Origin of the sequence: Lentzea aerocolonigenes, from assembly GCF_000974445.1 — a bacterium.
GTDB lineage: Bacteria > Actinomycetota > Actinomycetes > Mycobacteriales > Pseudonocardiaceae > Lentzea > Lentzea aerocolonigenes.
On sequence record NZ_BBOJ01000012.1, the window covers coordinates 113438 to 169486 of the forward strand.

Here is a 56049-nt window from a genome sequence, read left to right on the forward strand (position 1 = left end):
GGTCAGCGGGTACGCGGTCGCGGGTGGGCTGGAGCTGGCGCTGCTCGCCGACCTGCGGGTCGTGGAGAGCGACGCGGTGTTCGGGGTGTTCTGCCGGCGGTGGGGTGTGCCGTTGATCGACGGCGGCACGGCCCGCCTGCCCCGGATCGTGGGGCTGGGGCGCGCGCTCGACCTGATCCTCACCGGACGGCCGGTGGACGCCGCGGAGGCGCTTGCGATGGGACTGGCCAACCGGGTCGTCGAGCCCGGCCGGGCGGTGGCCGTCGCGCTGGAGCTGGCGGAGCAGATCGCCGCGTTCCCGTTCGAGTGCGTGCTCACGGATCGGGCGTCGACCTACGCGGGGCTCGACCTGCCGCTGGCGGAGGCGCTGCGGGCCGAAGGGGTCGCGGGAGTGCCGATCGTGCAACGGGAAGGTGCCGCCGGCGCCGCCCGGTTCGCGGGTGGCGCCGGCAGGCACGGGACGTTCGACTAGGTCAGGACCCGGACGGTGAGGTGCGGGTCGCGGGCGATCTCCCGTTCGGTGAAGGCACCGGTGACCCACTGCTTGCGCTCGTAGAGCCGCGCCTGGTCGGTGTGGTGCGGTGACGCGGGATCCGCGGACTGGCCGTAGATCAGCAGCGAGTGCATGCGCGGTCCCGCCGCGGTGAGCTCCACGGCCATCACGAAGCTCGATCCGTGCGGGATCTTCGCGGGCCGCCGGGGCGGACTGGCCACCGAGATCACGTTGAAGCAGCCTTCCGGGCCGCGGCAGCCGTGGATCGGGATGCCCTCGTACTGCTGCACGGCGTCGAGCGGCACGTCCACCGCGACACCGGCGGCCGCGAAAGCCGTGACGGCGTCGGCGAAGGAGCGCTGGACTCCGGGATCGGCCGCGTTGATGCCGCGCGGGGTGTGCACGGGGTCGGCCGGGTCGTAGGGCACCAGCCACCTGGCGATGCCCGGCCTGTCCGACAGCATGATGAACGTGCGCCAGAAGAACGCACCTCGGCTGTTCGCGCCCGTGTCACCGGTTCCCGACCACCCGGCGAGTGCCGAACAGGCGGCGCGGACGTCGACCGGACGTCCGTCGCTGCCGGTCAGCGTGGGATTGGCCTGGCACATCGCGACGACGGCGGCGAGGCCCTGCTCGGCGGTGAGGTTGCGGTTGCCGAACGTCGCTTCCTCCACAGTGGACAGGGTGAACCGGTTGGTGCCGATCATGTCCAGGCCCAGGCGGGTGCGCGCGGACCGTTCGGTGCCGACGTCGCCGACGATCGACGGGTAGCCGGTGAGCGGGGCGGCCGGGTTCGCGAGCCACGGGCTGTCGTTCATGTTGCTCACGTGGTCCTGCCGCACCAGGCTCGGCAACCGGTTCGGGCCCAGCGTGCCAGGCACCACCGCGTCGGCGTCGCGGCCCCAGTCGCAGGACGAGCGGCTGCCGTCGAGGATCACCAGACCGACGTCCGGACCGGTGCCGCAGCGGGCCCGCAGGTCGTCGGTGACGTGCGGGACGACCTGAACGTCGCTGTAGTACGCGGTGCCGGTGGCGTCGGAGGCGAGCGTGTTCATCCACGGCAGGGCCTGGTGGCGGACGAGTGCCGCGTGCAGGTCCGCCACGCTGCGGGCGCGGGCCATTGCGAGCCACTGGTCGACCAGGCGCAGGTTGCCGTGGTTGGCGTCGCGCAGCACGTAAGCGGTCGTGTCGGTCCACTGCAGCAGTCCGTCGTCCTCGACCAGCGGACCGTCGGGAGTGCGGTACAGGGTTCGCGTCCCACCGGCCACCGCGACCTGCTCGGCGATCATGCGACGCACCTGGCCGTCGACGACGTAGCTGGTGGGATCGCCGGGAACGAGGGTCAGCTTCGACACGGTGAACGTCTTCGCCTCGGACGCGGTGTGGGTCCAGCCCAGCCTGTCGTTGTGCCCGATGCCGACGACCGGCACGCCGTACAGTCCGGCGCCGCTGACGTTCAGCTCGCCGGGGATCGTGAGGTGCTGCTGGTAGAAGCGCCAGTCGTCGTCCCAGTAGAAGTGCGGGTTGCCCAGCACCATCCCACTTCGAGTGGTTGTCGCCGACCTGCCGAGCGCGATTCCGTTGCTGCCAGGCCGTTCCCGGGGCTCACGCGCCGCCGCGGTGACGGCTGCGCCCGGCGGTTGTGCGGACGCGATCTGGTCCTGGAAGCCTTCACTGCCGGTGAGACCCGCGACCTGGTGGACGCGCCGCCACACGTCGAGCTCGGTGATCGGCCGCACCCACTTCGCGCCGCCGCAGGCATCCGGAGTCCGAGCGAGGTAGCGGTTGAACCCGGCCACGTAGCCGCGCACGAGATCACGTGCCTGCCTCGACTGGCGCATCAGCTGTCGATCGACCACTTCGGACTGGTTGAGCCGCTGGTAGTACAGGTCGCTCGGGAGGTTCTCCGCACCGAACCACCGCGTGCGTTCGGCCGACAGCGTCACGACCATGTCGGCCATGGTGCACGCGTTGTCCTCGGCGAACGCGTAACCGATCCCCAGCCCCAGGTTCCGGTAGTCCCCCGCCTTGACGTGCGGGATGCCGTACGACGTCCGCCGGATCACCGTGCCGCTGTCGGCGACGGCGGGCGGGCACGCGGCCAGCACCCCGGCGAACACGAGCGACAAAGCCACTATCCGCTGCATTCCTGATCCCCCTGGTTCATTCGTTGTGCAGGACGGTCGCGATCGAGAGACGCGCCGCTCCCCTGGCCGGCAGAAGCGCGCCGAGCACCGCGATCACGACTCCGGTGAGAGCCAGCAGAGCGAGCGCTGGAGCGCGGTAGACGTCCATGAGGATGTCGACGGCGTCGGCCTGACCCGCGTGCGCCATGGCCGGCACGACGAGCTGATGCACCGCGATGCCCAGAGGCACACCGATCAGCCCGCCGACCACGCCGAGTGCGCCCATGGACGTCACCAGCAGCACGGTGACCTGGCGCGGAGTCATGCCGATCGACTTGAGCATGCCGAGGTCGCGGCGCCGTTCGCGGGCGTTCAGCACCACGGTGTTGAACACGCCGAGCGCCGCCACCGCACCGAGCACCAGTGTCAGCACCACCGCCGCGCTGATGATGATCACGGCCGTCGACGACGTGCCGTCACGCGGCGGCAGGACGCGCAGTCCCGGATCGCCAGAACGTACTGCGGCCGTGTAGGTGTCGCGGGCCGTGCCGGGTGCCATCCGCACCTGGTACGAGCTGGCGCGCGCACCGGGTGCCAGCACGTTCAGCGTCGCCCAGTCGGCGAAGATCTGGTCGGCGTTGTTGGTCAGCACGACCCCGACGATCTTCACCTGCGTCCGGTTTCCCCGCGCCTGCACGGTGATCGTGTCGCCGACGGAAAGCCCGCGCTGGTTCAGGAACCTCGACGGCACCACGACCTGACCGGGCCCGTCCGGCCAGTGCCCGGTCAGCACGCGCGGCCCGAGCGCGGCGGTGTCCCCGCGGTAGAAGAGGATCGTGGCCTCCTGGGTGCCGCCCGCGACCTCGGTGTCGAGCTGCGACATCGCCAGCACGGCCGAGGTTCCCGGCAACGACCGCAACATCGACTCGTCCTCGGTGTCGCTCAGCTTCGCCGCCGGCCGCTCGGCGCCCGGTTCCGCGAAGACGGGCGCGCCCGGCGGCGGTCCGGCCAACAGCTCGACGCGGTCGGTGTGGTTGGGCCTGACCGCGTTGTTGTAGGCGGTCATCGACATGGTCACGCCGGCCGCGAGGGTCACGGTCATGACGCCGAGCACGACCGAGGCCAGCGTCAGCGCGCTGCGGCCGGGACGGGCGAAGGGCAGGCCGAGGCCGAGGCTCACCGAGCGCGGCAACCTCGTGCCGCTGAGCCGGCGCTGGATCCGCAGCGCCCGCCCGGTGTGCGGGGTGGCGCCGGCGCTGATCGCCCGCGCCGCCGGCAACCGGCGCGCCCGCAGCGCCGGGACGAGCGCTGCCGACGCCACCAGGACGGGCATGCCCACCGCCGCGGCGACGTTCACCCACGGCGCGAAGCTCAGCTGGTCCACGCCGAAGCCCTCGACCGCGTCCTGCACGACCGGTTTCGCGAAGATGTTGCCCACGACCGTGCCGACCGCACAGCCCGCGACCGCCGGGATCGAGACCATCACCAGGTAGACGGCCATGACCTGGTTCGGCGTGAAGCCGATCGCCTTGAGCATCCCGATGTGCCGCAGGCCCGCGACGACCGCGCCGCTCACCACGTTGGCGACGATCAGGATCGCCACGGCCAGGCCGAGCACGCCGAAGATCATCAGGAACGGGATGAAGACGCCGAGCTCGGACGTCGCCTTGTCCTTGACGGTGAGGTGCGAGAGCGTGCCGAGCAACGCGTCCGCCGCAAGCCCCGCCGTGACGGCGGCCCGGCCCGCGTCCACTTCGACCGCCGTGTCCGCCTTCCCGAAGCGGTAGAGCATCTGCAACGCCGTCGGTCGCAACGCCGTCACCTGGTCGGGAGTGACCCACGCGTCGGCGGATCCGGTGACGGAGCGGGCGAACCCCACGACGGTCAGCACGGGACGTCCCGGCAACGAGAGCCGGAAGCCCAGCTCCATCCGGCCGTCGGAGCCGGGTGCGCGGTTCAGGACGATCTCACCGGGACCGGTCGCCCACCGTCCCTCCCAGACCGACACCCGGTCGACCGGGCCGCCGGGATCCGCGCGCCCCACGACGGTGAGCGTGCCGAGGAACACCTCGCCCTCCGAAGTGTCCACAGTGGCCTGACGGAACGGTCCTGCTGTCGCCTCGGCCTTCCCGGCGGCGCGGGTGAGATCGGCTTCGGACACCTTCGCCGGGTCGAACGCGGCGGACAGGTGCGCGCCCTGCTGCGTGGCGAACGCCCGGTCGAACGGCGCGGACGCCGCCTCCAGCAGCCCGAGGGCCATCACCAGCGTCGCACTCGCGGCGCACACCACGACACCGATCACGATCGTCTGCAGCTTCCGCCGCCGCACCGCGGCCCACGCCGCGTGCCACACCGCGTTCACGCGCGCTCCAGACTGTGCTCGCGCGCGATCCGGCCGTCCGCGACCTCGATCAACCGCGTCGCACACCGGGTGGCGAGCCGTCCGTCGTGCGTGACCAGCAGCAACGTCTGGCCGATCTGGTTGAGGTCGAGCAGCAGGTCCATCACCTGCTCACCGGACCTGCTGTCCAGCGCGCCGGTCGGTTCGTCGGCGAGCAGCAGCGCGGGGCGGTTCATCAACGCCCTGGCCACCGCGACGCGCTGCCGTTCGCCGCCGCTGAGCTGGGCGGGGTAGACGTTCTTGCGATTGGAGATGCCGAGCTCTCCGAACAACTCCAGCGCGCGGGCACGGGCCTGGCCGGCGGACGTTCCGGTCAGCTGCGCGGCGAGGGCGACGTTGTCCAGCGCAGACAGGTCGTCGAGCAGGTTGAAGAACTGAAAGATCATCCCGATGCCCCGCCGGCGGAACAACGCCAGGCCGGTCTCGTCGAGCGCCCCCAGGTCGCTGCCGTGCACCACGACCGAGCCGGACGTCGGCCGGTCCAGGCCCGCGATCATGTTGAGCAGGGTCGACTTCCCGCTGCCCGACGGCCCCATCACCGCGACCGCCTCCCCCGCGCGGATCGTCAGCGACAACCCGTCGAGTGCGATCGAGTCGCTGTACTCCTTGCGCACGTTCGTCATCTCGACGACGGCGTCTGCGTTCTGCATGGCCGCAATCCTGCTCAACGAACGCGGCAGGGGGCGTCAGTCCGGGGAGGTAACCTGCCGGAGGGGGTCATCCCGGGGATGTACGGGCTGCATCCGGGGTGTGATGCGCGCGCGGTCGCGGCTCTGGGACAGTGACGGGGTGTGGGAGTTGGTGGTGGCCGTCGTCGCCTGCCTGGCCGCCGCGTTCTTCGCGGTGCGGCTGGCAGCGGCGCGACGCGCGTACGCCCGTGCGGTGGAGGAACGGGGCTGGCTGCTGGAACGCGAACGGGAAACCGCCGCCCGCACCGCCGTCGACGCCGAACGCGCCAGGATCGCACGGGAGCTGCACGACATCGTCAGCCACAACGTGAGCGTCATGGTCGTGCAGGCCGGTGCCGCGCGCCGGGTGCTCGACACGCGGGCGGGTGAGGCGACCGACGCGTTGCTGGCCGTGGAGAGCGCGGGCCGCGACACGATGACGGAACTGCGGCACATGCTGGGTCTGCTCGCGCCCTCCGCGGACGGCGAGGACCTGCTGTCACCGCAACCGGGTCTGAGCAGGCTCAGCTCGCTGGTCGACCGCATGTCCTTCGCCGGGCTGCCGGTGGAGGTGCGCATCTCCGGCGAACCGCGGCCGCTGCCGTCCGGCGTGGACCTGGCCGCGTACCGGATCGTCCAGGAGGCGCTGACGAACGCGTTGAAGCACGGCGACGGGAGGAAGGCGGAGGTGACGGTGCGGTACGCGGACCACCACCTGCGGGTCGAGGTGCTCAACACCGGTCCCAGCACGCTGTCCGGTGACCGGGTGTCCACAGAGGACGGACCGGGTCGCGGGCTGCTGGGACTGCGCGAGCGCGTGGCCGTGCTCGGCGGCGACCTCGACGCGCGCAGGCGGCTCGGCGGCGGGTTCCGCGTCCGGGCCAAGATCCCGATCGAGCGACCGTGACCACGCCCCGCGTCGTGATCGCCGACGACCAGGCGTTCGTGCGCATCGGTTTCCGCATGATCCTCTCGTCCGGCGGCATCGAGGTCGTCGGCGAGGCGGCCGACGGCGCCGAGGCGGTGTCGGCGGTGCGCGATCTCCGGCCGGACGTGGTGCTGATGGACATCCGCATGCCCGGCATGGACGGCCTGGAGGCCACCCGCCGCATCGTGCGCGAGCCGGGCGACTGCCGCGTGCTGATGCTGACGACGTTCGACCTCGACCGCTACGTCTACGACGCGCTCGCCGCGGGCGCCAGCGGCTTCCTGCTCAAGGACGTCACACCGGAGCACCTCGTCGCCGCCGTGCGCCTGATCGAGACCGGTGACGCCCTGCTCGCGCCGTCGATCACCCGCCGCCTCGTCGAACGGTTCGCCTCGGGCGCACCGGCGGCGCCCGTGGTGCACCGCGATCTCGCCGCGCTGACGCCGCGCGAACGGGAGGTGCTGACGCTGGTCGGGCACGGCCGGTCGAACTCGGAGATCGCCGACGACCTCACGCTCAGCGAGGCGACGGTGAAGACGCACGTGGCCCGCATCTTCGCCAAGCTGGAGCTGCGGGACCGGGCCCAGGCCGTGGTGCTGGCCTACGAGACGGGCCTGGTCACGCCTGGCGCGTGAGTCAGGCGGCTTCGAGTACGAAGAACAGGAAGCTCGGCGCCGTCGACAGCAGGAAGAAGTCGTCCGGGAACAGCTCACGTGCTTCCGGCGCGGGCTGCGGCTCGCTCAGCACCGAGATCCGGAACCCGGCCGCGGTGAACGCGTCGGTCATCGCGTGCAGCGGCCGGTTCCAGAACGTCACGTTGATCGTGTGGTCCCCCACCTGCCACTCCCCGGGCGAGGCGTAGGTCTCGAAGTAGTCGGGCCGGCGCCCCGACAAGCGCTCGATCGTGTAATCGGCGGTCGGGTGGTTGACCGAGGCGATGAGCCGGCCGCCGGGCTTCAGCACGCGCCGGAACTCGGTGAGCGTCGGTCCCCAGTCCTTCAGGTAGTGCAGCACCAGGGACGCGATGACGTCGTCGAAGGTGTCGTCGGCGAACGGCAGCGGGTCGGCCACGTCGGCGACCCGCAGGTCCGCGTCGGCGCCGAGCCGCCGACGCGCCAGCTCCAGCATTCCCGGGCTCACGTCGATGCCGCTGACGACGGCACCGCGCTCCCGCAGCGCGGCGAACAGCGGGCCGGCTCCACAGCCCGCGTCGAGAACGCGGCGACCCGCGACCTCACCGGCCAGGGCGAGGGTCGCGGGCCGTTCGTAGTAGGCGTTCTGCAGGTTCGTCTCGTTCTCGGCGTTGTACGCCTCGGCCGCGCGGTCGTACTCGGATCGCACCTGGGTCATGCAGTCGATCTGTACCCGAATCAGGTGATGACCGCCCCGCCCACGATCGGCAGCACGACGTTGCTGACGCCGAGCGACACGGTCAGCGAGATGCCGTTCGCGCCGGTGTCCGTGGCGACGTACTGGCCGTGGTTGGTGACGATCACGACGCCGATGCGGTGGCCGGCCGGGATCAGGGCGTCCCGCGCGTGCAGCCGCCAGCTGACGTCCGCGGTCGTGTTGGTGGGCAACGGGGTTGACGTCTCCAAAGAGGACCGGTTCTTCGCGTCGATCGCGCCGCGGGTGAGCAGGGTCGCCGTGACCGCCTGCACGGACACCTCCGGCGGGCGGGCGCAGCCGGTGCGGTTGCGCAGGTCGCCGCGGGTGCAGGTCTCGGTGGAGAGCTGGAGCGGGCTGCGGTCGGTGAGCACCGCCTGCGTGCTCGGGCCGTAGTCGACGAGCAACGCGGTGAGCGGGGTCGACGGCCGGTTCGACGCGACGCGTGCGGTGAGGCGGACCTCGCCGGACAGCCGGGCGTCCTGCTTGAGCGGCGCCGTCACGTAGACGAGCCGGCGCGAGTCGCTCACCTCGGGGTTCGCCATCATGGCCGACTCGCTGAGGTTCGCGTTGTCCCCCAGGCGTTGCGTACCACCGGTGCCCGGCGCCGCGGTCAACGAGCCCGCGAAGCCACCGGACGCGGGACCGAAGTACAGCGTGGTGTCCTGAGTGCCGGGCTGCGGCCAGGCGGCGTGCTGTTCCCAGCTGCCGTCGGGCTTCTGCACGTCCGCCATCGGCTCGCGCATGATGCCGTTGTCGACGCCCTTGAGCCAGTGGTCCATCCACAGCCACATGACGCGCTGCCACTCGGCCTGGCGGAACGAGATCGGGTCGAGGTGACCGCCGCGGTGCAGCCAGATCTTGCGCGGCACGTTCCGGTCGGCGAGTTCCTTCCACCAGCGGCCGAACTGCGAGGGCTTGACGTTCCAGTCGCTCTGGCCGTGCACGACGAACACCGACGCGGACACGTTCTGCGCCGTCTGCCGGTAGTCGCGGGTCTTCCAGAACGAGGTGTAGTCGAACGTCTCGTCGCCGTCCTCGCGCGCCAGCCGGTCGCGCACCGCCTGGCACCTGGTCTTCTGCGCCGCGCTCACGACGTAGTTGGCCAGGTAGGTCGGGTAGTTGTTCGCGTGGGTGCCGCGGTAGGCGATGCCCTGGTCGCGGGAGTACTCGTACCAGCTGGAGATCGCCGCGATCGGCACGATCGTCTTGACGCCGGGGATGCCCGCCGCGGCGGCGGCGTTGGGCAGGGTTCCGTTGTAGGACACGCCGAGCATGCCGACGTTGCCGGTGCTCCAGCTCGCGACCGCGGGCCTGCCGTCGGCGTAGAACGCCTTGGCACGGCCGTTGAGCCAGTCGACGACCGCGCGCACGCTGGCGGTGTCCTCGGGTCCGCCGGTGGTCGGGCAGCCGGTCGAACGGGAGGTGCCTTGCATCTCCGCCTCGACGACGGCGTACCCGCGTGGCACGAAGTACTCGTCGTACCAGCGCTTGAAGCCGCGCGGCACCGTCGAGGACGCCAGCTCCGCGCCCAGCCCGTAGTAGGGGCTGGCCTCCATGACGATCGGCACCCGCTCGGCGGTGTCCGGTCGCATGACGTCGGCGGCGATCCGGTCGAGCACGCCGTCCGCGTCACTGTCCGTTGTGGACTCCACGTAGACCGTCTCGGTGATCGCGGCAGGGGCGGCGTTCGAGACGGGTGTGGTGATCGTTCCGGCCGCGAGCAGTACCGCCGCGACCACGTTGACCCTTCGCATGGGCTCCTCCGTCTGAGGGCCCGTTCGCCGGCAGGGTGTGGCGAATCGGGCCCGTCAAACGGATCTCACCGGATCTGGTGGCGAAGCCGGTACGGCCGAAAGGTCTGGACAATTACCAGTTGTCAGGCGGCGACGAGCTCGCGCTCGCGGTCCGGCGTCTTGACCTTCTTGTTCGGCAGCGACAGGCGGAAGACCTTGTGCCACGCGGAGAAAACCTGCTTGGGCAGCGGCCCGGTGACGTAGTCCAGCTCGTACTTCTCGAACAGCGCCCGCACCTTGACCGCGACCTCGGCGTAGCGGTTGCTCGGCAGGTCCGGGAAGAGGTGGTGCTCGATCTGGTGCGACAGGTTGCCGGTCATGAAGTGCATGGCCTTGCTGCCGCTGATGTTCGCGGAGCCCATCATCTGGCGCAGGTACCACTGGCCGCGGGTCTCGCCCTTGATGGACCGGCGCTCGAAGACCTGCACGCCCTCGGGGAAGTGCCCGCACATGATCACCGAGTGGGACCAGAGGTTGCGGATGATGTTCGCGGTGAACGTCGCCGCGAGCGTGGTGAGGAACGACGGGCCCGACAGCAGCGGGTGGATCACGTAGTCCTTGAGCACCTGCTTGCGGATCTTGCGGCCCACGGCCTTGGCCCGCGCGCGGAACTCGGGGTTCTTGCGGCGGCGCTTGTGCAGGTTCTTGCCGAGCTCCAGGTCGTACGCGGCGATGCCGTACTCGAAGAAGCAGGCGTTGATGAAGTTCCACAGCGGCTGGCCGAGGTGGATCGGGTGCCACTTCTGGTCCTCGTCGACGCGCATGATGCCGTAGCCGAGGTCGTTGTCCTTGCCGATCACGTTGGTGTACTTGTGGTGCAGCTCGTTGTGCGAGTGCTTCCACTGGTCGGCGGGCGAGACGTGGTCCCAGTCCCAGGTGGTGGAGTGGATCTTCGGGTCGCGCATCCAGTCCCACTGGCCGTGCAGGATGTTGTGGCCGATCTCCATGTTGTCCATGATCTTCGCCACGGACAGGCCGGCGGTGCCGACGATCCAGGCAGGCGGGAAGATCGAGAACAGCAGGATGCCGCGGCTGACCAGCTCGAGCTTGCGCTGCGCCGAGATCACCTTGCGGATGTAGGCGGCGTCCTTCTCACCTCGGCTGGCGATCACCTCGTCGCGGATCGCGTCCAGCTCGCGGCCGAGCTCCTCGATCTGCTCGGCGGTGAGGTGAGCGGTGGGGTCGATGGCGGTCATGTAGCTCGCTTTCGGGGGACCAGTGGCTGGGGGTCGGGCCACTTCGCGGGAGGAGGAAGGTCTGTGGTCAGCGTTCGAGTTCGCACGGGCCGGCGGCGGCGGACACGCAGGTCTGCACCAGCACGCCCGGCTCGGCCTCGGTGATCTCGCCGGTGCGCAGGTCGCGGACGGCACCCGCCTTGAGCGGCGTGCTGCAGCCGAAGCAGATGCCCATGCGGCACCCGGACGGCATGAGCACACCGGCGGCCTCGCCGACGTCCAGCAACGGCGTGGCGCCGTCCGCGTCGACGGTCTTGCCGGTGGTGCCGAACGTGACCTCGCCACCGTCTCCGGCGACGACGATGGTGGGGCGGAAGCGTTCGGTGTGCAGGCGCTCGGCGATGCCGTTGGCCGCCCAGTGGGCCTCGGCGGCGTCGAGCATGCCGGTCGGCCCGCAGGCCCACGTCTCGCGCTCGGCCCAGTCGGGCACCAGCTCGTGGAGCCGGGCGACGTCGAGCATGCCGTCGGTGTCGGTGTGCAGCTCGACCAGGCGGAGGCTCTTGTCGGCGACCAGGTCGTGCAGGTCGTTGCGGAAGATGACGTCCTGCTTGCGCGGCGCGGAGTGGACCATCACGACGTCCTCGAGCTGGGCGTCGCGCAGCATGCCCATCACGGGGGTGATGCCGCTGCCCGCCGTCAGGTAGAGGACCTTCGCGGGCTTGGTCTTGGGCAGCACGAACTCGCCGGTCGCCTGGTCGAGCTGGATCACGGTGCCCGGCTTCGCGTGCCGGACCAGGTGGTTGCTGACCTTGCCGTCCGGGATGGCCTTCACGGTGATCGTGATGCGGCCGTCCTGGCGGTTCGTCGGCGATGTCACCGAGTAGGCACGCCACAGGCGCACGCCGTCGACGTCGACGCCGATCCGGACGTACTGACCGGCCACGTGGCCTCGCCAGCCCTTGCCGGGCCGGATCACGATGGTGGCGGCGTCCGGGGTCTCCGCGTGCACGGCCTCGATGCGTCCTCGCAGGTCCGCGCCCGCACGAAGCGGGCTGAACAGGTCGAGGTAGTCCGACGGCAGCAGCGGCGTCGTGACCATTTCCAGCAGTTGCCACGCCCTGCTGCGAAGGGCGGTACTCGTCATGACTCCAGCTTGATGCGCCTCAGGGCGTAAAGTCCTGTCCGCAGGACGTGAATTTGGCCAGCCGAATTGTTCGCAGGGAACAAAACGTGAGTCACGCAATGCAGAGGGCCACCGAATTGGCCCTCGATGAGACGACGGTCACCGCGTTGAGGTCGGTGCTGAAGCAGACCGCCGACGAGGTGGTGCAGGCCATCATCGACGAGGTGCCGAGCTATGCCAACGCCCTTTCCGGGCGCATGGGTGGCACTATCCGCCGTGCCGTTCGCACGGCGCTCGGACACTACTTGGATCTCGCTGGAGGCACAGCCACGGGCGGCGACGCCAGTGACGCGGCGTACGAGCTCGGCCGCGGCGAGGTGCGGGACGGCCGGTCGATGGACGCCCTGCTCAGCGCCTACCGCGTCGGCGCGCGCGTGGCGTGGCGAGGACTGGCCGCGGGTGCCGTGCCGGCGGGGCTGCCCGCGGCGGAGGTGGCGAAGTTCGCCGAGCTGACCTTCGCCTACATCGACGAGCTGTCCGCCGCGAGCGCCGCGGGCCACGCCGACGAACTGGCCGCGCGGGGCCTGGCCCACGAGCGTCACCTGGAGCAACTGGCCCGCGACCTGCTCGCGGGCGCGGGCGCCGACGTGCTGCTCGCCGCCGCTCAGCGCGCCGGGTGGCAGGCGCCGACCACGCTGACCGTGGTCCTGCTCCCCGCGTTCCAGGCACGGCCCGCGTACCGGGCGCTCGACCCCTCCACGCTGGTGCTGGACGACCTGCCCGACGCGACCGGCGTGCTGCTGGTGCCGGACGCCGATCGCGCCCACCTCCTCCGGCAGCTCACCAACCGCAACGCCGTGGTCGGCCCTGCACGCCCATGGATGCGTGCGTCCACCTCGTACGCACGGGCCGTACGCGCGCGTTCACTCTCTGCCGACATCCGCGACACCGAAGAACATCTGCCCGAACTGGTGCTCACCGCCGACCCCGACGCATACGCAGACCTGCGTGCGCGCGCGCTCGCACCGTTGCGCGCCCTCCCTGCCAGCTCCGCCCGACGGCTGGAGGAAACGCTTCGGGCGTGGCTGCTGCACCACGGCAGGCGTGAGGAGGTGGCGGCGGCGTTGTTCGTGCACCCGCAGACCGTCCGCTACCGGATGGGACAACTGCGGGACCTGTTCCCGGACCTCACCTCGGCGCACCGAGTGCTCGAACTCACCCTGGCGGTCGGGCTGCGCGCCTGAGTACAACGAGACCCATGACTCCGAAGATCACCGTCTGCCGCGGGTGTTGCTGCGGCACCGAGAGCAAGCACCCGGAGGTCGACCACGACGACCAGCTGCGGGTGCTGCGCGAACGGGTCGCGACGGTGCGCGTGGCCGACTGCCTGGACGCGTGCGAGGTGTCGAACGTGGTCGTCGTGCAGCCCAGCCCCGCCGCGCGGGCAGCTGGTGCCAAGCCGGTGTGGGTGGGGTCCGTGCTGGACGACGACGCGGTGCACGGCGTGATCGACTGGATCGACGCGGGCGGTCCCGGGGTCGCCGCACCACCGCCCGCGGTCACCGCGCGGATCGTGGCCACGCCCGCGAAGGGGCAGACTGCGGTCTGATCAGGTGACCAGGCCGCGGCGGTAGGCGTACACGACCGCCTGCACCCGGTCGCGCAGGTCGAGCTTGGTCAGGATCCGGGAGACGTACGTCTTGACGGTCTCCTGGCTGATCACCAGCGCCGCGGCGATCTCGCTGTTGGACAGGCCTTCCGCGATGAGCCGCAGCACCTCCAGCTCGCGCGGCGCCAGCTGGGTCTCCGCGGCGTGCTCGGCCGGCCGGATGCGTGCCGCGTACCGGCCGACGAGCTGGCGCGTCACCTCGGGAGCGAGCAACGCGGCACCGCCCGCGACGGTCCGGATGCCGTGCAGCAGCTGCGCGGGCGGGGCGTCCTTGAGCAGGAACCCGCTCGCGCCCGCGCGCAACGCCTCGTAGACGTACTCGTCGAGGTTGAAGGTCGTCACCACGAGCACCTTCACGGGATCGGGGACCCCGGCGCCCGCGAGGAACCTGGTGGCCTCGATGCCGTCGAGCACCGGCATCCGCACGTCCATGACCACCACGTCCGGCTTCAGCCGCCCGGCCAGCTCGATCGCCGCGCGCCCGTCCCCGCACTCCCCCACCACCTCGAGGTCGGGCTGCGCGTCGATGATCGTGGCGAACCCGGTGCGGATGAGGGCCTGGTCGTCGCAGACCAGCACGCGGACCGGTGCGGTCACGACGGGTTCCCCGCGGGGATGCGCGCCCTGACCACGAAGCCGCCTTCCCGTTGTCCCGCCGAGAACTCGCCGCCCAGCACGTCGACCCGCTCGCGCAGTCCCGCGAGACCGCGCCCGCTGCCGCCGGACGCCGACGACGACCGGGCGCCCTCCGTGCCGACCTCCACCGTGATCTCCCTTTCGCCGTACCGCACATGCACCTTCGTCTGATTGCCGTGCGCGTACTTCAAAGCGTTCGTCAACGCCTCCTGCACGACCCGGTACGCCACGGCCTCGGCGCTGCCCGCGTCGCGCGTGCTCTCGCCCTCCTCCGCGAACTCCACCGGCTGACCGGCCAGCCGGGTCTGCTCGACCAGGCCGCGCAGGTCGCCGACGAACTCCGGGCTGTGGTCGGGGTTCAGCAGGTCCAGCAGGTGCCGCAGGTCGCTGAGAGACCGCCGGCCGGTGTCGGTGATCGCCTGGAGCGTCTGGTCGAGCCGGTCGGGCGCCGCGGTCAGGTACCGCGCCGCCTCCGCCTGCACCACCATCGCCGTCACGTGGTGGGTCACCACGTCGTGCAGCTCGCGGGCGATGGACGTCCGTTCGGCGACGCGGGTGGCCTCCGCGACGTGGCGGCGGCGTTCGGCCTCCGCACTGCGCGACAACCGAAGCCACGCACCGATCCCCCACGCGGCGGCCAGCGCCAGGTAGAACGTGACGAACCCCGCGACGCCCTCGGTCGACCCGTCCCGGTCCAGCCCGATCGCCAGCGCCACGTACGCGACCGTCGCCACGATCACGGTGGTGCGGCGGTGGAACTCCAGGTGCAGCCCGGCACTCACCAACGCGATGGGCAACGCGGTGCCCGCAACGGTGTGGTAGCCGCGCAACTGGTCCACGGCAAAGGCAAGCGACACAACCGCAAGGCAGACCGCGGGCCACCGCCGGCGCACGACCAGCGGCAGGCATTCGAGTGCGATCACCACGCCGGCGAGCGCGTCCATCGGCCGGGCCGGCAGGTCACCGAGCTGCGTGCCCTTGCTGTGCAACGCGGGGACGAACGAGGCGAGGACGAGCAGCAGCGCGATCGGAGCGTCCTGGACCGTGACGTCCAACCGGCGCCAGAGGTCCCGGATCGCGCGGTTCACGCGGCGAGCGTAGCGGCCGGCGCGGAACGTCCCCGGCGCGGCACGATCGTGCCCCGGCGCTTCGCGAGCCACAGGAAGACCACCGTCACCACCACACCGGCCAGCAGCGAGTACAGGCTCGCCTCCGGCCCGAACTCCCCGCCGCTGACGAGCGCGGGCCCCGACGTCACGCCGTCCAGCAACCCCTGCGGCGCGTCCTGCCCCGACACGCTGGTGCTGAAGATGCCGCCCTGCGCGAAGTTCCAGCCGAAGTGCACCCCGATCGGCACCCACAGGTTGCGCGTGGCGGCGTACACGGCGGCCAGCATGAAACCGGCCTCGACGGCGATGGCGAGCGCGCTCCACAGCGTCGCGTTCGGGTTGAACACGTGCGCGAGCCCGAACAGCAAACCCGTGAGCGTCAAGGAGATCCACGTGCCGAGGCGTTCCTCGACGACGCGGAACAGCACACCGCGGAACAGCACCTCCTCCGTCACCGCGGCGGCGGCCGTGAAACCGAAGAACGCGATCGCGCCTCCTGCCGAACCCCAGCCGCGCACCTCGTAGCCGCCGAGGAAGGCGATGTTCACGACGACCGCCACGAACATCCCGAGTCCGATGAGAACCCCGCGCCCGAGGGAGGCCGGGGCGTTCTTCAGCGCCACCTCCGTCGGCTCACGGCGTTCGGTCCGGCGCACGACCCACGCGTACGCGGCGAGGGTCAGCGCGGCCGTGGCGAGGCCGAGGACGAACGTGAGCGGGGTGTTCAAGCCGGCGGCCTGAACGGCGGCGCTGCCGGCCACGGAGACCACCACGACGAGGACGAGCTGCTTCAGAATTCGCATGGCGGAAACGCTAGGGATTTCAGGGTTCCGCGACGTCCCCGCGCGGTGGACAGTCACGTGTAGCTCGCTCGGGGGACAGACTCGCTTTCAGCGCCGCGGACAGCCAGGCGTACGGCATGAAGTCCGCGGCCTCCTGCGCCGTGCCGTTGATCGTCGCGACCAGCGACTGGTACCTGGTGTGGGGATCGGGCCGCGTGGCCGCCTCCTCGACCGCCCGCAGGTGGAGCTCCTCGACGTGCAGGACGTCGGTGGCGAGCCTGAGCCGGAACTCGGGGCTGTCCGGCGTGCCGGCGATCTCCCCCATGAACGTCACGTACCGGCCGGCGATCTCGCGCCCTCGCGGCGAGTCCGACGGCACACCGGCCAGCTGGGCCGTCTGCGCGTCCTGCAGGATCTCCCCTCCTCTGCCGAACGCGCCCAGCATCTCGGGGCTCGTCATCACCTCGGCGCCGTCGAGCGAGCAGGTCTCACGCAGCTGCTCGCGCACCGCGCGGCGGAAGTCGTTGTCCTGGAGCAGGTTCGCCAGCTCGATCCACGCCTCGAGCTGCTCGGTGGCGGGCTCGTCCGGCAGGGTCGGACGATGGCTGCGCAGCAGGTCGACGAAGGCCGGGCTCGCGCGCAGGTCGTCGCTGATCTCGTTCCAGAAGTCGTCGATCAGCCGGTCGCGGTCGTCGTCGGACAGCGCGACGAGCTCGTGCATGAGGATCACCTGTTCGGTCTCGGTGTGCTGCTTGACGATCGTCCGCAGCACGGCCTGCCTGGCCCGGATGCGGCGAGCCTGGTCGTCCAGCCGCGCCAGGTGCGCGGTCGCGAGGTCGGTGAGCGTCAGCCGTCCCGCCAGCAGCTGCCGGATGTCGTCGAGACCCGCGTCGAGCTCGCGCAGGGTGCGGACGAAGTCCAGCCCGGCGATGGCGTGGACGTCGTAGAGCCGGTGGCCGGCGCGCGTGACTCCGGCCGGCGCGACGATCCCGGCGTCGGAGTAGAACCTGATGGCGCTGACGGTCAGTCCGGTGCGGCGCGCCACCTCCCCGATGGCGTACAGCCTGTCGTCGTCCATGCGGCCCACTATCGGGTCTCAAGCAGCTTGAGAGGCAACCCGTTAAGCCTCCTTTAAGGTCGCTTTACTTTTCGCGACCCTCTGGGGATACTCCTCCGCGAGGGGAGTACTTCCCAAGAGCCTGCCCGGTCAGTACGGACACCCCGCTGGTGCCCTCGGGAGGCCGCCCCACCAGGGCGAAGGAGACCTCGAACGCGTTCGTTCGAGGAGGTCCCGTGCCCGCACAATCCATCGCGTCACCGACGTTGTGGCTGGTCAGCATCGTGGTGCTGCTGGCGCTGCTGGTGGTCGACTTCGTGGTGACCCGCCGCCCGCACGAGGTGTCGGTGAAGGAGGCCGCGGGCTGGTCGGTGTTCTACCTGGCCCTGCCGTTCGTGTTCGGCCTGTGGCTGTGGACGGCGTTCGGCGGCGGGCAGGCGCTGGAGTTCGTCACGGGTTTCGTGGTCGAGAAGTCCCTCTCGGTCGACAACCTGTTCGTGTTCATGCTGCTGCTGGCCGCGTTCGCCGTGCCCTCGGCCGTGCAGCAACGGGTTCTGCTCTACGGCATCGTCGGCGCGCTGGTGCTGCGCGGTGTCTTCATCGCCGCCGGCGCCGCGATGCTGTCGGCCGGCACCTGGGCGTTCCTCGTGTTCGGCCTGGTCCTGCTCGCTTCGGCCGTGAAGATCCTGCACGCGGCGGTCACCGGCACGGAGGCGGTCGGAGACGTCTCGCAGATGCGGTCGGTGCGACTGCTGCGGAAGTTCATGCCGGTCACCGACGACTACCGCGGCACCAAGATGTTCGTGCGTGAACACGGGCGGCGCGCGCTCACGCCGTTGGCGGTCGTGGTGGTGGCGATCTTCGCGACCGACGTCGTGTTCGCCATCGACTCGGTGCCCGCGGTGTACGGCATCACCGAGGACCCGTACCTCGTGTTCACCACCAACGCGTTCGCGCTGCTCGGCTTGCGAGCGCTGTACTTCGTGCTGCACTCCGCGCTGGCCAAGCTCGTGCACCTCAACCACGGGCTCGCGATCATCCTCGCGTTCATCGGCGTGAAGCTGGTGCTGCACTGGGCGCACGGGGTCTGGGCGGGCGTGCCGGAGATCCCCACGCCGGTCTCGCTGGGCGTCATCGTGGTCGTGCTGGGCGTCGTCACCGTGACCAGCCTGCGTTCGCGCCGCACCGCGGACGCGCGATCGGACTGATCGTGGCCACCGCGCGCCTGGTCGACTTCGCGGTCGACGTGTCCGTGACGCTGCTGGTGCTGACCGCGCTGGTCATCGCCTGCGCGGCACTGGCGTCGAGGTCCTGAGCAAACGGACAACTGTCCGCTACCGTGGGCGCATGCCTGCACGACCTGACACCGGCCCCGACTTCATCGAGGCGCTCGCCCGCGGTCTCGAGGTGATCCGGGCGTTCCAGCCGTTGCGTCCGGTGATGCCGCTGAGCGAGGTGGCGGCGGCGACGGGGCTGGCGCGGCCGACCGCGCGACGGATCCTGCTCACGCTGGCCGAGCTCGGGTACGTGCGGCAGAGCGAGACCGGGTTCGCACTCACGCCGAAGGTGCTCGAACTCGGCGTCGCGTACGTGCGGTCGATGGGGCTGTGGGACGTGGCGCGCCCGCACATGGAACGGCTCGGCGCGCGCACGAACGAGTCCTGCTCGATCGCGCAGCTCGACGGGCCGGACATCGTCTACGTGGCACGGGTCGCGGTGCCGAAGATCGTCACGCTGTCCGTGCAGATCGGGACGCGGTTCCCGGCACTCCCCACCTCGTTGGGGAAAGTGCAGCTCGCCGCCCTGCCGCCGGCCGAGCTGGAGGCCGTGCTCGCCCAGCCGTCGCGGTCGGGGCTGACGCCGAGGTGGCAGCCGGACGCCGCCGAGCGCGACGCGGAGCTGCGGGACGTGCGGGCGCGCGGGTGGGCGTTGACCGACGAGCAGCTCGCGCCGGGCATCCGGTCGATCGCGGCACCGTTGCGCGACGGCAACGGCACGGTCGTGGCCGGCCTCAACGTCAACTGCCACGCGGCGGAGACGACCGTCGAGCGCATGGTCGAGCACCACCTGCCACTGCTGCTGCAGGCAGCGGGCGACATCAGCGCGGACTTCGCCCGGCTCGACACGGTGCCGCACGTGGTCGTCGCCTGAGCCGGGGTTGACGCGCGGCCGGGGAAGGTTGACGATTCAACGGACACTTGTCCGCCTGCCGGTCGAGGAGGCCCCGATGGTCGGCGAAAGACGTCCAGTTGTCCTCAGGAACGGCACCGTCCTGACGATGGACGGCGCACATCAGGTGCTCAACGATCACGACGTGCTGGTCGTGGACGACCGCATCGCCGCGATCGGGCCGCGGCTGGAGGTGCCGGAGGGCACCGTCGAGATCGACGCCGCGAACGGCATCGTCATGCCGGGCATGATCGACACGCACCGGCACATGTGGCAGACCGCGATGCGCGGCTACGGCGCCGACTGGACGCTCACGCAGTACTTCGTCTGGTACTACCTCGAGTGGGGCAAGGTCTTCCGGCCGCAGGACATCCACGCCGGCAACCTGCTCGGCGCGGCCGAGGCTCTCGACGCCGGTGTCACCACGACCGTCGACTGGTCGCACGGCCTGCAGACCACCGACCACGCCGACGCCGCCGTCGACGCGCTGCGGGCGGTGCCGGGCCGGTTCGTGCTGGCCTACGGCAACATCCAGGACTCCCCCGCCTCCTGGACGGCGAAGCCCGAGTTCCGCGACTTCGTCACCCGTCGCATGACCGGCGACGACATGCTGGGCTTCCAGCTCGCGTTCGACGTGACCGGCGACCCCTCGTTCCCCGAGAAGCCGGCCTTCGAGGTCGCACGCGAGCTCGGCGTCCCGGTCACGACGCACGCAGGCGTGTGGGGCGCGACCAACGACGACGGCATCAGGCTGATGCACGACAACGGGTTCATGACCCCGCAGTCGATCTACGTCCACGCGGCGACGCTGTCCGCGGACTCGTACCACCGCATCGCGGCGACCGGCGGGTCGATCTCCGTGTCGACGGAGAGCGAGCAGAGCGCGGGCCAGGGCTACCCGCCCACGTGGGCGATCCGCGAGCACGGCATCCCGGTGTCGCTGTCGATGGACACCTCGGTGTGGTGGAGCGGCGACCTGTTCTCCGCGATGCGCACGACGCTGGGTGCCGACCGGGCACGCGAACACATGGCCGCACACGCTCGCAACGACACCGTCACGCACTCGTCGTTGCGGGCCGAGCACGTCGTCGACTGGGCGACGATGGGCGGTGCGCGTGCGTTGGGTCGTTCTTCCGACCTGGGCAGCCTCGAGGTCGGCAAGAAGGCCGACATCGTGCTGCTGCGCAACGAGAACTCCCCCGCGATGTTCCCCGTGCTGAACCCGTACGGGCACGTGGCGTTCCAGGCACAACGGTCCGATGTGGACACGGTGATCGTCGACGGGCGGATCGTGAAGCGCGACCACAGACTGGTCGGCGTGGATCTGCAAGCCATCCGTTCGCAGGTCGAGCAGACCGTCGAACACCTGCGGGCACAACTCGGCGAGGAGGCGTGGCAGAAGGGCATGAACCCGGACATCCCCGAGTCGAAGGTCCTGGACAACCCCTACACGTACACGGAGTACCGCGGCGACACGAGGACCTCCGTCTGATGGGCCCACTGGAAGGCCTGCTGGTCGCCGACTTCTCCCGCGTGCTCGCGGGCCCGTACGCGACGATGCTGCTGGCCGACATGGGCGCCTCGGTCGTCAAGGTCGAGGGCCCGTCCGGAGACGAGACGCGCACGTGGATGCCGCCGGTGCGCGACGACGTCTCGACCTACTACCTCGGGATCAACCGCGGCAAGCGGTCCATCGCCCTGGACCTGCGCGACCCGGAAGACGCCGCACTGGGCCGTGAGCTCGCCCGTCGCGCGGACGTGGTGATCGAGAACTTCAAGCCCGGCGGCCTCGCCAAGTACGGACTCGACCACGCGAGCGTCAGCGCGGAGAACCCGCGGGTGGTCTACGCGTCGATCACCGGGTTCGGTTCGGGCGACGGGAAGCACGTCCCCGGCTACGACCTGATGGTGCAGGCGATCTCGGGCCTGATGAGCCTCACCGGCGACCCGGACGGCCCGCCCTACCGCGCGGGCATCTCGGTGTTCGACGTCATGGCGGGCAACCACGCCGTGATCGGCATCCTGGCCGCGCTGCGCCACCGGGACGCGACGGGGGTGGGCCAGCTCGTGGAGGTGAACCTGCTGTCGTCGGCGCTGACGGGCCTGGTGAACCACAGCTCGGCGTTCGTCGCGGGCGGCGTCGTGCCGTTCCGGATGGGCAATGCGCACCCGAGCGTCTTCCCGTACGAACCGTTGCCCACCGCGGACAACGACCTCATCGTGGCGGCCGCGAACGACGGCCAGTTCCGCAGGCTGTGCGAGGTGCTCGGCCTGGACGGCGTCGCGGACGACCCGCGGTTCGCCCGCAACGCCGACCGCACCCGCAACCGCGAGGAGCTGCGCCCGGTCCTGGTGGAGAGGTTGCGCACGCGTGGGGCCGTGGAGTGGTTCGACCTGCTCGTCGCGGCAGGCGTGCCGTGCGGGCCGATCAACACGATCGACGGCGGGTTCGCGATGGCGGAACGGTTCGGGCTCGACCCGGTCGTGGTGGTCGGGGACGTGCCGACGACCCGGCACCCGATCAGGTTCTCGGAGACGCCGGCGGTGTACGAGCTGCCGCCGCCCGGGCTGGACGAGCACGGGGCCGAGCTGCGGGCGTGGCTGAAGGAGGAACAGCAGTGACCACGTACGAGACCGCGCTCGGCGCCTCCACCCCCGACACGATCACGTTGCTGGGCCACGACCTCGCCCGCGACGTCATGGGCACCGTCGGGTTCGGCGAGCTGGCGTTCTGGCTCGCCACCCAGCGCCGCCCGAGCCCTGGCGAGACGCGGCTGTTCGAGGCCGTTCTCGCCGCGCTCGCCGACCACGGCTTCACCCCCACCGCGATCGTCAGCCGCCTGACGCTCCTGTCGGCGCCGGATTCCGTGCAGGGCGCGCTCGCGGCCGGTCTGCTGGGCGGCGGTTCCCGGTTCCTCGGCGTCACCGAGGACGCCGGCCGGTTCCTCAACTCCGTCGTCACGGCCAACCGCACGCGAACCGACTGGGACGCCCTCGCGCTGGAAACCCTTGAAGCCCAAGGCAAAGCACGCATCCCCGGCCTCGGCCACCACGTGCACAAGAACGGCGACCCGCGCACCGCCCGCCTGTACGAGATCGCCGAGGAGGAAGGTCTCACCGGGCCGCACCTCCAGTTGTTCGCCGCGATCGGGCGCGTCCACCCGCAGGTGCTCGGGAAGACGTTGCCGCTCAACGGTGCCGGCACGTGCGGCGCGGTGCTCGCCGACCTCGGGCTGCCGCTGGAACTTCTGCGCGGCTTCGCGTTGCTGGCCCGCACCGCCGGGTTGATCGGGCAGCTCGCCGAGGAGCTGCGCAACCCCGTCGCCAACGACATCTTCCTGTCCGTGGACTCGAACACCCGGTCCGTAGCGCCGCTGGAGGAGTGAGCAATGCAGCTCGTCACCGAGGACAACATCACGGCTCTCGCGGAGCAGCGCTGGGCCACCGCGAAGGACCCGCGGACCGCGCAGCTCATGACCGCGCTCGTCCGTCACCTGCACGACTTCGCCCGCGAGGTGCGGCTCACCGAGGCCGAGTGGATGGCGGCGATCCAGTGGCTCACCGCGACGGGGCAGATCAGCGATGAGAAGCGCGAGGAGTTCATCCTCGCCTCGGACGTGCTCGGGCTGAGCATGCTGGTCGTGCAGATGAACCACCGGTTCGCACCGGGCGCGACACCGGCCACCGTGCTCGGGCCGTTCCACATCGACGGCTCCCCCGAGCTCGGGTTCGGCGGCGACATGTCCGACGACGTGGCCGGAACTCCGCTCTACATCACCGGAACCGTCCGCTCGCTGGACGGCAGCCCGGTGCCCGGTGCGGTGCTGGACGTCTGGCAGGCCGACGCGGAGGGCGCCTACGAGGCCCAGCTCGACGTAGACGAGGCCCGGCTGCGCGCCAAGTACCGGGCGGAGCAGGACGGTTCCTACTGCGTGCGCACCATCGCGCCGAAGGGCTACTCGATCCCGATGGACGGACCGGTCGGCGACCTGATCGGGCAGACCGAGATCAGCCACTTCCGCCCGGCGCACGTCCACTTCCTGCTGACCGCGGACGGCTACGAGCCGTTGATCACGCACCTGTTCGAGGAGGGCGCCGAGTACCTCGACAGCGACGTCGTGTTCGGCACCAAGCAGGAGCTCGTTGTCCGGTACGACCACCGCGAACCCGGCCCCGCCCCGGACGGCACCACGTGCGCCGTGCCGTGGGTCGAGGCCAGGTACGACTTCGTGCTCCAGCCGTGCAAGCCGCACTGATCACGCGTCCCGGTCAGCCCCCGTCGCTCGCTGACCGCGACGAACCCTCAGGCGGCGTGGTCGTCGACGTGCTGGCCGCACCCATCACGCCCCTGGACCTGTTGTGCGCCGGCGGAAACTCCTACTTCGGTGTGCCCGCGACGCCCTACGTTCCCGGCGTGCAGGGCGTCGGCACGGTCGGCGGACGCGCGGTGTGGTTCCCGACGACCGCCGGAATGGCGCCGGGCGACGGGAGCATGGCCGCCAAGGCGGTGGCGCGCAACGAAGACCTGGTCTTCCTCCCGGACGGCGTCGACCCGGTGGCCCTCGCCGCGCTCGGCCTGTCCGCGGTCGCCGCGCACATGGCGCTGACGTGGCGCGGTGAGCTCGCACCCGGTGAGACGGTGATCGTGCTCGGGGCCGGCGCGGTGGGCCAGGCAGCGATCCAGCTCGCCCGGCTCGCCGGGGCGGGGCGCGTGGTGGCAGCCGCGCGCTCCGAGAAAGGCCGCGAACGGGCCGTGCGGGCAGGTGCCGACACGGTGGTGGCGTTGGACGCCGACTTCTCCGGCATCACCGCCGACCTCCTGCTCGACCCGCTCTTCGGCGCACCCGCCGCCGCAGCCGCCCAGGCGTTGCGCCCCGGCGGCCGGTGGGTGAACCTCGGCGGCTCGGCGGGCGAGACGTGCCCGATCACCTCATCCGTGTTGCGCAGCCGGTCGTTGAGGCTGTCCGGCTACACCAACAACGAGCTGACCGCGCAGCAGCGGGCGGACGCGATCTCGACGATCGCGCGGTACTCCGTGCAGGGCGAGCTCGCCATCGACCACGAGGCAGTGCCGCTCGCCGACGTCACCGACGCCTGGCACCGCCACACCAACGGCAGGATCGTGCTGGTCCCTTGAGCAGCCGGTCACGCCGCCGTCGCGTCCGGCTGCAGGGCGGGGCCGAGCAGGAGCCCGCCGTCCGCGACGAACTCCGAGCCCGTGACGAAGGAAGCGTCGGCCGAGGTGACGTAGAGGAGCAGAGCCGTGATGTCGGCCGGGGTTCCCAGCCGCGGGACGGCGTACGGCTCCGGCGAGTAGAAGTCCGCGATGGGCGGCTGGCCCGCGATCGGCTCGTTGATCAACGCCGTGGAGATGACGCCGGGGTGGATGGAGTTGACCCGGATGCCGTCCCGGCCCAGCTCCAGCGCGGCGGTCCTGGTGAGCCCGCGCAGCGCCCACTTGCTGGCGACGTAGGGCGCGTAGAGCGAGGTGCCGGCGTGGGCCATCGTGGAAGCGATGTTGACGATCACTCCGCCGCCGTTGCGGCGCAGTGACGGGGTCACGGCCTTGATGCCGAGAAACGCGCCGGTGAGGTTGACGTCGAGAACGCGATCCCAGACCCGCCGCTCGACGGCCTCGATCGGCACGGCGGGGTTCTGGACACCGGCGTTGTTGACCAACACCGCGATCGGCCCGAAACGGCGTTCGGTCGCGGTCACCGCCGCGGCCCAGGCGTCCTCGTCGGTGACGTCCAGGCGGACGAAGAAAGCCTGCTCGCCTAGCTCGGCGGCGAGCTCCTCGCCCGGCCCGTCGGAGAGCCCGGCGATGACGACGTTCGCTCCCTCCTGGTGGTAGGCCCGGACATGGCTCGCGCCCTGCCCGCCGGTGCCCCCGGTGACGAGAACTGTCTGCTGGTCGAAGCGTCCCATGACGCGGTCCTCTCCTGCGGAACGATGACGAGTCGAGTGACTCACCTCGCCATCAAGCTAGGCCGCCACCAATGGTGAGTCAAGTGACTCGCCTCGCGTAGGATGACGTCCATGACGACGGAGCCCTCGACCTACCACCGGCGCGTCGCCGAGCAGAAGCGGGCAGCCATCATCGAGGCCGCCACCCGGCTCTTCCTCGACGCCGGGTACGCCGGCACGTCACTGGCCAAGGTCGCCGAGGCGTCCGGGGTGTCGAAGGCGACCCTGTTCAAGCAGTTCCCGACCAAGGCGGCGCTGTTCGACGCAATCGTGACGGAGTCGTGGAAGGTCGAGGACGAAGGCGACCTCCACCCACCGACGGGTGACCTGCAGGCAGGCCTGACGGCGATCGGCCGCCGGTACGTCGCCCTGCTCGCCCGGCCCGGCATGGCCGCCCTCTTCCGCATCGTCATCGCCGAACTGCCGCGCTTCCCCGAGCTGGGCGAGGCCCACTTCGCGCGCGGCAAGATGCCCTACTTCGACTCCGTGCGCCGCTATCTCGACATCGAGAAGGCCCTGGGAACAGCCGAGCTGGACGACACGGAGTTGGCAGCGACCCAGTTCCTCGGGATGATCTCCAACTACGTCTTCTGGCCGCGGATGCTGCTCATGAACTGGTCTCCCGACGACGCATCGATGGCACACGTCGTGGACGAGGCCGTGCTGATGATGGAAGCCAGATACGGCGTCGCGAACACCACCAGCTGAAGCGGCCTGGTCACCTGAACCCGCACCCGGCTCCCTCGCGCGGCAGTGATCAAGTCGTGTCGCCAAGTGCTTGCGGGCGAGAACCCCGATGCCGCCGAGCGTGAGGCCCGCGACGCCGACGGACACGTGCCGGTGGACAGGCACCGCCCGGATACCGCCAGGACGCGGGACACGTCACCGAGTGCCGACCCGTGCCGAAGCGGACCTTGGGGGACGGACGAGCTGGGAGGGGCCTGCGGGGCAGGGGTGGTGCCGCAGGCGGCGAGCGCCGCACCTGCACCCGCCAGACCGGCTGCCTCCACAAGGCTGCGTCGATCCACTGGGCTGACGTGCGATCACCTGGTCTCGGTGACCGCGGTGACGGCGGACGGCCGTCGCACCTGGCGCCACGAGTCTCTCCCGCCGCACCGCCCGCGCCTCCGCCCAGATCTACTTCAAGACGCCGCCGGGCAACGCTACGGAGGCCCCGCGCCGTGGGTGAGGTGCAGGACGGCCTCGGCGCGCTCGTCGGGGACACCGGGTACGTCAACTACATCGACCCGCAGCTGCCGAACTGGGCGGAGGCGTACTACGGCGGCAACCTCCCGCGGTTGATGGAGATCGCCGCCGAGTACGACCCGGACCGCGTGTTCGCGTTCGCGCAGTCAGTTCCGCGTCAGCCGATGGTCGCGCCGACCGCCGCCAGCGCCTTGGTGACGGGCTGGAAGAACGTCACGCCACCGCCGCGGCAGTCACCGCTGCCGCCCGAGGTCAGCCCGATCGCGTCACCGTTGCGCGCGAACATCGGCCCGCCGCTGTCCCCGCCCTCCGCGCACACGGTCGTCTGGATCAGGCCGGTGACGCGGCCTTCGGGGTAGTTGACGGTGGCGTTGAGCCCGGTGACGCGGCCCGAACGCAGGCCAGTCGTGCTGCCCATGCGCTGCACCTGGTTGCCCACGCGAGCCTCGGCCGCACGCCGGATCCGCACCTTGCCGCCGTTGCCGGTGTCGACCTCGCTGGGTGCGTTGGTGTTGCGGTTGTTGTAGGTGAGCAGCGCGAAGTCGCCGTTGCCGGGGAACGTCGACCTGACGACCGTGGCCGCGGGCCTTCCCCCGGCGTTCAACGAGAACTGCCTGCCCGCGGCCGTGCAGTGGCCCGCGGTGAGGAAGCCGGGACGGCCGTCGGCGGTGACGACGTTGAAGCCGAGCGAGCAGCGGCTGTTGCCGGCGAAGATCGCGTCACCGCCCTCGGCGAACAGGCGGAACGTGCCGGTGGTGCGCTGGAGCTTCACCCCGGTACCCATGGCGTCCACTGTGGACTTCAGGTTGTTCCACCTGTCCCCGGTCACGGTGCTGTCCGCGGTGACCAGGACCTCGTTCGTGTCCGGGTCGACCGCCCACGCCGTGCCGGTGACAGAAGCCTTCTGCCGCAACGTCTCCGTCGCCTGATCGGGTGTGGTGCGCTGCTGCGGCGCTGCCTGGCTCGCGGTGAAGGTGGTCGCGGTGATCGCCACGGCGACGAGACCGATGGCCGCGCCGATCGCCTTGGCCCTGCGGCCGTCGTTGTGGTGCTTGCCCATGTGGTGCCCTCTCGTGAAGTCCGCGAATGCTCAAACAGTGGAATCCGTTGTGCGGCAGCGACAAGTTGCCGATCGTCTCGATCTGACAGACGGTCGGCGCGGATGTGTCACCGATCGTTTCGAGGCCTCGAAACCGGTGAACGTCAGGCGATGAGGTCCCCGTACTTCCCCGTCGAGAGGCTCAGCGAGAGCCGGACGGGAAGGAAGCGGACATGCTTGAGAACAACGTGAAGCGGGGCGTTCTGGTGGCGGCGCTGGCAGCGGCGGTGAGCTTCGGAACCGCCGGGCTCGCCGCGGCGAGCCCGAGCACGAGTTCCAGCGCCAGTCCCACCACGACCACGAGTTCCAGCGCCAACAAGCAGGCGAACTGCAACGCCCAGCAGAAGCAGCAGGCGAACCAGGCCGCCGCCAACGCGAAGAACCAGGCGGCACGGACCCAACGGGCGGCCAAGCGGGCCGCGAACAACGCCAAGCGCGCCCAGCAGCGGGCGAACAACGCCGCGAAGGCCGCCCAGGCGGCGGCGCAGAAGGCCCAGCAGACAGGCCAGCAGGCCGACAAGAACAAGGCGAACCAGGTCGCCGCGGCGGCGAACAAGGCCAAGCAGCAGGCGACTGCGCAGGCCAACCGCGCCGCCCAGGCGAAGAAGGCCGCGGCCGCGCAGAACAAGCGCGCCAACGACGCCGCCGCGGCGGCTCGCAAGTGCGCGTGACCGCACTCGCCTGAGACCGCGCCGGGCGGGCAGGCGAGTGCACAGCGGGGAAGGAGCTCAGGCACGGCGGCCCTGAGCTCCTTCCCCGTGTTCGCAACAGCCTCATGCGGTCGGAAGGAGGCCTGCGTCGTGGGCGATGATCGCGGCCTGCACGCGGTTGGCGCAGCCCAGCTTCGCGAGGATGCGGCTCACGTAGGTCTTCACGGTGCCCTCGCCCATGAAGAGCAGGCGGGCGGCTTCCGCGTTCGAGGCGCCGACGCCGATCAGGACGAGCACGTCGCGTTCGCGGTCGTTCAACGTGTCCACGAGCCGCTGCGCCTTCACGTTGCGGCTGTCGGCCGCGGTCAGGTGCGTGGCGATCAGGTCCTTGGTGATGCGGGGAGAGAGGATCGCGCCGCCGTGCGCGGCAGCCCGCACCGCGTGGATCAGCTCCTCCGGACCGCTGTCCTTCAACAGGAACCCGGCGGCTCCCGCCCTCAGCGCGCGGGTGATGTACTCCTGTTCCCCGAACGTCGTCAGCATCACGACCTTGACCGCGGGCGCTCGTTCCGCGAGCTGCTCGGCGGCGGTCAGGCCGTCGGTGCCCGGCATGCGGATGTCCACGAGCGCCACGTCGACGTCGTGTTCACAGGCCAGGCGCACGGCCTCGGCGCCGTCGCCCGCCTCTGCGGTCACCCGGATGTCCTCGGCGTGGCGCAGCACCAGCCGGACGCCTTCGCGCAGCAGCTGTTCGTCGTCCGCCAGCATCACGTTGATCACGGTCACGCTCCCGGCAGCAGGAAACGGGACTTCTGGACGAGCAGATCCCTGCGGAAGCAGTAGCGCTCGACCACGGTCGCCCCGTTCTCTTCGATGTAGGTGTAGGTGCAGTCGACGTTCGGCGGCGGCAGGGGCTCCACGCCGCGAGAGGCCATGCGCGCGATCTTGCTGTCCAGCCCGACGTTCTCGGCCACCCGCTCACGGGTGCTGCCGAGCGGGAGCGTCTCGAACACGGGCCGCTGGTCCGCGATGTCGGTGAACATCACCGTGTTGAAGGTGACGACGAGGATCGCGACCGCGCCGATCAACCCCGTCGCGAGCACGGCCGACATGCCCGCGCGGGCGAGGTCGACCTCCGGCGCCTCCGGTGTCTCCGACGCCAGGGCGAGCGGTGTGGTCGCGGCGAGCGAGAGTTCCGCGGCGATGCGGAACCCACGTCCTGGCAACGGTCCTGCCGCGAACGTGCCGCCCAGCAGCCGGACGCGTTCCTGCACGCCGGCGAGACCCAGTCCGGTGCCCGGTGCCGCGCCGCCCCCGCGTCCGTCGTCGGACACCGCGACGCGCACGCGGTCGTTCCCGTGCTCCACCACGACTTCCGCCCGCGCACCCGGAGCGTGGCGGCACACGTTGGTGAGCCCCTCGCGCACGATCCGGTGCACCGCCTGCCGCACCGGTCTGTCCACTTCGGACAGATCGGGGCCGTGCCAGGTGAGGGTGACGTGCATCCCGCCGTCCTGGGTCTGCCGCACGAGCTGGAAGAGGTCGGCCTTGGTGCCGGTGTGGTCGGCGGGCCTGGTGGCGGCGGGCTCGGGCTGACGCAGGATGCCCAGCGTCGCCCTGAGCTCGTTCATCGCGGTGCGCACGGTGGTGCGGATGAGCCGCGCCGGTTCGCTGACGTGCTGGGTGGCGTCCATTTCGAGGCTGCCCGCGTACAGGGAGATGAGACTGAGCCGGTGACCGAGCAGGTCGTGCATCTCCTGCGCGATGCGGGAGCGTTCCTGCAGCCGTGCGGTCGATCCGGCGTAGCGCGACTGCTCCCGCAGCGCGCTGATCAGCTGTTCGCGTTGCGCGAGAAGGGTGTGCACCACGATCGGGCCGGCGACGGTCACCATCGCGGCGATGCCGAACTCGATGACCACGACCCGCCACTGGAACCCGGACCCGATCAGCCCGATCGTGAACGGCACCAGGCCGGCCGCCGTCAGCACGCAGTCCCGCCACCGGGTCCGCCGCACCCGCGCCGCCACGCTGTAGGACGCGATGGCCAGCGCGACGCCGGTCGCCGGGTACCAGCCGAACAACGCCGCCGCGGCGAGCACGGCCACCACGGGCAGCCGGCGCCGGAGCGCGACGGGCAGGACGGCGGCGCCCGCGACCAGCGCGCCGACGGACGGGACGTTGCACGAGGCCGGCCCCCAGGTCACCGCCACGTACAGGGTCGCCGTGTAGGTCACGGCTCCCGCGAACGCGAGCAGAGCCAGCTCACGGCCGAGCGCCGCCACCCGCGTGGCCGCCCCCGTCCGAGATCCGCTCATGTCCGGGGATACGTACCGCGCGACCACCTGGTTTAGGCCGGTGTCTTCTGCACCGGCGCGAGGCAGTAGGTCGTGGGCGGTTCGGGGTAGACGATCGACAGCTGGTCGTCGCCGTCGTCCGGGCAGCCGGAACCGTCCCCCGCGGTGGGGATCACCTTGGTGACCTTGACGGTCTCCTCGCCTGAACAGGTCGCTCTGCCCCAGCTGTCCTCGTCGTCGGAGGGCTTGTAACACGCGCCCTCGACGAGGTTGGGGAGCAGGCAGAGCTTGCCGCCGCCGCTCGGGGTCACCTGGACGTACTCGTCGTCCCCCGAGGGACAGGTGGCGCCGGAGTCGGTCAGCACCTTGCCGACCTTGAACTTCGCGTTGTCTGCCGTGCAGCCCGTGCTCGCGACCTCGGTGCCGTTGGTGACGGTGACGCACTCACCGGCTTTCGCCTGCGGTCCGCCGGCGAACTGCAGGAAGACGAATGCCGCGGCGACGGCGACGGCCAGCACCGCGAGGACCAGAACTGGTTTCTTCATACCCCTGACTACGGCCGTGGCCCGCGGTCCAGGCGACGGAGAAGGTCTTCGCGATCGAGACGATGAGGGACTTGCGTTCCGCGTCAGCTCGTGAGCGGCAGCCGCAACTGGAGCCGGAACCCGCCCTCGAACGTCGGCGCGGTCGTGATCGATCCACCCAGCAGCGCGGCCCGCTCCTGGAGCCCGACGAGACCGTGCCGCGCGCTCGGCAACGCGAGCGTCGGGCGGGTGGGCGCGGTGTTCGTGATGGTCACCGTGAGATCGCTGCCGTCCTGCGCGATGTCGACCGCCGCCGTGCTGCCGGGGGCGTGCTTGCGGACGTTGGTGAGCGCCTCCTGGATCGTGCGGTAGATCGTGCGCTGGTACGCGGAGTCGATGCCTTCGGGCGCGGCACCGGTCAGCGTGGTCTCGATGCCGCTGCCGGAGAGCAGTCTGTCCACATCGGACAACTTCGGCTGCGGCGTGAGCTCGTTGCCCGCCGTGCCGGACGCGCGCAGCAGGTTCACCATGTGCCGCAGCTCGTCGAGCGTGTCGACGGACAGCTTGCGGACGTTCTCGGCCGCCGTCTTCGCGTTCGGGTCGGTGGTGGAGACGCTCAACGCGCCCGCCTGCACGGCGATGAGGCTGACCTGGTGGGACACGACGTCGTGCATCTCGCGGGCGAGCTGGTTGCGCTCCCGCGCCAGCACGGCCTGCGCGTCGAGCTCGCGTTCGTGCTCACGCGCCTGGCGGACCTCGGCCAGCGCGCGCACCAGCCGGGCGAAGAAGATCGGCGCGGCCGCCACCATCGCCGCGTAGATCACGACGAGCACGACGTCGGTACCGGGGACGTCGAGGAGGATGTCCGCGCCGGGGAAGAGGTACCCACCGGTGGCGAGCAGCCCGCAGCCGGTGAGCAGGTACCGGTTCGAGTGGCGCAGGGCGACGGAGTAGAGCGCGACCACGGGCGGCAGGACGGCGCCGACGGCCGCGAGCGCGGGCAGCGTGACCAGGAAAGCCGCGACAGGCCACCGGCCGCGGACGAACAGCGCGGCGACGGCCAGCACCGCCAGGGCGATCATCAGCGGATCGTCGGGCTGGTTGAGCGCGGTCTCGACGGCCGCGGCCGCGATCACCCCGGCGTTGGCGAGCAGCGCCCGGTTCACAGCAGACCCGCGCGCTGGGCCACGAGCGCCGCCTGCACCCGGCTGCCGACCCCGAGCTTGGTGAGGATGGCCGAGACGTGGTCCTTCACCGTGCCGACGCTGATGTGGATGCGCCCGGCGATGTCCGAGTTGGACAGCCCCTCGGCGATCAGCACGAGCACCGCCCGCTCCCGCTCGGTGAGCCGGTCGACCTGCGACGCCGCCGGCGACCCGGCACCCGACCCGAGGTACCCGTCCACGACGGTCCGCGTGACCTTCGGCGACAGCACCACCCCACCGGCCGCGAGCGTGCGGACGACCTGGGCGAGCTGGTCAGGCGCCGTGTCCTTGAGGATGAACCCGGCCGCCCCCGACCGCAGCGCCGTGGCGATGTACTCGTCCGAGTCGAACGTCGTCAGCATCGCCACGACCGGCGGCTTCTGGAACCCGCGCAGCTGCCGCAGGACCGTGAGGCCGTCGACGTCGGGCATCCGAATGTCGAGCAGCACGACGTCGGGCTGGTGCAGCCCCGCCTCCTTGACCGCCTGCCCGCCCGGCACCGTCGCCACGACCTCGATGTCTCCCGCGGCTTCGAGGATCAGGCGGAATCCCGAGCGCACCAGCTCCTCGTCGTCGACGACGATCACACGAACCATGGGGCCCAGTGTCGGCGAGACCCGGGGTGGACGGCCATCCGGGGGTCGGCGGCTCGGTGTCCCCCGACTGGCTGGCGGCGACCAGCCGGTCGGGGGGCGTCGGCGAAGTCGCGGAGAAGGGTGGGCGGGCGCGAACGGGATGAGGTGCGGGCTCAGTGGCGGCCTCCCTCACCCTCGAGCTCACGACCGGGCTGGTCCGCACCACCCCGCCGAGCCGGGTCGAGGTCGCTGACCTCGTACTTCCTGTCCCACCACGCGGCGAAACCCGCCCCTGCGCCTGTCCTCATAGGACACGTGGGTGAAAATGAGCGGATGAACACCCTGCTGCTCGCCGCGGCCTTCGCGATGGTGGTCCGATCACTCGCGGCGAACCGGCTCGACCGGTGGTACCTCGGCGCGCCGATCGTGATGGTGCTCGCCGGCGTCGCGGTCGGACTGTTCAACGTGAGCGCGATCGCCGAGGGCCTCAACACGGAGGCGTCGCAGCACGCGGCCGAGATCATTCTCGCCGTCCTGCTCTTCGTCGACGCCACGGAGGTGCGCGCGGGGCGGTTGTGGGGTGCCTACCCCGGGCTCGTGGCCAGGGTGCTGCTCGTCGCCATGCCGATCAGTCTCGCCCTGGCGGCGGTGGCGGGGTGGCTGTTGTTCCCCGATCTGCCGTGGGCCGTTCTCCTGCTGATCGCCTGCGTGACGGTGCCGACCGACTTCGCCCCGGCGGAACGGGTGGTGCGCGACCCGGCGTTGTCGGTGCGGGTGCGCAGCACGTTGAACGTCGAGAGCGGCTACAACGACGGCATCGTCTCGCCGTTGTTCCTCTTCGCGCTGATCCTGGCCGGCACCACGTCCGAGACGCGCACGCCGCTCGAGGCGCTGGCGACGGTGCTGCCCTTCGCGATCAAGGCGCTCGTGGCCGGTGTCGTGATCGGCGTTCTGCTCGGCTGGCTGATGGACCGGGCACACCAGGCCGGGTGGGTCAGCGAGCAGTCGGCGAGGGTCGCGGTGCTGCTGGCACCGCTGCTCACCTACACCGCGACCGTCGCCATCGACGGCAACGGGTTCGTCGCGTCCTTCGTCTGCGGCATCGCGTTCCGGTACGTGCACCGGATCCTCAAGGCCCGTCACGTCCACAAAGGACGCGCCGAGGCCCGCACCGACTCCCTCAACACCGATCTGCACCTGCTGGAGGACGTCACCGGGCTGCTCACGATGACGATGTGGTTCGTCGTCGGCATCTCGGCGGTCCTCATCGTCTCCCTGGGCGTCTCGTGGCAGGAAGTCCTCTTCTGCGCCGCGGTGCTCACGGTGATCCGGTTCGTGCCGGTCCTCCTCTCGCTGACCGGCTCGAAGTTGTCCGGACGCGAACGCACGCTCATCGGCGCGCTGGGACCGCGCGGGACGACCACGATCGTGTTCGGGCTGCTGGCGTTCAACAAACTGCCCGAGGGCACGGCGGCGGACACGATCCTGACGATCACCGTCGTCTGCGTGCTGGGAAGCGTTGCGCTGCACGGCATCGGCGCCGGGCCGGTCGCACAGCTGATGGCAGCGCGGAGGAAGCCGGCTGAACCGCGGTCGGTTCAGCCGGCGGACCCCGGTCAGGCGGGCAGCAGCACCGAGTCGATCAGGTAGACGGTCGCGTTCGCGGTGTGCACGCCACCGCAGATCACGTTGGCGTCGTTGACCTTCAGCGCGTTGCCGGACCCGGTCACCTTCACCACGCCGGTCTGCACGGTCTTCTGGTCACCGGAGATCTTGTCCGGTGAGATCTGACCGGGCACCACGTGGTAGGTGAGGATCTTGGTCAGCAACGCGTCGTCGGTCTTGAGCTTCTCGATGGTGGCGGCGTCGATCTTCGCGAACGCCGAGTCGACCGGCGCGAAGACCGTGAACTCCGAGCCGTTCAGCGTCGGCACGAGGTTCACCTTCGGGTTGAGCTTGCCGGACACCGCGCTGACCAGCGTCGTGAGCAGCGGGTTGTTGCTCGCGGCGACGGCGACGGGGTCGGCGGCCATGCCCGCCACCGAACCCGCGCCGGACGGGACCTGCTTGGCGTAGTCGGCGCAGCCGGGGCCCACGAGGTCGCGAGCCGGGTCCGCCATCGCCGACGACGAGGGCGCCGTCGAGGTCGGGGTGGAGCTCGTGCTGGAGCTGCTGCTCGCCATGTCGCCCGAGCCACAGGCAGCGGCGAACAGGGTGAGGGAGGCCGCGCCGATGGCCAGGGCGGTGCTGCGGACGGTCTTGTTCATGACAGGACATCTCCAAGGAGTGGTCGAGCGGTTGCTGCCGGGGATTCGCCACGCCTCGCGGAACGGATTGGCGCGGTTATGAATCCGTTACCAACCTGACCGTCCACAAACGACGATCAACCAGATTTCCGCAGCACAACGGCAATCCGCACGCCGCCCGGTTCCGAAGCACGGGCATGCTGACCCTCGGTCTCATCGGCCTGATCGGCGGCCTGGTCACCGGCATCTCGCCGTGCATCCTGCCCGTCCTGCCCGTCATCTTCTTCTCCGGTGGCGCACAAGGTGCCCGCGCGGACCGGAAACGCACCGCCAGGCCGTATCTCGTGATCGCGGGACTGGTGGTGAGCTTCAGCCTGGTCACGCTGTTCGGCTCGTTGCTGTTGTCCGTGCTGGGCCTGCCGCAGGACGTGTTGCGCTGGGCTGGAATCGTGGTGCTCGTGCTGATCGGCGCGGGCCTGGTCGTGCCGCGGTTCGAGCAGCTGCTGGAGAAGCCGTTCACGTGGATTCCGCAGCGCAGTCCCGATCCGAACAAGGGCGGGTTCGCGCTGGGTCTGGCGCTGGGCGCGGTGTACGTGCCGTGCGCGGGCCCGGTGCTCGCCGCGATCACGGTGGCGGGGTCCACCGGCAAGGTCGGCGCGGACACCGTGGTGCTGACGCTCACGTTCGCGGTGGGCGCGGCGATCCCGCTGCTGATCTTCGCGCTCGCCGGGCGGCGCGTCGCCGAACGGGTGCAGGCGTTCCGCAGGCGCCAGCGGGCTGTCCGCATCACCGCCGGCGTCGTGATGATCGCGTTGGCCGTGGGGCTGGTGTTCAACCTGCCGCAGCTCCTGCAACGCGTGGTCCCTGACTACACCAGCGATCTCCAGGCCAGGGTGAACAACTCCGAGCAGGTCCGCAAGGCGCTGAACCTCGGCGGACTGGTCAACGACCAGAACAAGGACCTCGACAAGTGCTCCGACGGCGCCGCCGAACTGGAGAGCTGCGGCACCGCGCCGGACATCACCGGAGTCGCACAATGGCTCAACTCCCCCGGCGTGGACCTGAAAGCCGTGCGCGGCAAGGTCGTGCTGATCGACTTCTGGGCCTACTCCTGCATCAACTGCCAGCGTTCTCTGCCGCACGTCACCGCGTGGGACTCCGCCTACCGCGACGCGGGCCTGCAGGTCGTCGGCATCCACTCACCGGAGTACGCGTTCGAGAAGGAACCGGCCAACGTCCAGGCCGCCACGAAGAACTTCGGCATCACCTACCCGGTCGCACTCGACAACGACCTGGCCACCTGGACCAACTACCGCAACCGCTACTGGCCCGCGCACTACCTCGTCGACGCCCAGGGCACCGTGCGGCACATCAAGTTCGGCGAGGGCGACTACCGCACCACCGAGAAGCTGATCAGGCAGCTGCTCACCGAAGCCGACCCCGCACGGAAGCTGCCGCCCGCCACCGAGCTGGCCGACGACACCCCCGTCGTCGCCGACATCACCAGGGAGACCTTCCTCGGGTCCACCAAACGTGTGAACTTCGCCGGCACCGAGACCTACACCACCGGTGAGAAGTCCTTCCGGTTCCCGCAGAACCAGGCCCGCGACAGCTTCACGCTCGACGGCGCCTGGACGCTCACCAGCCAGCACATCTCCCCCACCACCGAGAACGCGCGGATCCGGCTCGACTACCGCGCCAAGCAGGTGCGGATGGTGTTGTCCGGCAAGGGAACCGTCGCCTACGAGCACAACGGGCAGTCGAAGACCCTCCAGGTCGACGGCACCCCGAACTCCTACCAGCTGCTGACGACCGAACGGATAGAGGCGGGCGTGCTCACGGCGACCGTCAGCCCCGGCGTCCAGGCCTACTCCTTCACCTTCGGCTGAGAACACCGATCCAAGCGGGCGGCCGCTCCGAACACCAGGTGACAACCCAGGAGAGGACCTCAGATGCCGAACCGCGAGCGGTCGCTGAGCAGTGCCGACGTCGGACATCCGGCCGGGCCGACGGCCGACGACCTGCTGCCCCTCGTCGCACGCGGCGACGAGCACGCGTTCGAGCGGCTGTACGACGTCGTGTCCGGCTCAGTGTTCGGCCTGATCAGACGGGTCCTGCGGGACCAGGCGCAGTCGGAGGAGGTGTTCCAGGAGGTGATGCTCGAAGTGTGGCGGACCGCGACCAGGTTCGATCCCGGCAGGGGCAGCGCGAACACCTGGATCATGACGCTGACGCACCGGCGGGCCGTCGACCGCGTCCGGTCCGCCCAGGCCGCGTCCCACCGCGAGGAGCACGCGGCACGCCTCGACCCGGCCAGGCCGTTCGACGAGGTGAGCGAGCAGGTCTCCGGGCGGTTCGAACAACGTCAGGTGCGCCGGTGCCTGAGCTTCCTCACCGACCTGCAGCGCGAGTCCGTGCTGCTCGCCTACTACCAGGGCTATTCGTATCCCGAGGTCGCGAGCCTGCTGGGCCTTCCGCTCGGCACGGTGAAGACCAGGATGCGCGACGGCCTGATCAGGCTCCGCGACTGCATGGGGGTGACCGGATGAGGACGACTTCCGTCGACCTGCACACGCTCACCGGCGCCTACGCCGTGAACGCCTTGTCCGACACCGAGAGAACGGCGTTCGAGACCCACCTCGCGCGGTGCGAGAGCTGCGCCACGGAGGTCGCCGAGCTCGCGGCCACGGCCACCCGCCTCGGTGCGGCGGTGGACTTCCCGCCGCCGCCTCACCTCCGCGCGCGCGTGCTCGCCGCCGCGGCCGAGACCCGGCAGCTCTCCCCGCACACCCCGCGCCTCCCCCGCACCCGCGGGTGGGGTCGCGCGGGTGGGCTGCTCGCCGCGGCCTGCCTGGTCGCCGTCGCGTTCGTCGCCGTGCAGGGCACGCAGTCGGACAGAGATCAGCTCGCCCAGCTCTCCAGCCAGTACAGCCGGTTCTCCGATCTTCTGTCCACTCCGGACGCACGGCTCGTCAGCGCGAGCGGCCCGAACGGCTCGACCGCCACCGCCGTCGTGTCGGTCAGCCGCAACGAGCTCCTGTTCGTCAGCAAGGACATGCCGGCGCCACCCGCCGACCACGTCTACCAGCTGTGGCTGATCGACGCCGACGGTCCCCACTCCGCCGGACTGCTCGCACCCCCGTCGGCACCCCTCGTGGCCACGGGACTGTCGAACGCCCGGAAGGTCGCGATCACCGTTGAGCCGCAAGGAGGTTCGCAGGTTCCAACCGGCGACGCGCTGATGGAGATCGCTCTCGCGTGATCAGAGCCGCTTGGCGAAGTGGTGTGCCGGGATGACGTAGCCGGAGGTCAGGTAGAGCCGGTGCGCGTCGTGGCGCTGCACGCCGGAGTCGAGGTGCACCTCCGCGCAGCCGAGCCGGCGCGCCTCCTCGTCGACCCACCGCAGCAACGCGCCCGCGTGGCCCTGCTTGCGCGCGGACGGCAGCGTGCTCAGGTCGTCGATGTAGAGGTGCGGCCCGGAGTAGAGGTTCGTGATGTGCCGGAACCCGGCCACGGCCACGACCTGGCCGGACGCGTCGAAGGACCCGACGAGCCGGTAACCCTCCCGTCGCTGCGTGCGGACGATCTCGACGAAGTCCTCCACCGACGTGAGGTGCGGGCGCAGTTCGCGGAGCGCCTCGTAGGCCAGTGCGGTGTCCTCGCCCTGCAGCTCAGCGACGTTGATCGTGTGTTGAGTGGTCACGCCGATGATGTTCGTCGAGCAAGTGGCCTCCCAGAAGGCCCATTCCGCCCGTATCTCAAGAGGCCACTTCCGGTGACAGGTGAGCGAGCACGGCCAGCACCCTGCGGTGCCCGTCGACGTCCGAGGGCAGGTCGAGCTTGGTGAACAGGTGCCGCACGTGCGCCTCGACCGTGCGTTCGCTCAGGTGCAGCCGTTTCGCGATCCCGCTGTTGGTCAGGCCCTGGGCCATGAGCGCGAGCACGGCGCGTTCGCGATCGCTCAACGCGTCGAGCGGCCCCTTGCGCCCGACGAGGCTCGCGACGACGTGCGGGTCGAGCGCCGACCCGCCGCGGGCCACGCGGTCGGCGGCGGCGAGGAAGTCGGCCACGTCGAGCACGCGGTCCTTGAGCAGGTACCCGAAGCCGCCCAGGGTGATGAGGTCCGCGGTGTGCGTGGTCTCGACGTGCTGGGACAGCACCAGAACGCCGAGCGCGGGGCGACTCTCCTTGAGGGCACGGGCCGCGCGGGCGCCCTCGTCGGTGAACGTCGGCGGCATGCGGACGTCGACCACGACGAGGTCCGCGGTGGCGGCGGCGTTCTCGAGACCTTCCGCGTCGCCCAGGGCGGCCACGACCTCGTGGCCACCGTCGGTGAACAGGCGCACCAGACCCTCGCGCAGCAGCACCTGGTCCTCGGCGATCACGACCCGCATGGCACCTCCGCCGTCAACGTCGTCCCCGCACCCGGAGCGCTGTCGATGCGCAGCGTGCCACCGAGTGCCTCCAACCGGTCCACGAGCCCAGGCAGGCCGGAGCCGTCACCGAGCGACGCCCCGCCCACGCCGTCGTCGGACACGGTGACGACCAGCGTCCCGTTGCGCCGCGCGGCGGTGAGCTCCACCCGACTGGCTCCCGCGTGCTTGACCGCGTTGGTCAGGCCTTCGCAGCCGACGAAGTACGCGGCGGCCTCGGCACCGGTGCCGAACCGTTCCGGCGGCACGTCGACCGACACCGGCACGGGCGCGCGGCCGGCCAGGTCCTGGAACGCGGGGGCGAGACCGGCGTCGAGCTGGGCGGGCGGCAGTCCGTGGGCCAGGGCGCGCAGCTCGGCGATGGCCTCGGCGACCTGGTCGACGGCGGCGTCCAACGTCTGCACGGCGCCCTGGCTGTCGGTCGTGAGCTGGTGCTGCGCGTGCCGCAACGCCAGACCGATCGCGACCAGCCGTTGCTGGGCACCGTCGTGCAGATCCCGTTCGATCCGGCGACGTTCGGCGTCCGCCGCCGCCACGATCCGAGCCCGGGACGCCTCCACCTCGGCGAGCTGGCGGCGCAGCTCCGCCCGCAGCCGCACGATCTCCACGGCCAGTCCCGCGGCCTCGACGACCTGCCGCAGCACCACCGGGTTGGCGTCGACGGTGTAGGTGACCACGCCGAGCCGTTGCCCGTCGCGCTCCACGACCACCCGGCCCTGTCCCTCCACTTCGGACGGAACGCCGTCGATGTGCAGCTCCAGCGCCGGATCTCCCAGCACTTCCCGCAGCACGTCACGCACGTCCTCCGGCGCCGAGCGGCCCGCGCGCAGGTCCTCCAGGAACGCCTCGACCCAGTGCACGGCGTCGTAGCGAGCGCGGTTGAACTGCCGGTCGACCACGTCCTGAAGACGTGCCCGCAACGGCCGGAACGCCAGTGCCGCAACGAGAGTGGCCGCCGCGGTCACCCACGCCGATCCCCTTCCCAGCATTGTGCCGAGCACGACCGCCGTGACCGCGTACGCCGCCGCGAGCAGCACCGTCAGCGCGGTGTAGCTGACCGTGCGGCTGATCAGGACGTCGATGTCGTAGAGCCGGTACCGCAGGATCGCGACGGACGCGGCGACCGGCAGTGCCATCAACGGCACCGCCGCGAGCACTCCCGCGAGCGGGGTGACGTACCAGAGCGCGAACGACAGCGGCAGCATCACCGCGGCGAGCACCGCCGCGAACACGAACCACTTCAACTGCTGCCTCAGCACACCGCGCGACCGCCGCAGCCGCACCAGCAACGACACCGCGGAGGCGGCCAGCGCCCCGAGGTAGAGCGGCATCCCGGCCGTGAACAACGCCTCTGCGGGCAACCACGGGATCAGCAGGGGATTGCGCCCGTCGGGCAGGCTCTGGCCGATCGACGGCCCGAACGACCACCCGGCCGTCGTCAGCACCGTGCCGAGCCCGCCGAGCCACGCGACCCCGCGCCAGCCCCTGCCGAGCAGCCGTCCGTCGGGGAACAGCAGGAACGTCAGCGTCCAGCCGAAGCCGCTGGGAATCCACTGCGTGTAGCTCGCCCAGAACCCGAGCACCCAGCCGTGGAACCCGAGCGCCTGGGACAGGTCCGCGCCGAGGGCGTTCAGCAACGCGAACCAGAGGAAGAGCCGGCCGACCGGGCTGCGCCGCACGATCACCGCACCCGCGCCGGCCATCACGATGGTGGAGACCGCGTACATCAGCGTGTCGTAGAGGGGTTCGCGACCCCACGAGAGCACCACGGCGGCCACCTCGGCAGCGACCGTGAGCCCGAACAGGACGACGCGCATCGCCCCATGGTCGCAGCCGTCCGCCGGGCCGACCATCCGTGCCAGCACTGCATCGCGTTTCGGTGGTCACGCCGATGACCTGGGCCGACGCCGGGAGCCACGCTGTGAGCCCTCTGACGAGAAGGGTGCAGATCATGAACATGTACGCCGTCGCCGGTGGTGCCGCCACGGCCATCGCCGGAACGATCGTCCAGACCGTCGTGCAGCCCGCGACCACCGTGCCGGAAACGATGTGGAGCTACCCGTTGACGCCGCAGGCGTTCATCCCGGTCACGCTCCTCTACGCCGTGTTCCACGTCCTCGTGCTGATCGGCGTGATCGCGTTCGCCCGCAGCGGCGCGGCGGGGACGTCCCGGGTCGCGAAGACCGGCACGGCGCTGGCGATCGCTGGCACCGCGGTGCTGCTGCTCGCCGAACTGGCCTCGATCCCGTTCCACGACGACCCCGTCACGGATGCCGGACCGTCCCTCGTGGGTGGTGTGTTCGCCCTCTCCGTGCTGCTGACGTCGATCGGGTTCCTGATGTGCGGCGTCACGACGTTGCGTGCCGGGGTGTGGCAGGACTGGCGGAGGTTCGTGCCGCTCGCGACCGGAATCTGGAACGCGCTGCTGGTGGTCGTCAGCTTGACCGGCGCACTGGCGGCCGGCGTGGCAGTCTACGGCCTGTGCATGCTGCTGCTGGGCGTGGCGCTGAAGGAGCCGCGGAAGGCGCGCACGACCGCCGAGGTCGTGGCGTGAGAACCGGACTGGGCGGCTCGGCACAGGCCGGGCCGCTCGGGGGCGCTGAGAGCGCCGGCGGTCCCGCACCAACCCGCGCGCACCGTGGCGTGAAAGCAGCCCTGATCGGCGCTCTCTGCGGCCTGGCCTGGGCCGCGGGCCTCCGCGGCCTCATGGCCATCGTCGCGGGCAGCGAGTCCAACACGTCATGGCTCGGCACGTTCGCCCAGCTCCTGCTCCCCGGCCTGGTCGTGGGCGCGCTGCTGGGCTGGGCCGCCCGGCCGTGGTTCATCTTCGCCCCCTTCCTGTTCTCGGTCTCCGTCATCTCCCCCGCGCTCTTCACCGCGGGGATCGGCGGCGGCGCCATCGCACTGCCGGTGTTCGGCATCGCGGGCGGGTACGCACTGGCCGGGCGAGGACCCCGGTGGACCAGGGCCCTCGCCGGGCTCGTGGCCGTCGCCCCGATCCCCGGCTGGATCTGGGCGACGACGCTGTTCGGTCCGGACTTCGCGGTCACCACACCGCGAGGCGCGTGGATCGCGGTCTACTTCATCGCGTTCGTCGCGGTCCTCGAGGTGGGGTGCGCGAACCCGCTCAAGGAGTCAGGGTGAGAGTCCAGGTGTCGATGTTCCCGACGTCGGCCGCCGCGAGGTCCCGCACGCGGAGTTTCCAGGTGCCGTTGGGCGCCTCGCCCGACAGGTTCACGGTGTACGTCTGGTCGATGTTGTCTCCGGAACCGCCGGTCCGGTTGTGCAGCGTGTACGACGAGCCGTCCGGTGCGATCAGGGCCACCGTGAGGTCACCGATGTACGGGTGGACGATCTTCACGGCCACCGCGGCCGAACCGGACGGTGTCGCGGAGCAACCGGAGATCACGACGTCGCTGTCGACGGCCGCGCCCGCGTCCGGGATGGCGACGTCGTTCGGGTTGGTGCCGTTGCAGCTGCCGCCACCGCCGCCCGTGACGGTCAGGGTGTAGGTGGCGGTGCGGGATCCCGTGCCGGTCGCGGTGATCGTGACCGGGTAGGTGCCGTTGGCGACGGACGCGGTCGTGCTGATCGTCAGCGTCGAGCCCGACCCGGTGGTCACCGACGCCGGGCTGAACGAAGCCGTTGCGCCGGAAGGAAGACCGGACGCCGACAGCTGCACGGTCTGCGGGTCACCGCTCACCGTCTGGGTGCCGACGGTGGCCGTGGCGGACGAACCCGCCGTCACCGAACCGGACGACGGCGAGACCGACACCGAGAAGTCCGCGCCCGGCGTGCTGCTGACCGCCGACTTCCACAGGGTGTAGGCGATGCCGTCGACCGCGCGGTTGAGGTGGGTGTCGCTGATGTTGGCCGTGGTGTCGCAGGACTGGTGGTAGCACGGGTCGAACGCGCGGCCCGCGGTGCCGCCCCACTTCGTCGCCTGGGCCGAGGTCTTCGTGGCGCTGGCGCCCATCGCGTACCCGGAGGCCGGGATGCCCGCGTTGGTGAAGGACGCGTCGTCGGAACGGTTGCGGCCCTCGGTGTTCTCCTCCGGCTGCAGGCCCAGGGAGTCCCAGTACGCCTTCATGTGCGTGGACTGGGCGGAGCTGATGTTGTTGATGAAGTAGCCGCCGTTGACCGACGCGATCATGTCGAAGTTGTGGTAGGTCTTGATCTTCGCGCGCTCGGTCGACGGGAGCTGCGAGACGTAGAACCGCGAGCCGTTCAGGCCCTGCTCCTCGTCGGTCCACCAGGCGAACCGGACCTTGTTGAGCATCGACGGGTTCGTGCGGGAGAGCACGAGCGCGGTCTCCAGCAGCGACGCAGAGCCGGAGCCGTTGTCGTTGATGCCGGGGCCCGCCGTCACGGAGTCGAGGTGGGCACCGAACATGTAGACGTTGTTCGCGTTGCCGCCCGGCCACTCCGCGATGACGTTCGGACCGGCACCGGTGCTGCAGCCCGAGGTGCACGGCTGCTCGGTCACCGTGAACCCGGCCGCGGTGAGCTTGTCCTTCACGTAGGTCACCGACGCGCGGTAGCCGGCCGTCGTGGACCGCCGGTTGCCGCCGTTCTGCGTGGCGATGGTGTTGAGCTGCGTCAGGTGCTGCTTGACCGCCGCCACGTCGATGTCGGGGATCGACGGGCCGGTGCCGCCGGTCACGGTCAGCGTGTAGGTCGCGGTCTTCGTCGTGGCACCCGTGGCCGTCACCGTGATCGGGTAGGTGCCGTTGGAGATCGACGCCGCGGTGCTGATCGTCAGCGTCGAGCTCGACCCGGTGGTCACCGCCGCCGGGTTGAACGAAGCCGTTGCGCCGGAAGGAAGACCGGTCGCCGTCAGCTGCACGGTCTGCGCCTGGCCGGCGGTGGTCCGCGTCTGGACCGTCGTGGACGCCGAGGAACCCGCCGCCACCGAACCGGACGTCGGCGACACCGCGACGGAGAAGTCGTTGGCGGGCGTGGAGCCGCCGAGGTTCAGCGACCACGTGTCGATCCGGCCGACGTCGTTGGCCGCGTTGTCGTTGACCCGCAGCTTCCACGTGCCGTTCGAGGTCTCGCCCGACAGGTCGACGGTGTAGGTCTGGTCGATGTTGTCGGTGGAGCCGCCGCTGCGGTTGTGCAGCACGTAGGCCGAGCCGTCGGGGGCCACCAGGCTCACCTGGAGGTCGCCGATGTAGGTGTGGACGATCTTCACCGGCACCGTGGCGGTGGCCGAGGGCGCCGACGGGCAGTCGGTGATGGTGATCGGCGACTCGACGGTGGTGTTGTCACCGATCGCGACGTCACCGTCGTTGGTGCCGGAGCACCCGGCCAGTGGCGCGGCGGCCGCAGGGAGGACCACCGTCGCCGCGACCACCACGGTCGCCAGAGCCGTTGAAAGCAGGGATCTTCCTCTTCGCACCGAGGGCTCCTTCGCAGGGTTTTGCAGGGTCAGGCGAAGGTAACCGCGCCGAACTCCCTGGACACCGGGCCGTTCGGATGGTTGTCGGCGGCGATTTCACTTTTAAGTCACGGCTTGCGTCACGCCGCCGAGCGGATAGCGTCGGACCGCTACGCCGGGAGGAGGCACCGTGTCGATCTCACCCGACCCCGGTTTCGCGGAAACGCTGCGCGCCGCCGTCGCGACCCGCGGGCTGTCCCTGGATCGAATCCGCGACCACCTCGCCCGCCGCGGCGTGACGCTCAGCCTCGCCACGCTGAGCTACTGGCAGACGGGCCGCAGCCGCCCGGAGCGCCGCGCGTCGCTCGCGGCCGTCGGCCACCTCGAGGACGTCCTGGAACTCTCCCCCGGCACCCTTTCCGAGCTGCTGGGGCCACCCGTTCGGGGAAGCCGTCGCGAGGACGGCACGATCAGCGCGTTCTGGCCGGTGCCGTCGGTCATCGACGACGTGGTCGGAGGCGTCGACACGCGCTGGGACTCGCGGCTGACCCGCATCAGCCAGCACGACCGCGTGACGGTCGGCCCGGAGCGCGGCGAGCGGTCGTACGTGTCACGGCAGGTGCTGCGCGCCGAGGAGGACGGCCCCGACCGCTGGGTGGTGATCCTGCACCTCGACGAGCACGACCGGCCGCTGCCGTTGATCAGGCCGCTGCACAACTGCCGCCTCGGCCGGGTGGTGACCAGGCCTGCCGACGGCCTGCTGGTCGCCGAGCTGCTGTTCCGGGCGCCGTTGCGCAAGGGCCAGACCGTGATCACCGAGCACGAGCTGGTCAACCAGGCGCCGTACCCGTTGGCCACGAACTACCAGCGCAAGTTCCGGCGTCCGGTGCACGAGTACGTCCTGGAGGTCACGTTCGACGCGGCCGCGCTGCCCCGCACGTGCACTCGGGTGGTGCAGGAGGCGGACGGCACGCGGCAGACGTCCGGGGTGCGCCTGGACGAGGGCAACTCCGTGCTCGGGGTGGCGCTGAAGTTCGGGCCGGGCTGCTACGGGTTCGAGTGGGTGTGGCCGTGAGGGACGGCCACACCCGCTCAGGCCGCTAGACGGTCACCGACCAACCACTGAGGACACCGACGTCACCGGGACCGTTGTCCCCGATGCGCAGCGTCCAGGTGCCGCCCGCGGCCTCCCCTGCAACCGGGCTCACGGAGAACGTCCTGCCCGCCGGGAACGGGTGGCAGTCGTAGAGACCGCCCGGCGTCCGCAGCAACGGGTACGCGCGCCCGCTCGGCGCGACCAGCGTGACGTTCAGGTCTTCCTGGCACGTGTGGGTCGCGTCCACCCCGACCGTGATCGGGCTGGCCGCGGAGCCGGTGGCGGTGGATCGCACCGCGCTGATCGTGACCTGGAAGTCGCGGATCGGGTGGTCCGCGTCGTTGGTGAACGTGCGCCCGCCGGTGTCGCCGGAGGTGCGCATCGCGATCGCGGGCGTCTCTTTCGACTGGTTGCCCGCCGCGTCCACCGCCCGGACGGTGAACGAGTACGCGGTGTCCGCGGTCAGGCCGGACACCGTCGCGGTGGTGCCGGTGACCTTCGTGGCCACCGTCCCGCCGTTGAGGACCTCGTAGCCGGTGACGCCGACGTCGTCCGTCGAGGCGTCCCAGGCCAGCGACGCGCTGGACGAGGTCACGCCGGTCGAACGCGCGTTGCCGGGCACGGTCGGTGCCGTGGTGTCACCCGTTCCCGCTCCCGTGACCAGCGTGAGGTTCCACTTCTGCAGTGCCTCGTTCACCGGCTGGAAGATCGACAGCTCGTCGTCGGACGGGTTCTGCACGCACTGCGAGGGACCGCCGTCGTGCAGGCCGACCGCCTTGTCGCCGAGCAGCCACCCGCCGCCCGAGTCGCCGCCCTTCGAGCACGCGGTGGTGAAGGTGAGGTCCTCGATGATCAGGCCGCCGCCGTAGTCGACGGACTTGTGCGTGTACTTCACCTCGCCGCACTGCCACTTCGAGGTGTTGCCGGAGTGGCAGACGCGGTCGCCGACCATGGCCTCGGCCGAACCGGTCACGGTGACGGCGGGCTGGCCCCAGGTGTTCACGACCGGGGACAGCGTCCAGCCGGCCTCGGTCACCGCGACCACGCCCATGTCTCCCTCGGGGGCGTTCACGCTGCGGGTGCCGCCGACGTTCGACGTGCCGATCCTGTTCTGCTGGCCGGTCTGCCCGTGCGCGGCCTGGTTCGCGTCGTTCGTGCAGTGCCCGGCGGTCAGGAAGTGCTTGCCGCCGTTGGCATCCGTGGCGGCGAACCCGACGGAGCAGTACGTCTCGGACCCCGGCCACCACGGGCTGCCGGTCTGCACGGTCCCGGACTGCTGCCGTTGCTGGGACTTCGTCTCCACGACGTTGACGCCGTCGAGTTCGCGGACCCTCTCCAGGAACCGTTCGGTGTCGTGGTTCCTGCTGGAGGTGTTGACCGTGACGTCGACCTGGTTGTCGCGCACGTCCACACCCCAGCTGTACACGCCGGGAACGCCGTTGCCGATCAGTTTCCTGACCTGACCGAGCAGACGTTCGAGGTCGGCGGCGCTGCGGCGCACCAGAACCGCGTTGATCCCTCGGGCACGAGCCTGTTCCGCCGTCTTCTCGTCCGGCACCGCGACGGTGAGCTTGCCCGCCGCCGCGTCGAACCAGTGACCGGCGAGCTGGGCGCGTAGTTCCGGTGACAGGGTCGTGAACCGCTGATGTGCCTCGTTCTGCGCCACGAACGTGCTTTGGACCGCGGACGCGCTGTGAGCCGTCGCGATCACCAGGACCGATCCGCACGCCGCAGCAACGATTTTGCCGCGCAATCGCATGAGTGGAACTCCTTCTCAAGGCAGGGTGCAGAAACGGTATTCCGATTTCCCTGCCGCGAGAGGTGGTGCGGCGGCGTTAAGTTTTCAGTTCCGGATCGCGGCGAGGCGTTCCACCGTGCCGAGCTTGAGCCTTTCCTGACGCTGCAAGGTGAATCCCGCCTGTTCGACGAGCGGCAGCGGCCGGCGGGTCATGTAGTCGCCGCACATCCGGGCGGTCAGCTTCTCCAGCAACCACTGTCCGAAGTGGACGAGCCGGTGATGGCTGCCGACGTGGTCGAGCAACAGCAGCTTGCCGCCCGGTCGAAGCACGCGGTGCATTTCCGCGATCGCGTCACGTTCGTCCGGAACACCGCACAGGCCCAGCGTGCACACCACCGTGTCGAACGAGGCGGCGGGGAACGGCAACGCCTGCGCGTCCCCCTCCCGCAGCTCGACCACGCGCCCGAGCTCGGCGGCCCGCGTGCGGGCGACGGCGAGCATCCCGGGGCTGAGGTCGAGGCCGGTGATCGCGACGTTCGCCGGGTAGTGCGGGAGGTTGCGGCCGGTGCCGATGGCGACCTCCAGCACGTTCCCGGTGGCCTGCCCGCACACCCACTCCCTGCCGCCGGCGAACAGCCTGCGTTCGAGGAAGCCGATGTCGCGGTCGTAGCGCGGCGCGTAGCGGTCCCACACCTCGCGGAGACGTTCGGTGGTGAGCTTCTTGCCCATGACGTCGATGATGCCTCTCCAGCACGCCGGGATGTGCATCAAACTGGTTTGATGTATTGTCGGGGCATGGTCGCCCCGGAGTTCGTTCGGATGGCCGCCCATCCGCTGCGGTGGCAGCTGCTGACCGAGCTGGCCGGCAGCGACTACCGGGTGCGTGAGCTGACCGAACGCGTGCGCGAACCGCAGAACCTGGTCTCCTACCACCTGCGGCTGCTGCGCGACGGCGGGCTGGTGACGTCGCGGCGCAGCTCGTTCGACGGCCGCGACACCTACTACCACCTGGACCTGGACCGGTGCGGCACCTCGCTGACCGGCGCCGGCACCGCCCTGCACCCCGCGTTGCGGTTCGAGCCGAGTCCGGTTCCGGCGTCGCTGGGCGGGGTCAGCGTGCTGTTCGCCTGCACCGGCAACAGCTCACGCTCACCGATCGCCGAGGCCTTGCTGCGACGGCACGGCGTCGAGGTCACGAGCGGGGGCAGCCACCCGAAACCCGAGATCCACCCGGACGCGGTCCGCGTGCTGCGCGAGGAGTTCAGGATCGACATCACCGGTCAACGCCCGCGCGAGCTCTCGCGTGCCGGCTACGACTTCGTGATCACCTTGTGCGACAGGGTCCGCGAGGTCTGCCCCGAGTTCGACTGCCCGGTGATCCACTGGAGCATCCCCGAGCCCGTCACGTACCCGGAGTTCCGCAGCACCGTCCACGAGATCGACACCCGTGTCCGCCACCTGCTGCCCGTGCTCGCGGCAGCACGTCAGAAGGGGTGAAACGATGGCAGAGGAACTGGCCAGCGTGCGCTACCTCGTCGACGACGTCCAAGCGGCCGTCGACTTCTACACCGTCCACTTCGGATTCACCGTCCGCACCGACGCCGCACCCGCGTTCGCCGACGTGGTGCGCGGCCCGCTGCGCCTGCTGCTGTCCGGCCCGGCGAGCTCCGGCGCCCGCGCCACGCCCGCCGACTCGCACGCCGCGGGCCGCAACCGCATCCACCTGGTGGTGAGCGACCTCGACGCGGAGATCTCCCGGCTGCGCGACGCCGGGCTGCCGTTCGTGAGCGAGCTGGTCAGCGGCCCTGGTGGCCGGCAGATCCTCCTCACCGACCCGGCGGGCAACCTCGTGGAGCTGTTCCAGCCGGCCTCGTAGTGCCGTACCCGTCCACTCACACGGCCCTCACCAGCCCCATTTTTTGGTACGCGGGGACCTTTCGTACTCTCAAACCGTACGAAAGGTCCCCGCGTGCCGGCTGGCAACAGCGGGGAGCGGCTTCGGCTCAGGTCATTCGGGCCAGCGCAGGTGGTGGTCGTCGATGCGGAACTCGTGCGAGTGCCTCCACACGCCTCCCGCCAGCACCGCACCGTGCAGATGCTCGTGGTGCGGCGCCAGGTCGTGGTGCTCGTGCTCGACGACCTCCGGGTCGTGCGTCGGCCACAGCCGCAGCGCGACGACCGCACCCGCCGCCGTCAGCACGCCGAGAACGATGAACGCGGTGGTCATGCTCGCGACTGTCGCAACCCAGCCGGCGACCGGGTAGCAGACCAGCCAGCAGGCGTGGGACAGCGCGAAGTCCGCGGCGAACAACGCGGGCCGGTCCACCGAGCAGGCCGACCGGCGCAGCAGGCGAGCACCCGGCGTCAGTGCGAGTGAGCACGACGCGCCGATCAACGCCCACAGCGCCAGCAGCAGCGGCCACTGCCAGGCGAAAACGGCACCGGCGAACAGCACCACGACCAGCGCGGCGGCGGCGCGCGACACGATCACGCGGTCGGAGAAGCGGTCGAGCAGGCGGGGCAACGCGAGTGCCGCGACCAGCGACCCGGCACCGTTGGCCGCCAGCGCCACCGCCACGTCGGACGCGCCGCGCCCGAGCACGTCCCGCACCAGCGCCACGGTGTTGACCAGCACCATCGACCCCGCTGCCGCCGCGGCGAAGTGGACCGCGAGAAGCCCGCGCAGCCGCGGCGTGGCGAGGTAGATGCGGATACCGCGCGTCGTCGCCTCGTACAGGTTCCTCCTGCGCGGCGGAGCTTTCGCCTGCGGCACCAGCACCGAGACGACGAGCAGTGCGGATGCGGCGAATCCGACCGCCGTGCCGAGAAAGAGCTGGTGAAAACTCACCAGCAGGAGAGCTGCGGCGGCGAGCGCGGGACTGAGCAGGCTTTCCAGGTCGTAGGCCATGCGCGACAACGTGACCGCGCGGGTGTACTCGCGTTCGTCCGGAAGCACTTCCGGAATGGTCGCCTGGAACAACGGCGTGAAAGCCGCGGAGGCCGCCTGCAGGACGAAGATCAGGACGTAGACCTGCCAGACCTCGCTCACCCACGGCAAGGTCGCCGCCACCGCCACCCGCACCAGGTCCAGCGAGACCAGCACGACTCGACGGGGCAACGCGCCGAGCAGGGCCGATGCGATCGGCGCCACCGCGACGTAGGCGACCATCTTGATCGCCAGCGCGGTACCGAGGACCGCGCCGGCGTCCGCACCGGCGAGGTCGTAGGCCAGCAGGCCCAGCGCGACGGTCGCCAGTCCCGTTCCGGTCAGCGCGATGACCTGGGCACCGAAAAGATTTCGGTACGTCGGATTGCGCAGGACGGAAATCACGGCCGAACTATATGCACACAAACGGGTTTGCGTCGACGGTGCAACAGCAGATGCATGGCAACAACCAAATGTGCTCAATTGTGTCCGTGCATTTGTGAGGATGCCGGCATGACGATCGAATTCTGGGACGCGCAGGCCGCGACGTTCGACGACGAGCCCGACCACGGGCTCACGGACCCGCGGGTGCGCGACGCCTGGGCGCGGCTGCTCCTGCCGCTGGTGCCGAAACCTCGCGCGTCGGTCGCGGACCTCGGCTGCGGCACCGGCAGCCTCTCCGTACTCCTCGCCGAGGCGGGGCACGTGGTGTGCGGCCTGGACTTCTCGGCACGGATGGTCGGCGCCGCGCAGGCCAAGGCCGCCTCGGCAGGAGTCACCGCCACGTTCGCCACCGGCGATGCCGCTCATCCGCCCTACCTCGCGGCGTCGTTCGACGTCGTCATGGCACGTCACGTGCTGTGGGCGCTACCGGATCCGGCCGCAGCGGTCCGCGAGTGGGTGCGGCTGCTGCGGCCGGACGGCGTTCTCCTGCTCGTCGAGGGGCGGTGGTCGACCGGGGCGGGTCTCACCTCCGCCGAGACGCAGGAACTGGTCCTGCGCCACCGGACCGAGGCGATCGTCACCCGGCTCGACGACGAAACGTTGTGGGGGCAACGGATCCACGACGAGCGCTATCTCGTCCTCAGTGGACGGTGAGGCTCAGCGGAAGACGACGGTGCCGTTGCCGTTCGGCAGCACCCGGTGCTCGCAGTGCCAGCGGACGGCCCGAGACAGCGCCAGGGCCTCGGCGTCGCGGCCGACCGCGGTGAGGGCTCGGGGGTCGAAGGTGTGGTCGACCCGCAGGACCTCCTGCTCGATGATCGGGCCCTCGTCGAGGTCCGGCGTGACGTAGTGAGCCGTCGCGCCCACGTACTTCACCCCGCGGTCGTAGGCCTGGTGGTACGGCTTGGCGCCCTTGAAGCCCGGCAGGAACGAGTGGTGGATGTTGATCACCCGTCCGGCGAGCTTCGCGCACAGGTCGTTGGAGAGCACCTGCATGTAGCGCGCCAGCACCACCAGGTCGGCCTGGTACTCCTCGACGAGTTCCAGCAGGCGGCGTTCGGCGACGTGTTTGGTGTCCGCGGTGTTGGGGACGTGCACGAAGTCGAGCCCGGCCGCCTCCGCCATCGGGCGCAGGTCCTCGTGGTTGGACACGACCGCGGCGATCTCACCGCCCAGGCTGCCCGCCCGCCAGCGGAAGAGCAGGTCGTTCAGGCAGTGGCCGGCCTTCGACACCATCACGAGGATGCGCGTCGGGCGCTCGTCCCACAGGTCGAACTCCATCTCGAACTCGGTCGCGACGGCGGCGAACTCACGGGTGAGGTCGTCGACGTCGGCCGTGGCGCATGTGAACGCGGTGCGCAGGAACAGCCTGCTGCGGACGTCGTCGTCGAACTGCTGGTGCTCGACGATGTCGCAGCCGTGGTCGACGAGGAACGACGTCACCGCGTGCACGATGCCGGCCCGCTCGGGGCAGTCCAGCGTCAGGGTGAAGTGTCTGGTCACGACGCCACTCCGTACTCGACGCACGCGTCGCTCAGCCAGGCCGCCAGGTACTCGGCGAACGAGGACCTCACCAGCACCGTGAAGGTGTCGGCGCCGGTCACCTGCAGGACGATCCCCGTCCTCGCGAGCAACGTCTGCACGCAAGTGCCGGTGGGAGCCGAAGACGGGTGCAGGTCCACGGAACATCCGTGAGCGAGCACGTCCCGGACGTGCGGCCCTTCCAGGACCACGGTCGTGCGCTGCGCCGAAGTGTCCACAACGGACCCTCGGTGGGAACCGAGCGCTCCACGCAACACCTCCTCGATCTCCGTCTGAAGCCCCGGCGGTGCCACGACGAGGAACTCGTCCGGACCCAGCCACAACACCTCGACGTCCCCGAACGGCCCGGAGCCCGCGGAGAACGTGCACGGGACCGGCGGGAACGCCACTCCCAGCGCCGAGCCCATCGCCGCGACGGCGTCGGGGTCGGACACGCGAACGGTGAGCTGCGAGCGGTACGGCCGCTCCGCCACGATCAACGCCGGTGCGAGCGCCGCCAGCCGGTCGGTCCACCCCGCCAGCGGGCTGGTCGGTTCAGCCGTCACGACGGGCTCCTTCCTTGTCGTAGAGCACGGAATCGGTGACGGTGACGGGCACCAGCGAGTCCTCGTACGGCACGTACAGGGTCTCGCCGATGCGCTCGTGCCCCGACCGCACGAGGGCGAGGGCGAACGTGCGGCCCAGCGCCGCGCTGGGGTAGCTGGACGTGACGTGGCCGAGCATCCGGACCGGCGGCTCTGGCAGCCGATCCGTCTCGACGATCTGCGACCCCTCCGGCAGCAGCACGGTCGGGTCGACGGGCAGCAGCCCCACCAGCTGCTTGCGGTCCGTGCGGTTGTTCTCCACGCGGGCGAACGAGCGCTTGCCGATGAAGTCCGGCTTCTTCTTCGACACCGCCCACGACATGCCCAGGTCCTGCGGGGTGACCGTGGCGTCGGTCTCCTGACCGATGATCGGATAGCCCTTCTCGGCACGCAGCACGTGCATCGTCTCGGTGCCGTACGGCGTGATCCCGTACTTCTCGCCCGCCGCCATCAACGCCTCCCACACGGCCAGGCCGTACCAGGCGGTCACGTTGATCTCGTACGCCAGCTCACCGGAGAAGCTGATCCGGCAGACCCGCGCGGGAACGCCGGCCACGTGGGTGTCGTGCCACGTCATGAACTCGAACGCCTCGTTGGACACGTCGAGATCAGGGGCGACGGCGGCGAGCACGTCCCGGGATCGCGGGCCCACCAACGGGATCGTGGCCCAGTGCTCGGTGACCGAGGCGCAGTGCACGTCGAGGTGCGGCCACTCCGTCTGCAGCCACTCCTCCATCCAGTCGAGGATCTTCGCCGCGTTGCCTGTCGTCGTCGTGACCAGGTACCGCTCCTCGCCGACCCGGATCACCGTGCCGTCGTCGATCACCATGCCGTCGACGCCACACATCACGCCGTAACGGATCCGGCCGACCTTCAACGTGCTCATCATGTTCGTGTAGAGCATGTCGAGGAACCTGCCGGCGTCGCGGCCCTGCACGTCGATCTTGCCCAGCGTCGAGCCGTCCATCATGCCGACGCTTTCCCGCGTGGCACGGCATTCCCGCAGCACCGCCGTGTGCAGGTCCTCGCCCGGCTTCGGGTAGTACCACGGCCGCTTCCACTGCCCGACGTCCTCGAACAAAGCGCCGTTGGCCACGTGCCACGGGTGGATCGCCGTGACGCGCACCGGGTCGTGCAGCTCGCCGCGGTCCCGTCCGGCCAGTGCCGCGAACGACACCGACGTGTAGGGCGGGCGGAACGTCGTGGGCCGCTGCTCCGCCAGTTCGACACCGAGCGCCTCGGCGACGATGCCGGCGGCGATCATGCCGGACGTCTTGCCCTGGTCGTGCGCGGTGCCGATGGTCGTGTACCGCTTGATGTGCTCCAACGAACGCAGGCCGGCACCGGTCGCCCGCAGCACGTCGGCGACGGTCGAATCCCGTTGCAGGTCCACGAAACTCGCGTCGTCCGCACCGGGCACCCGCCACACCACCAGGCCGGACCGCGAGGTGCACCGCGAGTCAGACACGGGCAGCGGAACCTGGCCGCCCGGCGTGAACCCGGCCGCGGCGGCGGCCGCCGAACCCGCCTCCCGGCCCTGCCGCGCGCACGCGTTCAGGTCCAGCTCACCGGTCGCGGAGCCGGCAGCCCGAACGGTGTCCAGCTCCTCGCCCGGCACGAAGGCGCCGAGCTCGGTGTCGTAGCGGAGCTTGCCGCGGGCCTGGCTGAACAGGCTGACGACGGGATTCCAGCCGCCCGACACGAGAAGGGTGTCGCACTCGATCCTCGTGTCACCGATGCTCACCGCGGTGACGCGCCCTGGTCCTTCCGTCCCGGTCACCACCTGGCCCGCGCGCACCTCGATTCCCCGCGCCGCGCACTCCGTCGCGAGCCGCGCCGGAGCGTCCGGCCGCGCGTCCGCGATCAGTGCGATGTCCACACCGGACTCCGCGAGGTCGATCGCCGCGCAGTACGCGGAGTCGTTGGTGGTGAACACGACCGCCCGCGAGCCCGGCAGCACGCCGTAGCGGTGCAGGAACGTCCGCGCGGACGAGGCCAGCATGATCCCCGGCCGGTCGTTGTCGGCGAACACCACCGGGCGTTCGTGCGCACCGGTCGCCAGCACGGTCTGCTTGGTCCGGATCCGCCACACCCGCTGCCGAGCCACCCCGGCCGGTGCCGCGAACCCCAGGTGATCCGTGCGCTTCTGCAGCGCGAGCACGAAACCGTCCTGGTACATGCCGAACGCCGTGGTGCGCTCCAGCACGAGCACGCCGGGCGTGGTCCGCAGCTCGGCGACGATGTCCCCGACCCACTCGGCGGACGGCCTGTCGTCGAGGTACTCGTCCACGCCGAGCAGCGCGCCACCGGCCTGGTTCTGCTCGTCCAGGAGCACCACCCGCGCACCGCTGCGGGCGGCGGTCAGCGCGGCCACCAGTCCGGCCGGTCCGGCGCCGACCACGAGCACGTCGCAGTGCTCGTGCTTGGCGTCGTACCGTGCCGGGTCCGGTTCCGGAGCCAAGCGCCCCTGCCCCGCCAGGCCGCGCGCCACCAGACCGTCGTAGAGCTCGACGGTCGTGGCGAGCAGCATCGGCTCGGGGAACGGCGCCTCGATCTGCACCAGCGACGTCGGGTCCTCGGACCCCGCCGCGACGATTCCCCGCGGCCTGCCGAGCTTCACGC

At 70.6% G+C, this 56049-nt stretch carries 54 protein-coding genes and 1 pseudogene (2 of these 55 only partly in view); 25 read left to right on the top strand and 30 right to left on the bottom strand.

The features are described from left to right. Positions 1–472, top strand: the 3' portion of a protein-coding gene (locus AOM45_RS23290; protein WP_030467205.1) for a crotonase/enoyl-CoA hydratase family protein. The gene continues 299 nt to the left of window position 1, outside the view; 472 of the gene's 771 nt are visible here — the last part of the coding sequence; its start codon lies beyond the left edge, outside the window; the stop codon is at positions 470–472. Here the strand turns inward: AOM45_RS23290 and AOM45_RS23295 are convergent. From AOM45_RS23295 to AOM45_RS23305, 3 genes are read right to left on the bottom strand one after another with little or no spacing between them, the layout of a single operon-like run. Then, positions 469–2640, bottom strand: coding sequence for a penicillin acylase family protein (locus AOM45_RS23295; RefSeq protein ID WP_030467206.1), 2172 nt, complete (start codon positions 2638–2640; stop codon positions 469–471). The genes AOM45_RS23290 and AOM45_RS23295 overlap by 4 nt on opposite strands. Before the next feature lie 16 nt (positions 2641–2656). Beyond that, positions 2657–4981, bottom strand: coding sequence for an FtsX-like permease family protein (locus AOM45_RS52970; protein ID WP_030467207.1), 2325 nt, complete (start codon positions 4979–4981; stop codon positions 2657–2659). Then, positions 4978–5670 (bottom strand): ABC transporter ATP-binding protein, encoded by a 693-nt coding sequence (locus tag AOM45_RS23305; RefSeq protein WP_030467208.1) that lies wholly within the window; start codon positions 5668–5670, stop codon positions 4978–4980. Before AOM45_RS23305 ends, AOM45_RS52970 begins: the two co-directional genes overlap by 4 nt. Positions 5671–5809: 139 nt before the next feature. On the opposite strand from AOM45_RS23305, the gene AOM45_RS23310 reads away from it, so the two are divergent. After that, a complete protein-coding gene (locus tag AOM45_RS23310; protein ID WP_201780051.1) occupies positions 5810–6595 on the top strand; it encodes a sensor histidine kinase in 786 nt (261 codons plus the stop codon). Beyond that, positions 6592–7251: a response regulator gene (locus tag AOM45_RS23315; RefSeq protein ID WP_030467210.1), complete on the top strand. Its 660-nt coding sequence runs from the start codon at positions 6592–6594 to the stop codon at positions 7249–7251. Before AOM45_RS23310 ends, AOM45_RS23315 begins: the two co-directional genes overlap by 4 nt. A 1-nt stretch (position 7252) precedes the next feature. On the opposite strand, the gene AOM45_RS23320 is transcribed toward AOM45_RS23315, so the two are convergent. The 4 genes from AOM45_RS23320 to AOM45_RS23335 form a co-directional block, all read right to left on the bottom strand. Continuing rightward, on the bottom strand, positions 7253–7966 hold the full coding sequence (locus tag AOM45_RS23320) for a class I SAM-dependent methyltransferase (protein WP_156093777.1): 714 nt from the start codon (positions 7964–7966) through the stop codon (positions 7253–7255). A gap of 20 nt (positions 7967–7986) precedes the next feature. Further along, positions 7987–9759 carry a CocE/NonD family hydrolase gene (locus AOM45_RS23325; RefSeq protein ID WP_030467212.1) on the bottom strand — a complete coding sequence of 591 codons (1773 nt, stop codon included), beginning with the start codon at positions 9757–9759 and terminating at the stop codon, positions 7987–7989. 122 nt (positions 9760–9881) lie between these two features. Then, positions 9882–10994, bottom strand: coding sequence for a fatty acid desaturase family protein (locus tag AOM45_RS23330; RefSeq protein ID WP_030467213.1), 1113 nt, complete (start codon positions 10992–10994; stop codon positions 9882–9884). Between the two features lie 67 nt (positions 10995–11061). Further along, complete coding sequence (locus tag AOM45_RS23335; protein ID WP_063757017.1) at positions 11062–12117, bottom strand: ferredoxin reductase; 1056 nt, start codon at positions 12115–12117, stop codon at positions 11062–11064. 86 nt (positions 12118–12203) lie between these two features. On the opposite strand from AOM45_RS23335, the gene AOM45_RS23340 reads away from it, so the two are divergent. Both AOM45_RS23340 and AOM45_RS23345 read left to right on the top strand, forming a co-directional pair. After that, entirely contained in the window at positions 12204–13340 is a 1137-nt protein-coding gene (locus AOM45_RS23340) for a PucR family transcriptional regulator (protein ID WP_030467215.1), read from the top strand. Between the two features lie 14 nt (positions 13341–13354). Next, entirely contained in the window at positions 13355–13705 is a 351-nt protein-coding gene (locus AOM45_RS23345; protein WP_081902058.1) for a hypothetical protein, read from the top strand. Here the strand turns inward: AOM45_RS23345 and AOM45_RS23350 are convergent, their stop codons facing one another. Genes AOM45_RS23350 through AOM45_RS23365 form a run of 4 tightly spaced genes read right to left on the bottom strand, consistent with a single transcriptional unit; the run spans position 13706 to position 17370 of the window. After that, positions 13706–14362 carry a response regulator gene (locus tag AOM45_RS23350; protein WP_030467217.1) on the bottom strand — a complete coding sequence of 219 codons (657 nt, stop codon included), beginning with the start codon at positions 14360–14362 and terminating at the stop codon, positions 13706–13708. Beyond that, a complete protein-coding gene (locus AOM45_RS23355; protein WP_030467218.1) occupies positions 14359–15489 on the bottom strand; it encodes a sensor histidine kinase in 1131 nt (376 codons plus the stop codon). The genes AOM45_RS23350 and AOM45_RS23355 overlap by 4 nt, the downstream gene beginning before the upstream one ends. Then, positions 15486–16313: a CPBP family intramembrane glutamic endopeptidase gene (locus AOM45_RS23360; protein ID WP_030467219.1), complete on the bottom strand. Its 828-nt coding sequence runs from the start codon at positions 16311–16313 to the stop codon at positions 15486–15488. Before AOM45_RS23360 ends, AOM45_RS23355 begins: the two co-directional genes overlap by 4 nt. A 19-nt stretch (positions 16314–16332) precedes the next feature. Next, entirely contained in the window at positions 16333–17370 is a 1038-nt protein-coding gene (locus AOM45_RS23365) for a helix-turn-helix domain-containing protein (protein WP_051783190.1), read from the bottom strand. A gap of 215 nt (positions 17371–17585) precedes the next feature. Between AOM45_RS23365 and AOM45_RS23370 the strand changes: the two genes are divergently transcribed. The 7 genes from AOM45_RS23370 (at position 17586) to AOM45_RS23400 (ending at position 24655) form a co-directional block, all read left to right on the top strand. Then, the gene (locus tag AOM45_RS23370; RefSeq protein ID WP_030467221.1) at positions 17586–18557 is read left to right on the top strand and encodes a TerC/Alx family metal homeostasis membrane protein; all 972 of its coding nucleotides are present in this window, start codon (positions 17586–17588) and stop codon (positions 18555–18557) included. A gap of 139 nt (positions 18558–18696) precedes the next feature. After that, positions 18697–19500: an IclR family transcriptional regulator domain-containing protein gene (locus AOM45_RS23375; protein WP_030467222.1), complete on the top strand. Its 804-nt coding sequence runs from the start codon at positions 18697–18699 to the stop codon at positions 19498–19500. 76 nt (positions 19501–19576) lie between these two features. After that, the gene (locus AOM45_RS23380) at positions 19577–21010 is read left to right on the top strand and encodes an amidohydrolase family protein (RefSeq protein ID WP_030467223.1); all 1434 of its coding nucleotides are present in this window, start codon (positions 19577–19579) and stop codon (positions 21008–21010) included. Beyond that, a complete protein-coding gene (locus tag AOM45_RS23385; RefSeq protein ID WP_030467224.1) occupies positions 21010–22140 on the top strand; it encodes a CaiB/BaiF CoA transferase family protein in 1131 nt (376 codons plus the stop codon). The genes AOM45_RS23380 and AOM45_RS23385 overlap by 1 nt, the downstream gene beginning before the upstream one ends. Beyond that, positions 22137–22904 (top strand): citryl-CoA lyase, encoded by a 768-nt coding sequence (locus AOM45_RS23390; RefSeq protein ID WP_030467225.1) that lies wholly within the window; start codon positions 22137–22139, stop codon positions 22902–22904. The genes AOM45_RS23385 and AOM45_RS23390 overlap by 4 nt, the downstream gene beginning before the upstream one ends. A gap of 3 nt (positions 22905–22907) precedes the next feature. Beyond that, positions 22908–23774 carry a dioxygenase family protein gene (locus tag AOM45_RS23395; protein ID WP_030467226.1) on the top strand — a complete coding sequence of 289 codons (867 nt, stop codon included), beginning with the start codon at positions 22908–22910 and terminating at the stop codon, positions 23772–23774. Then, a complete protein-coding gene (locus tag AOM45_RS23400; RefSeq protein WP_030467227.1) occupies positions 23759–24655 on the top strand; it encodes a quinone oxidoreductase family protein in 897 nt (298 codons plus the stop codon). The genes AOM45_RS23395 and AOM45_RS23400 overlap by 16 nt, the downstream gene beginning before the upstream one ends. A gap of 8 nt (positions 24656–24663) precedes the next feature. Here AOM45_RS23400 and AOM45_RS23405 read toward each other — a convergent pair whose 3' ends face one another. Next, positions 24664–25446: an SDR family NAD(P)-dependent oxidoreductase gene (locus AOM45_RS23405; protein ID WP_030467228.1), complete on the bottom strand. Its 783-nt coding sequence runs from the start codon at positions 25444–25446 to the stop codon at positions 24664–24666. 111 nt (positions 25447–25557) lie between these two features. Between AOM45_RS23405 and AOM45_RS23410 the strand changes: the two genes are divergently transcribed. Continuing rightward, complete coding sequence (locus tag AOM45_RS23410; protein WP_030467229.1) at positions 25558–26193, top strand: TetR/AcrR family transcriptional regulator; 636 nt, start codon at positions 25558–25560, stop codon at positions 26191–26193. A 482-nt stretch (positions 26194–26675) separates the two neighbouring features. Continuing rightward, a pseudogene (locus tag AOM45_RS52975) lies at positions 26676–26834 on the top strand (BBE domain-containing protein); the annotation flags it as partial. 14 nt (positions 26835–26848) lie between these two features. Here the strand turns inward: AOM45_RS52975 and AOM45_RS23415 are convergent. After that, positions 26849–27751 carry a S1 family peptidase gene (locus tag AOM45_RS23415; RefSeq protein WP_051783192.1) on the bottom strand — a complete coding sequence of 301 codons (903 nt, stop codon included), beginning with the start codon at positions 27749–27751 and terminating at the stop codon, positions 26849–26851. Between the two features lie 212 nt (positions 27752–27963). Between AOM45_RS23415 and AOM45_RS23420 the strand changes: the two genes are divergently transcribed. Next, the gene (locus tag AOM45_RS23420; protein WP_051783194.1) at positions 27964–28461 is read left to right on the top strand and encodes a hypothetical protein; all 498 of its coding nucleotides are present in this window, start codon (positions 27964–27966) and stop codon (positions 28459–28461) included. 102 nt (positions 28462–28563) lie between these two features. Here the strand turns inward: AOM45_RS23420 and AOM45_RS23425 are convergent, their stop codons facing one another. The 6 genes from AOM45_RS23425 to AOM45_RS53525 form a co-directional block, all read right to left on the bottom strand. Further along, complete coding sequence (locus tag AOM45_RS23425) at positions 28564–29220, bottom strand: response regulator (RefSeq protein ID WP_030467232.1); 657 nt, start codon at positions 29218–29220, stop codon at positions 28564–28566. A 2-nt stretch (positions 29221–29222) separates the two neighbouring features. Beyond that, positions 29223–30755, bottom strand: coding sequence for a sensor histidine kinase (locus tag AOM45_RS23430; protein ID WP_081902060.1), 1533 nt, complete (start codon positions 30753–30755; stop codon positions 29223–29225). A 32-nt stretch (positions 30756–30787) separates the two neighbouring features. Further along, positions 30788–31279 (bottom strand): LppU/SCO3897 family protein, encoded by a 492-nt coding sequence (locus AOM45_RS23435; protein ID WP_030467234.1) that lies wholly within the window; start codon positions 31277–31279, stop codon positions 30788–30790. 83 nt (positions 31280–31362) lie between these two features. Continuing rightward, positions 31363–32424: a sensor histidine kinase gene (locus AOM45_RS23440; protein WP_030467235.1), complete on the bottom strand. Its 1062-nt coding sequence runs from the start codon at positions 32422–32424 to the stop codon at positions 31363–31365. Then, the gene (locus tag AOM45_RS23445) at positions 32421–33059 is read right to left on the bottom strand and encodes a response regulator (protein WP_030467236.1); all 639 of its coding nucleotides are present in this window, start codon (positions 33057–33059) and stop codon (positions 32421–32423) included. Before AOM45_RS23445 ends, AOM45_RS23440 begins: the two co-directional genes overlap by 4 nt. Before the next feature lie 152 nt (positions 33060–33211). Next, a complete protein-coding gene (locus AOM45_RS53525; RefSeq protein ID WP_269083656.1) occupies positions 33212–33346 on the bottom strand; it encodes a hypothetical protein in 135 nt (44 codons plus the stop codon). Positions 33347–33371: 25 nt separating this feature from the next. Here AOM45_RS53525 and AOM45_RS23450 point away from each other — a divergent pair, with 25 nt between their 5' ends. Then, positions 33372–34688, top strand: a complete 1317-nt coding sequence (locus AOM45_RS23450; RefSeq protein ID WP_030467237.1) for a cation:proton antiporter — start codon at positions 33372–33374, stop codon at positions 34686–34688. On the opposite strand, the gene AOM45_RS23455 is transcribed toward AOM45_RS23450, so the two are convergent. Next, positions 34655–35305, bottom strand: coding sequence for a fasciclin domain-containing protein (locus AOM45_RS23455; RefSeq protein WP_030467238.1), 651 nt, complete (start codon positions 35303–35305; stop codon positions 34655–34657). The two genes, AOM45_RS23450 and AOM45_RS23455, sit on opposite strands and share 34 nt — an antisense overlap. 176 nt (positions 35306–35481) lie before the next feature. Between AOM45_RS23455 and AOM45_RS23460 the strand changes: the two genes are divergently transcribed. From AOM45_RS23460 to AOM45_RS23470, 3 genes are all read left to right on the top strand, one after another. Further along, the gene (locus AOM45_RS23460; protein ID WP_030467239.1) at positions 35482–37173 is read left to right on the top strand and encodes a cytochrome c biogenesis protein DipZ; all 1692 of its coding nucleotides are present in this window, start codon (positions 35482–35484) and stop codon (positions 37171–37173) included. A 63-nt stretch (positions 37174–37236) separates the two neighbouring features. Beyond that, a complete protein-coding gene (locus tag AOM45_RS23465; protein ID WP_035909970.1) occupies positions 37237–37833 on the top strand; it encodes a sigma-70 family RNA polymerase sigma factor in 597 nt (198 codons plus the stop codon). Then, positions 37830–38546, top strand: coding sequence for an anti-sigma factor (locus AOM45_RS23470; protein WP_030467241.1), 717 nt, complete (start codon positions 37830–37832; stop codon positions 38544–38546). The genes AOM45_RS23465 and AOM45_RS23470 overlap by 4 nt, the downstream gene beginning before the upstream one ends. Here the strand turns inward: AOM45_RS23470 and AOM45_RS23475 are convergent, their stop codons facing one another. Genes AOM45_RS23475 through AOM45_RS23485 form a run of 3 tightly spaced genes read right to left on the bottom strand, consistent with a single transcriptional unit; the run spans position 38547 to position 41534 of the window. Continuing rightward, complete coding sequence (locus tag AOM45_RS23475; RefSeq protein ID WP_236703807.1) at positions 38547–38987, bottom strand: GNAT family N-acetyltransferase; 441 nt, start codon at positions 38985–38987, stop codon at positions 38547–38549. Positions 38988–39042: 55 nt separating this feature from the next. Further along, the gene (locus tag AOM45_RS23480; RefSeq protein WP_030467243.1) at positions 39043–39678 is read right to left on the bottom strand and encodes a response regulator transcription factor; all 636 of its coding nucleotides are present in this window, start codon (positions 39676–39678) and stop codon (positions 39043–39045) included. After that, positions 39666–41534, bottom strand: a complete 1869-nt coding sequence (locus AOM45_RS23485; protein ID WP_156093778.1) for a sensor histidine kinase — start codon at positions 41532–41534, stop codon at positions 39666–39668. The genes AOM45_RS23480 and AOM45_RS23485 overlap by 13 nt, the downstream gene beginning before the upstream one ends. A gap of 134 nt (positions 41535–41668) precedes the next feature. Between AOM45_RS23485 and AOM45_RS23490 the strand changes: the two genes are divergently transcribed. Beyond that, a complete protein-coding gene (locus AOM45_RS23490) occupies positions 41669–42271 on the top strand; it encodes a hypothetical protein (protein ID WP_156093779.1) in 603 nt (200 codons plus the stop codon). Next, a complete protein-coding gene (locus AOM45_RS23495; RefSeq protein WP_156093780.1) occupies positions 42268–42861 on the top strand; it encodes a hypothetical protein in 594 nt (197 codons plus the stop codon). The genes AOM45_RS23490 and AOM45_RS23495 overlap by 4 nt, the downstream gene beginning before the upstream one ends. Here AOM45_RS23495 and AOM45_RS23500 read toward each other — a convergent pair. Next, on the bottom strand, positions 42845–45118 hold the full coding sequence (locus tag AOM45_RS23500; RefSeq protein WP_201780053.1) for a M28 family peptidase: 2274 nt from the start codon (positions 45116–45118) through the stop codon (positions 42845–42847). The genes AOM45_RS23495 and AOM45_RS23500 overlap by 17 nt on opposite strands. A gap of 169 nt (positions 45119–45287) precedes the next feature. On the opposite strand from AOM45_RS23500, the gene AOM45_RS23505 reads away from it, so the two are divergent. Next, positions 45288–46172 carry a hypothetical protein gene (locus AOM45_RS23505; protein WP_030467248.1) on the top strand — a complete coding sequence of 295 codons (885 nt, stop codon included), beginning with the start codon at positions 45288–45290 and terminating at the stop codon, positions 46170–46172. Between the two features lie 25 nt (positions 46173–46197). Here the strand turns inward: AOM45_RS23505 and AOM45_RS23510 are convergent, their stop codons facing one another. Both AOM45_RS23510 and AOM45_RS23515 read right to left on the bottom strand, forming a co-directional pair. Next, positions 46198–47952 carry a proprotein convertase P-domain-containing protein gene (locus tag AOM45_RS23510; protein WP_051783203.1) on the bottom strand — a complete coding sequence of 585 codons (1755 nt, stop codon included), beginning with the start codon at positions 47950–47952 and terminating at the stop codon, positions 46198–46200. Between the two features lie 84 nt (positions 47953–48036). Then, a complete protein-coding gene (locus AOM45_RS23515; protein ID WP_030467250.1) occupies positions 48037–48660 on the bottom strand; it encodes a class I SAM-dependent methyltransferase in 624 nt (207 codons plus the stop codon). A gap of 66 nt (positions 48661–48726) precedes the next feature. On the opposite strand from AOM45_RS23515, the gene AOM45_RS23520 reads away from it, so the two are divergent. Both AOM45_RS23520 and AOM45_RS23525 read left to right on the top strand, forming a co-directional pair. Continuing rightward, positions 48727–49428 (top strand): arsenate reductase/protein-tyrosine-phosphatase family protein, encoded by a 702-nt coding sequence (locus tag AOM45_RS23520; RefSeq protein ID WP_156093781.1) that lies wholly within the window; start codon positions 48727–48729, stop codon positions 49426–49428. A 4-nt stretch (positions 49429–49432) separates the two neighbouring features. Beyond that, positions 49433–49807 carry a VOC family protein gene (locus tag AOM45_RS23525; protein WP_030467252.1) on the top strand — a complete coding sequence of 125 codons (375 nt, stop codon included), beginning with the start codon at positions 49433–49435 and terminating at the stop codon, positions 49805–49807. 132 nt (positions 49808–49939) lie between these two features. Here the strand turns inward: AOM45_RS23525 and AOM45_RS23530 are convergent, their stop codons facing one another. Next, entirely contained in the window at positions 49940–51262 is a 1323-nt protein-coding gene (locus AOM45_RS23530) for an MFS transporter (RefSeq protein ID WP_030467253.1), read from the bottom strand. Positions 51263–51370: 108 nt separating this feature from the next. Between AOM45_RS23530 and AOM45_RS23535 the strand changes: the two genes are divergently transcribed. Continuing rightward, entirely contained in the window at positions 51371–51955 is a 585-nt protein-coding gene (locus AOM45_RS23535) for a class I SAM-dependent methyltransferase (RefSeq protein WP_030467254.1), read from the top strand. Between the two features lie 3 nt (positions 51956–51958). On the opposite strand, the gene purU is transcribed toward AOM45_RS23535, so the two are convergent. The 3 genes in view from purU to AOM45_RS23550 are tightly spaced (each overlapping or abutting the next) and all read right to left on the bottom strand, a layout consistent with a single transcriptional unit that may run on beyond the window. After that, a complete protein-coding gene (gene purU / locus AOM45_RS23540) occupies positions 51959–52804 on the bottom strand; it encodes a formyltetrahydrofolate deformylase (protein ID WP_030467255.1) in 846 nt (281 codons plus the stop codon). Continuing rightward, positions 52801–53388, bottom strand: coding sequence for a sarcosine oxidase subunit gamma (locus tag AOM45_RS23545; RefSeq protein WP_030467256.1), 588 nt, complete (start codon positions 53386–53388; stop codon positions 52801–52803). Before AOM45_RS23545 ends, purU begins: the two co-directional genes overlap by 4 nt. After that, positions 53378–56049 carry the 3' portion of a 2Fe-2S iron-sulfur cluster-binding protein gene (locus AOM45_RS23550; protein ID WP_030467257.1) on the bottom strand. Its footprint extends 145 nt past the window's final position, so 2672 of the gene's 2817 nt are visible here — the last part of the coding sequence; its start codon lies off the right edge, out of view; its stop codon occupies positions 53378–53380. The genes AOM45_RS23545 and AOM45_RS23550 overlap by 11 nt, the downstream gene beginning before the upstream one ends.

What these genes read in the sequence shown, in the direction of transcription:
- AOM45_RS23430 (WP_081902060.1), bottom strand. Translation starts at nt 30,755, where the DNA reads ATGAGCGGATCTCGGACGGGGGCGGCCACGCGGGTGGCGGCGCTCGGC.
- AOM45_RS23450 (WP_030467237.1), top strand. Translation starts at nt 33,372, where the DNA reads ATGAACACCCTGCTGCTCGCCGCGGCCTTCGCGATGGTGGTCCGATCA.
- AOM45_RS23305 (WP_030467208.1), bottom strand. Translation starts at nt 5,670, where the DNA reads ATGCAGAACGCAGACGCCGTCGTCGAGATGACGAACGTGCGCAAGGAG.
- AOM45_RS23435 (WP_030467234.1), bottom strand. Translation starts at nt 31,279, where the DNA reads ATGAAGAAACCAGTTCTGGTCCTCGCGGTGCTGGCCGTCGCCGTCGCC.
- AOM45_RS23535 (WP_030467254.1), top strand. Translation starts at nt 51,371, where the DNA reads ATGACGATCGAATTCTGGGACGCGCAGGCCGCGACGTTCGACGACGAG.
- AOM45_RS23455 (WP_030467238.1), bottom strand. Translation starts at nt 35,305, where the DNA reads ATGAACAAGACCGTCCGCAGCACCGCCCTGGCCATCGGCGCGGCCTCC.
- AOM45_RS23395 (WP_030467226.1), top strand. Translation starts at nt 22,908, where the DNA reads ATGCAGCTCGTCACCGAGGACAACATCACGGCTCTCGCGGAGCAGCGC.
- AOM45_RS23360 (WP_030467219.1), bottom strand. Translation starts at nt 16,313, where the DNA reads ATGCGAATTCTGAAGCAGCTCGTCCTCGTCGTGGTGGTCTCCGTGGCC.
- AOM45_RS23445 (WP_030467236.1), bottom strand. Translation starts at nt 33,059, where the DNA reads ATGGTTCGTGTGATCGTCGTCGACGACGAGGAGCTGGTGCGCTCGGGA.
- AOM45_RS23365 (WP_051783190.1), bottom strand. Translation starts at nt 17,370, where the DNA reads ATGGACGACGACAGGCTGTACGCCATCGGGGAGGTGGCGCGCCGCACC.
- AOM45_RS23325 (WP_030467212.1), bottom strand. Translation starts at nt 9,759, where the DNA reads ATGCGAAGGGTCAACGTGGTCGCGGCGGTACTGCTCGCGGCCGGAACG.
- AOM45_RS23525 (WP_030467252.1), top strand. Translation starts at nt 49,433, where the DNA reads ATGGCAGAGGAACTGGCCAGCGTGCGCTACCTCGTCGACGACGTCCAA.
- AOM45_RS23380 (WP_030467223.1), top strand. Translation starts at nt 19,577, where the DNA reads ATGGTCGGCGAAAGACGTCCAGTTGTCCTCAGGAACGGCACCGTCCTG.
- AOM45_RS23490 (WP_156093779.1), top strand. Translation starts at nt 41,669, where the DNA reads ATGAACATGTACGCCGTCGCCGGTGGTGCCGCCACGGCCATCGCCGGA.
- AOM45_RS23460 (WP_030467239.1), top strand. Translation starts at nt 35,482, where the DNA reads ATGCTGACCCTCGGTCTCATCGGCCTGATCGGCGGCCTGGTCACCGGC.
- AOM45_RS53525 (WP_269083656.1), bottom strand. Translation starts at nt 33,346, where the DNA reads ATGAGGACAGGCGCAGGGGCGGGTTTCGCCGCGTGGTGGGACAGGAAG.
- AOM45_RS23295 (WP_030467206.1), bottom strand. Translation starts at nt 2,640, where the DNA reads ATGCAGCGGATAGTGGCTTTGTCGCTCGTGTTCGCCGGGGTGCTGGCC.
- AOM45_RS23405 (WP_030467228.1), bottom strand. Translation starts at nt 25,446, where the DNA reads ATGGGACGCTTCGACCAGCAGACAGTTCTCGTCACCGGGGGCACCGGC.
- AOM45_RS23410 (WP_030467229.1), top strand. Translation starts at nt 25,558, where the DNA reads ATGACGACGGAGCCCTCGACCTACCACCGGCGCGTCGCCGAGCAGAAG.
- AOM45_RS23385 (WP_030467224.1), top strand. Translation starts at nt 21,010, where the DNA reads ATGGGCCCACTGGAAGGCCTGCTGGTCGCCGACTTCTCCCGCGTGCTC.
- AOM45_RS23415 (WP_051783192.1), bottom strand. Translation starts at nt 27,751, where the DNA reads ATGGGCAAGCACCACAACGACGGCCGCAGGGCCAAGGCGATCGGCGCG.
- AOM45_RS23510 (WP_051783203.1), bottom strand. Translation starts at nt 47,952, where the DNA reads ATGCGATTGCGCGGCAAAATCGTTGCTGCGGCGTGCGGATCGGTCCTG.
- AOM45_RS23480 (WP_030467243.1), bottom strand. Translation starts at nt 39,678, where the DNA reads ATGCGGGTCGTGATCGCCGAGGACCAGGTGCTGCTGCGCGAGGGTCTG.
- AOM45_RS23420 (WP_051783194.1), top strand. Translation starts at nt 27,964, where the DNA reads ATGCTTGAGAACAACGTGAAGCGGGGCGTTCTGGTGGCGGCGCTGGCA.
- AOM45_RS23375 (WP_030467222.1), top strand. Translation starts at nt 18,697, where the DNA reads ATGCCTGCACGACCTGACACCGGCCCCGACTTCATCGAGGCGCTCGCC.
- AOM45_RS23515 (WP_030467250.1), bottom strand. Translation starts at nt 48,660, where the DNA reads ATGGGCAAGAAGCTCACCACCGAACGTCTCCGCGAGGTGTGGGACCGC.
- AOM45_RS23320 (WP_156093777.1), bottom strand. Translation starts at nt 7,966, where the DNA reads ATGACCCAGGTGCGATCCGAGTACGACCGCGCGGCCGAGGCGTACAAC.
- AOM45_RS23520 (WP_156093781.1), top strand. Translation starts at nt 48,727, where the DNA reads ATGGTCGCCCCGGAGTTCGTTCGGATGGCCGCCCATCCGCTGCGGTGG.
- AOM45_RS23335 (WP_063757017.1), bottom strand. Translation starts at nt 12,117, where the DNA reads ATGACGAGTACCGCCCTTCGCAGCAGGGCGTGGCAACTGCTGGAAATG.
- AOM45_RS23470 (WP_030467241.1), top strand. Translation starts at nt 37,830, where the DNA reads ATGAGGACGACTTCCGTCGACCTGCACACGCTCACCGGCGCCTACGCC.
- AOM45_RS23465 (WP_035909970.1), top strand. Translation starts at nt 37,237, where the DNA reads ATGCCGAACCGCGAGCGGTCGCTGAGCAGTGCCGACGTCGGACATCCG.
- AOM45_RS23485 (WP_156093778.1), bottom strand. Translation starts at nt 41,534, where the DNA reads ATGCGCGTCGTCCTGTTCGGGCTCACGGTCGCTGCCGAGGTGGCCGCC.
- AOM45_RS23345 (WP_081902058.1), top strand. Translation starts at nt 13,355, where the DNA reads ATGACTCCGAAGATCACCGTCTGCCGCGGGTGTTGCTGCGGCACCGAG.
- AOM45_RS23330 (WP_030467213.1), bottom strand. Translation starts at nt 10,994, where the DNA reads ATGACCGCCATCGACCCCACCGCTCACCTCACCGCCGAGCAGATCGAG.